62 protein-coding genes, 1 pseudogene and 1 other annotated feature (2 of these 64 only partly in view) are annotated in these 57,197 nt (G+C 42.3%); of the genes and pseudogenes, 17 read left to right on the plus strand and 46 right to left on the minus strand.

Annotated elements, in window-relative coordinates:
* From IEE86_RS03230 to IEE86_RS03250, 6 genes and pseudogenes are all read right to left on the minus strand, one after another.
* Positions 1-910, minus strand: the 5' portion of a protein-coding gene (locus IEE86_RS03230; RefSeq protein ID WP_191095912.1) for a S8 family peptidase. Its footprint begins 221 nt before the window's first position; the window shows 910 of its 1,131 coding nt (coding positions 1-910); it begins with the start codon at positions 908-910; the stop codon falls past the left edge of the window.
* A gap of 111 nt (positions 911-1,021) precedes the next feature.
* Positions 1,022-1,209 (minus strand): annotated as a pseudogene (locus IEE86_RS19285) (hypothetical protein).
* Entirely contained in the window at positions 1,151-1,309 is a 159-nt protein-coding gene (locus IEE86_RS19595; protein WP_191095913.1) for a hypothetical protein, read from the minus strand. Before IEE86_RS19595 ends, IEE86_RS19285 begins: the two are co-directional and overlap by 59 nt.
* Before the next feature lie 11 nt (positions 1,310-1,320).
* Positions 1,321-1,767, minus strand: a complete 447-nt coding sequence (locus tag IEE86_RS03240) for a GNAT family N-acetyltransferase (RefSeq protein WP_191095914.1) — start codon at positions 1,765-1,767, stop codon at positions 1,321-1,323.
* Positions 1,754-2,935 carry a TIGR00375 family protein gene (locus tag IEE86_RS03245; protein WP_191095915.1) on the minus strand — a complete coding sequence of 394 codons (1,182 nt, stop codon included), beginning with the start codon at positions 2,933-2,935 and terminating at the stop codon, positions 1,754-1,756. Before IEE86_RS03245 ends, IEE86_RS03240 begins: the two co-directional genes overlap by 14 nt.
* Positions 2,932-3,489 (minus strand): NUDIX hydrolase, encoded by a 558-nt coding sequence (locus IEE86_RS03250; RefSeq protein ID WP_191095916.1) that lies wholly within the window; start codon positions 3,487-3,489, stop codon positions 2,932-2,934. Before IEE86_RS03250 ends, IEE86_RS03245 begins: the two co-directional genes overlap by 4 nt.
* 167 nt (positions 3,490-3,656) lie before the next feature.
* Here IEE86_RS03250 and IEE86_RS03255 point away from each other — a divergent pair, with 167 nt between their 5' ends.
* A complete protein-coding gene (locus tag IEE86_RS03255) occupies positions 3,657-4,586 on the plus strand; it encodes an aldo/keto reductase (RefSeq protein ID WP_191095917.1) in 930 nt (309 codons plus the stop codon).
* A 27-nt stretch (positions 4,587-4,613) separates the two neighbouring features.
* Here the strand turns inward: IEE86_RS03255 and IEE86_RS03260 are convergent, their stop codons facing one another.
* Entirely contained in the window at positions 4,614-4,838 is a 225-nt protein-coding gene (locus IEE86_RS03260) for a YqkE family protein (protein ID WP_191095918.1), read from the minus strand.
* A 124-nt stretch (positions 4,839-4,962) separates the two neighbouring features.
* Here IEE86_RS03260 and IEE86_RS03265 point away from each other — a divergent pair, with 124 nt between their 5' ends.
* On the plus strand, positions 4,963-5,889 hold the full coding sequence (locus IEE86_RS03265; protein WP_191095919.1) for an alpha/beta hydrolase: 927 nt from the start codon (positions 4,963-4,965) through the stop codon (positions 5,887-5,889).
* A 26-nt stretch (positions 5,890-5,915) separates the two neighbouring features.
* Here the strand turns inward: IEE86_RS03265 and IEE86_RS03270 are convergent, their stop codons facing one another.
* The 3 genes from IEE86_RS03270 to IEE86_RS03280 all read right to left on the minus strand — a co-directional run bounded on the left by IEE86_RS03270 (position 5,916) and on the right by IEE86_RS03280 (position 8,060).
* Positions 5,916-7,178, minus strand: a complete 1,263-nt coding sequence (locus IEE86_RS03270) for a response regulator aspartate phosphatase (protein ID WP_191095920.1) — start codon at positions 7,176-7,178, stop codon at positions 5,916-5,918.
* A 303-nt stretch (positions 7,179-7,481) separates the two neighbouring features.
* The gene (locus tag IEE86_RS03275) at positions 7,482-7,721 is read right to left on the minus strand and encodes a DUF2552 family protein (RefSeq protein WP_191095921.1); all 240 of its coding nucleotides are present in this window, start codon (positions 7,719-7,721) and stop codon (positions 7,482-7,484) included.
* 12 nt (positions 7,722-7,733) lie between these two features.
* Positions 7,734-8,060: an iron-sulfur cluster biosynthesis family protein gene (locus IEE86_RS03280; RefSeq protein WP_191095922.1), complete on the minus strand. Its 327-nt coding sequence runs from the start codon at positions 8,058-8,060 to the stop codon at positions 7,734-7,736.
* A gap of 212 nt (positions 8,061-8,272) precedes the next feature.
* Here IEE86_RS03280 and IEE86_RS03285 point away from each other — a divergent pair, with 212 nt between their 5' ends.
* A complete protein-coding gene (locus IEE86_RS03285) occupies positions 8,273-8,980 on the plus strand; it encodes an expansin EXLX1 family cellulose-binding protein (RefSeq protein WP_191095923.1) in 708 nt (235 codons plus the stop codon).
* Between the two features lie 17 nt (positions 8,981-8,997).
* Here the strand turns inward: IEE86_RS03285 and IEE86_RS03290 are convergent, their stop codons facing one another.
* Together IEE86_RS03290 and IEE86_RS03295 are read right to left on the minus strand one after the other, a co-directional pair.
* The gene (locus IEE86_RS03290) at positions 8,998-9,972 is read right to left on the minus strand and encodes a bifunctional GNAT family N-acetyltransferase/GrpB family protein (RefSeq protein ID WP_191095924.1); all 975 of its coding nucleotides are present in this window, start codon (positions 9,970-9,972) and stop codon (positions 8,998-9,000) included.
* Complete coding sequence (locus tag IEE86_RS03295; RefSeq protein ID WP_099726741.1) at positions 9,969-10,448, minus strand: GNAT family N-acetyltransferase; 480 nt, start codon at positions 10,446-10,448, stop codon at positions 9,969-9,971. The genes IEE86_RS03290 and IEE86_RS03295 overlap by 4 nt, the downstream gene beginning before the upstream one ends.
* A 264-nt stretch (positions 10,449-10,712) precedes the next feature.
* On the opposite strand from IEE86_RS03295, the gene IEE86_RS03300 reads away from it, so the two are divergent.
* The 4 genes from IEE86_RS03300 to IEE86_RS03315 all read left to right on the plus strand — a co-directional run bounded on the left by IEE86_RS03300 (position 10,713) and on the right by IEE86_RS03315 (position 14,374).
* The gene (locus IEE86_RS03300; RefSeq protein ID WP_191095925.1) at positions 10,713-11,162 is read left to right on the plus strand and encodes a YfmQ family protein; all 450 of its coding nucleotides are present in this window, start codon (positions 10,713-10,715) and stop codon (positions 11,160-11,162) included.
* A 151-nt stretch (positions 11,163-11,313) separates the two neighbouring features.
* A complete protein-coding gene (locus IEE86_RS03305) occupies positions 11,314-12,546 on the plus strand; it encodes a DNA polymerase IV (protein WP_191095926.1) in 1,233 nt (410 codons plus the stop codon).
* Positions 12,547-12,561: 15 nt separating this feature from the next.
* A complete protein-coding gene (locus IEE86_RS03310; RefSeq protein WP_191095927.1) occupies positions 12,562-12,906 on the plus strand; it encodes a YolD-like family protein in 345 nt (114 codons plus the stop codon).
* 232 nt (positions 12,907-13,138) lie between these two features.
* Positions 13,139-14,374, plus strand: a complete 1,236-nt coding sequence (locus tag IEE86_RS03315; RefSeq protein ID WP_191095928.1) for an MDR family MFS transporter — start codon at positions 13,139-13,141, stop codon at positions 14,372-14,374.
* A gap of 239 nt (positions 14,375-14,613) precedes the next feature.
* Here the strand turns inward: IEE86_RS03315 and coaA are convergent, their stop codons facing one another.
* Positions 14,614-15,573: a type I pantothenate kinase gene (gene coaA / locus IEE86_RS03320; protein WP_191095929.1), complete on the minus strand. Its 960-nt coding sequence runs from the start codon at positions 15,571-15,573 to the stop codon at positions 14,614-14,616.
* Between the two features lie 187 nt (positions 15,574-15,760).
* Between coaA and IEE86_RS03325 the strand changes: the two genes are divergently transcribed.
* On the plus strand, positions 15,761-17,089 hold the full coding sequence (locus IEE86_RS03325; protein WP_191095930.1) for a CoA-disulfide reductase: 1,329 nt from the start codon (positions 15,761-15,763) through the stop codon (positions 17,087-17,089).
* A 63-nt stretch (positions 17,090-17,152) separates the two neighbouring features.
* Here the strand turns inward: IEE86_RS03325 and IEE86_RS03330 are convergent, their stop codons facing one another.
* Entirely contained in the window at positions 17,153-17,929 is a 777-nt protein-coding gene (locus IEE86_RS03330) for an SDR family NAD(P)-dependent oxidoreductase (RefSeq protein ID WP_191095931.1), read from the minus strand.
* Between the two features lie 12 nt (positions 17,930-17,941).
* The gene (locus IEE86_RS03335; RefSeq protein WP_191095932.1) at positions 17,942-18,892 is read right to left on the minus strand and encodes an MBL fold metallo-hydrolase; all 951 of its coding nucleotides are present in this window, start codon (positions 18,890-18,892) and stop codon (positions 17,942-17,944) included.
* Between the two features lie 169 nt (positions 18,893-19,061).
* Positions 19,062-19,273 (plus strand) — a binding site (T-box leader).
* A gap of 41 nt (positions 19,274-19,314) precedes the next feature.
* On the opposite strand from IEE86_RS03335, the gene proC reads away from it, so the two are divergent.
* Both proC and IEE86_RS03345 read left to right on the plus strand, forming a co-directional pair.
* On the plus strand, positions 19,315-20,142 hold the full coding sequence (proC, locus tag IEE86_RS03340) for a pyrroline-5-carboxylate reductase (protein ID WP_191095933.1): 828 nt from the start codon (positions 19,315-19,317) through the stop codon (positions 20,140-20,142).
* 177 nt (positions 20,143-20,319) lie between these two features.
* Entirely contained in the window at positions 20,320-20,592 is a 273-nt protein-coding gene (locus tag IEE86_RS03345) for an antimicrobial peptide LCI (RefSeq protein WP_191095934.1), read from the plus strand.
* Positions 20,593-20,749: 157 nt separating this feature from the next.
* On the opposite strand, the gene IEE86_RS03350 is transcribed toward IEE86_RS03345, so the two are convergent.
* Positions 20,750-22,363, minus strand: coding sequence for a M20/M25/M40 family metallo-hydrolase (locus IEE86_RS03350; RefSeq protein WP_191095935.1), 1,614 nt, complete (start codon positions 22,361-22,363; stop codon positions 20,750-20,752).
* A gap of 138 nt (positions 22,364-22,501) precedes the next feature.
* Here IEE86_RS03350 and namA point away from each other — a divergent pair, with 138 nt between their 5' ends.
* On the plus strand, positions 22,502-23,518 hold the full coding sequence (gene namA / locus IEE86_RS03355) for an NADPH dehydrogenase NamA (protein ID WP_191095936.1): 1,017 nt from the start codon (positions 22,502-22,504) through the stop codon (positions 23,516-23,518).
* Positions 23,519-23,637: 119 nt separating this feature from the next.
* Entirely contained in the window at positions 23,638-24,402 is a 765-nt protein-coding gene (locus IEE86_RS03360) for an alpha/beta fold hydrolase (RefSeq protein ID WP_191095937.1), read from the plus strand.
* 46 nt (positions 24,403-24,448) lie between these two features.
* Here IEE86_RS03360 and IEE86_RS03365 read toward each other — a convergent pair whose 3' ends face one another.
* Together IEE86_RS03365 and rnz are read right to left on the minus strand one after the other, a co-directional pair.
* Positions 24,449-25,756, minus strand: coding sequence for an aspartate aminotransferase type Ic (locus IEE86_RS03365; RefSeq protein WP_191095938.1), 1,308 nt, complete (start codon positions 25,754-25,756; stop codon positions 24,449-24,451).
* Positions 25,757-25,895: 139 nt separating this feature from the next.
* The gene (rnz, locus tag IEE86_RS03370) at positions 25,896-26,825 is read right to left on the minus strand and encodes a ribonuclease Z (RefSeq protein ID WP_191095939.1); all 930 of its coding nucleotides are present in this window, start codon (positions 26,823-26,825) and stop codon (positions 25,896-25,898) included.
* Between the two features lie 222 nt (positions 26,826-27,047).
* On the opposite strand from rnz, the gene zwf reads away from it, so the two are divergent.
* On the plus strand, positions 27,048-28,523 hold the full coding sequence (gene zwf, locus IEE86_RS03375) for a glucose-6-phosphate dehydrogenase (protein WP_191095940.1): 1,476 nt from the start codon (positions 27,048-27,050) through the stop codon (positions 28,521-28,523).
* Positions 28,524-28,569: 46 nt separating this feature from the next.
* Here the strand turns inward: zwf and IEE86_RS03380 are convergent, their stop codons facing one another.
* The 9 genes from IEE86_RS03380 to IEE86_RS03420 form a co-directional block, all read right to left on the minus strand.
* On the minus strand, positions 28,570-29,292 hold the full coding sequence (locus tag IEE86_RS03380; protein WP_191095941.1) for a GntR family transcriptional regulator: 723 nt from the start codon (positions 29,290-29,292) through the stop codon (positions 28,570-28,572).
* 187 nt (positions 29,293-29,479) lie between these two features.
* Complete coding sequence (locus IEE86_RS03385; RefSeq protein ID WP_191095942.1) at positions 29,480-30,886, minus strand: glycoside hydrolase family 1 protein; 1,407 nt, start codon at positions 30,884-30,886, stop codon at positions 29,480-29,482.
* Positions 30,887-30,926: 40 nt separating this feature from the next.
* The gene (gene celB, locus IEE86_RS03390; protein ID WP_191095943.1) at positions 30,927-32,216 is read right to left on the minus strand and encodes a PTS cellobiose transporter subunit IIC; all 1,290 of its coding nucleotides are present in this window, start codon (positions 32,214-32,216) and stop codon (positions 30,927-30,929) included.
* 26 nt (positions 32,217-32,242) lie between these two features.
* Positions 32,243-32,575 (minus strand): PTS sugar transporter subunit IIA, encoded by a 333-nt coding sequence (locus IEE86_RS03395; RefSeq protein WP_191095944.1) that lies wholly within the window; start codon positions 32,573-32,575, stop codon positions 32,243-32,245.
* A gap of 3 nt (positions 32,576-32,578) precedes the next feature.
* Positions 32,579-32,890 (minus strand): PTS sugar transporter subunit IIB, encoded by a 312-nt coding sequence (locus IEE86_RS03400; RefSeq protein WP_047202257.1) that lies wholly within the window; start codon positions 32,888-32,890, stop codon positions 32,579-32,581.
* A gap of 141 nt (positions 32,891-33,031) precedes the next feature.
* Positions 33,032-33,817 (minus strand): glucose 1-dehydrogenase, encoded by a 786-nt coding sequence (locus tag IEE86_RS03405; protein WP_191095945.1) that lies wholly within the window; start codon positions 33,815-33,817, stop codon positions 33,032-33,034.
* 12 nt (positions 33,818-33,829) lie between these two features.
* Positions 33,830-34,675, minus strand: coding sequence for a GRP family sugar transporter (locus IEE86_RS03410; RefSeq protein WP_191096039.1), 846 nt, complete (start codon positions 34,673-34,675; stop codon positions 33,830-33,832).
* A 156-nt stretch (positions 34,676-34,831) separates the two neighbouring features.
* Positions 34,832-36,241 carry an NADP-dependent phosphogluconate dehydrogenase gene (gndA, locus tag IEE86_RS03415; RefSeq protein ID WP_191095946.1) on the minus strand — a complete coding sequence of 470 codons (1,410 nt, stop codon included), beginning with the start codon at positions 36,239-36,241 and terminating at the stop codon, positions 34,832-34,834.
* A 98-nt stretch (positions 36,242-36,339) separates the two neighbouring features.
* Positions 36,340-37,596: a DNA polymerase IV gene (locus tag IEE86_RS03420; protein ID WP_191095947.1), complete on the minus strand. Its 1,257-nt coding sequence runs from the start codon at positions 37,594-37,596 to the stop codon at positions 36,340-36,342.
* A 107-nt stretch (positions 37,597-37,703) separates the two neighbouring features.
* On the opposite strand from IEE86_RS03420, the gene IEE86_RS03425 reads away from it, so the two are divergent.
* Entirely contained in the window at positions 37,704-37,985 is a 282-nt protein-coding gene (locus tag IEE86_RS03425; RefSeq protein WP_008342247.1) for a hypothetical protein, read from the plus strand.
* 27 nt (positions 37,986-38,012) lie between these two features.
* Positions 38,013-38,831 (plus strand): membrane protein insertase YidC, encoded by an 819-nt coding sequence (locus tag IEE86_RS03430; RefSeq protein WP_191095948.1) that lies wholly within the window; start codon positions 38,013-38,015, stop codon positions 38,829-38,831.
* Positions 38,832-38,867: 36 nt separating this feature from the next.
* Here the strand turns inward: IEE86_RS03430 and IEE86_RS03435 are convergent, their stop codons facing one another.
* The 4 genes from IEE86_RS03435 to mce are packed head-to-tail and all read right to left on the minus strand — an operon-like array spanning position 38,868 to position 42,363.
* A complete protein-coding gene (locus IEE86_RS03435) occupies positions 38,868-39,332 on the minus strand; it encodes a chemotaxis protein CheW (protein ID WP_191095949.1) in 465 nt (154 codons plus the stop codon).
* Positions 39,333-39,346: 14 nt separating this feature from the next.
* Complete coding sequence (locus IEE86_RS03440) at positions 39,347-40,468, minus strand: tripeptidase T (RefSeq protein WP_191096040.1); 1,122 nt, start codon at positions 40,466-40,468, stop codon at positions 39,347-39,349.
* 16 nt (positions 40,469-40,484) lie between these two features.
* Complete coding sequence (locus tag IEE86_RS03445; protein ID WP_191095950.1) at positions 40,485-41,954, minus strand: acyl-CoA carboxylase subunit beta; 1,470 nt, start codon at positions 41,952-41,954, stop codon at positions 40,485-40,487.
* On the minus strand, positions 41,941-42,363 hold the full coding sequence (mce, locus tag IEE86_RS03450; RefSeq protein WP_191095951.1) for a methylmalonyl-CoA epimerase: 423 nt from the start codon (positions 42,361-42,363) through the stop codon (positions 41,941-41,943). The genes IEE86_RS03445 and mce overlap by 14 nt, the downstream gene beginning before the upstream one ends.
* Positions 42,364-42,464: 101 nt before the next feature.
* Here mce and prli42 point away from each other — a divergent pair, with 101 nt between their 5' ends.
* Positions 42,465-42,557: a stressosome-associated protein Prli42 gene (gene prli42, locus IEE86_RS03455; RefSeq protein ID WP_149865350.1), complete on the plus strand. Its 93-nt coding sequence runs from the start codon at positions 42,465-42,467 to the stop codon at positions 42,555-42,557.
* A gap of 40 nt (positions 42,558-42,597) precedes the next feature.
* On the opposite strand, the gene IEE86_RS03460 is transcribed toward prli42, so the two are convergent.
* The 6 genes from IEE86_RS03460 to IEE86_RS03485 all read right to left on the minus strand — a co-directional run bounded on the left by IEE86_RS03460 (position 42,598) and on the right by IEE86_RS03485 (position 47,129).
* Positions 42,598-43,107, minus strand: coding sequence for a L,D-transpeptidase (locus IEE86_RS03460; RefSeq protein WP_191095952.1), 510 nt, complete (start codon positions 43,105-43,107; stop codon positions 42,598-42,600).
* 53 nt (positions 43,108-43,160) lie between these two features.
* On the minus strand, positions 43,161-44,114 hold the full coding sequence (locus IEE86_RS03465; protein ID WP_191095953.1) for an aromatic acid exporter family protein: 954 nt from the start codon (positions 44,112-44,114) through the stop codon (positions 43,161-43,163).
* Between the two features lie 120 nt (positions 44,115-44,234).
* Complete coding sequence (locus tag IEE86_RS03470; RefSeq protein ID WP_191095954.1) at positions 44,235-44,957, minus strand: arginine ABC transporter ATP-binding protein ArtM; 723 nt, start codon at positions 44,955-44,957, stop codon at positions 44,235-44,237.
* Complete coding sequence (locus IEE86_RS03475; RefSeq protein ID WP_008358556.1) at positions 44,950-45,603, minus strand: arginine ABC transporter permease ArtQ; 654 nt, start codon at positions 45,601-45,603, stop codon at positions 44,950-44,952. Before IEE86_RS03475 ends, IEE86_RS03470 begins: the two co-directional genes overlap by 8 nt.
* A 128-nt stretch (positions 45,604-45,731) precedes the next feature.
* The gene (locus tag IEE86_RS03480) at positions 45,732-46,496 is read right to left on the minus strand and encodes a transporter substrate-binding domain-containing protein (RefSeq protein ID WP_191095955.1); all 765 of its coding nucleotides are present in this window, start codon (positions 46,494-46,496) and stop codon (positions 45,732-45,734) included.
* Positions 46,497-46,691: 195 nt separating this feature from the next.
* Entirely contained in the window at positions 46,692-47,129 is a 438-nt protein-coding gene (locus IEE86_RS03485) for a BrxA/BrxB family bacilliredoxin (protein ID WP_191095956.1), read from the minus strand.
* A 169-nt stretch (positions 47,130-47,298) separates the two neighbouring features.
* On the opposite strand from IEE86_RS03485, the gene IEE86_RS03490 reads away from it, so the two are divergent.
* A complete protein-coding gene (locus tag IEE86_RS03490) occupies positions 47,299-48,192 on the plus strand; it encodes a YegS/Rv2252/BmrU family lipid kinase (protein WP_191095957.1) in 894 nt (297 codons plus the stop codon).
* A 14-nt stretch (positions 48,193-48,206) separates the two neighbouring features.
* Here the strand turns inward: IEE86_RS03490 and IEE86_RS03495 are convergent, their stop codons facing one another.
* The 9 genes from IEE86_RS03495 to IEE86_RS03535 form a co-directional block, all read right to left on the minus strand.
* Positions 48,207-48,500, minus strand: coding sequence for a YesK-like family protein (locus IEE86_RS03495; protein WP_191095958.1), 294 nt, complete (start codon positions 48,498-48,500; stop codon positions 48,207-48,209).
* Positions 48,501-48,561: 61 nt separating this feature from the next.
* Positions 48,562-49,818, minus strand: coding sequence for a dihydrolipoamide acetyltransferase family protein (locus IEE86_RS03500; protein ID WP_191095959.1), 1,257 nt, complete (start codon positions 49,816-49,818; stop codon positions 48,562-48,564).
* A gap of 18 nt (positions 49,819-49,836) precedes the next feature.
* Entirely contained in the window at positions 49,837-50,820 is a 984-nt protein-coding gene (locus IEE86_RS03505; RefSeq protein ID WP_191095960.1) for an alpha-ketoacid dehydrogenase subunit beta, read from the minus strand.
* A gap of 12 nt (positions 50,821-50,832) precedes the next feature.
* On the minus strand, positions 50,833-51,825 hold the full coding sequence (locus IEE86_RS03510) for a thiamine pyrophosphate-dependent dehydrogenase E1 component subunit alpha (protein ID WP_191095961.1): 993 nt from the start codon (positions 51,823-51,825) through the stop codon (positions 50,833-50,835).
* A 17-nt stretch (positions 51,826-51,842) separates the two neighbouring features.
* Complete coding sequence (gene lpdA / locus IEE86_RS03515; protein ID WP_191095962.1) at positions 51,843-53,267, minus strand: dihydrolipoyl dehydrogenase; 1,425 nt, start codon at positions 53,265-53,267, stop codon at positions 51,843-51,845.
* The gene (gene buk, locus IEE86_RS03520) at positions 53,257-54,378 is read right to left on the minus strand and encodes a butyrate kinase (protein WP_411955676.1); all 1,122 of its coding nucleotides are present in this window, start codon (positions 54,376-54,378) and stop codon (positions 53,257-53,259) included. The genes lpdA and buk overlap by 11 nt, the downstream gene beginning before the upstream one ends.
* 33 nt (positions 54,379-54,411) lie before the next feature.
* Entirely contained in the window at positions 54,412-55,506 is a 1,095-nt protein-coding gene (gene bcd, locus IEE86_RS03525; protein WP_191095964.1) for a branched-chain amino acid dehydrogenase, read from the minus strand.
* A gap of 25 nt (positions 55,507-55,531) precedes the next feature.
* Positions 55,532-56,425: a phosphate butyryltransferase gene (gene yqiS / locus IEE86_RS03530; protein ID WP_191095965.1), complete on the minus strand. Its 894-nt coding sequence runs from the start codon at positions 56,423-56,425 to the stop codon at positions 55,532-55,534.
* Between the two features lie 126 nt (positions 56,426-56,551).
* On the minus strand, positions 56,552-57,197 hold the end of the coding sequence (locus IEE86_RS03535) for a sigma-54 interaction domain-containing protein (RefSeq protein ID WP_191095966.1). It continues 1,424 nt past the right edge of the window; the window shows 646 of its 2,070 coding nt (coding positions 1,425-2,070); its start codon lies beyond the right edge, outside the window — the gene reads right to left on this strand; its stop codon occupies positions 56,552-56,554.

Genomic DNA, 57,197 nt, shown 5'->3' on the forward strand with positions numbered 1-57,197 from the left:
CGCCTGGTGCTGATACTTCCACTTCTTCCCCCACAGAGGAATCAAAGGCTCTTTGCTTTCGTTGATCCACAGATGCGACCGCCATGACAGAGCTGTATTTGGCCGGGTAGTCTATCGTATTGAGTGACCCATAGCTCCCTGCATTTCCCGCAGATGCGACAATGAGAATTCCTTTCTCATAAGCTCGATCTACCGCTTCTTTCAGCGCCTCAGATTCACTTGCTCCCCCCATACTAATATTGATGACATCCATCTCGTTCTCAATCGCCCATTCAATGCCTTTAATGATCCAGCTATAGTAGCCGTCACCATTTTCATCTGCCACCTTCACCGCATAGATCGAAGCTTTTGGTGCGACACCAACGACGCCTACCTTATTATCTAGTGCTGCGATTGTGCCAGCCACGTGGGTTCCGTGTTCATGCGGGTCAACAAGCGGATCGGACTCTGTTGGAACAAAGCTGACTCCGCCGGTAACGTGCAAATCTTCATGTTTGCCATCGATGCCGCTATCAAGAACAGCCACTTTGACATTTTGTCCGGCATAGCCACGTTTATGTACCTTTTGTGCTTTGATGCTTTTGATGCCATATGGGACAGTTTGACCGCTTGTTTTGGCTTTTTGGTCCTCCTCAATAAAGGTCACTTCTTTTGCTTGATTGAGTTTCTTTTTCGAGGTCTCATTTAGCGAAACTTTCATCATATCTATTTGGTCTATGGATTCTTTTACATGTCCTCCAGCTTTTTCTACAAGCTGCTTTTGTTCTTTGTCTTGAACGGAAGAAGAAAAGCCGATCATATACTCTTTTTTTGCTTGCTCCTTTGCAGATATGTCTGACGCGCCGAACGTGATCGATGCCAGCAGCATACTTGCCATACAAAGCCCTGCTCCAAATGACTTGACGTTCACGATACTCACTCTCCCTTTCATCACTTTTTGTCATTTAACTACATTTTTAGACAAAAAGAAACGACCGTTTGTCCTATTTTTTAAAATTTTTCCATTTATTTGATCTAGTTGTCACAAAAAAGCAAAATAAAAATGCTTATGATCCTCTTGATAGTGATCATAAGCATTCCTTCTTTTATGTTTTTTTATATCATATGCTGCAAGACTTCTTGTTTTGTTTTTGTCTTTCTTTCATGTGTGCTAAAATGCGGCATGTTTCCCCTCGACCGTTCCGGGTTTCGGCTGTGCTGCCTCTGAATGTGTTCTCGCTTTTTCTTTGCTTTGCTTTTTCCCATTTGGCAAATCCCCTTTCGCTTTCGTTATGATACGCGAAAGCAAATAAAAAAGATAGACGTACACACGCCTACCTCTCATTTTTTCACCATATCAAGATGCGGGATCCCATCCTCATCATAACAATCTGAGACAGCTTCGAAGCCAAACGATTCGTAGAACGATTTTAGGTACGCTTGCGCCTGTATTTTGACACTTGTTTCACCTAATTCACTAAGCTTTTCCAACGCTTTGATGAGCAGGATCTTCCCATAGCCTTTTTTCCGGCCGGCCTTCGTCACAAGGACACGGCCAATGGACGCCTCATCGCATATGATCCCGCTTTGGAAAATGCGGCAATAAGCGACAATCGTGCCGTTCTCTTTGGCGATTAAATGAAGCGCCTCTTGATCACGATGATCAATTTCAGGATAAGGGCATGTTTGTTCTACAACAAACACATTCACTCTTTCCATTAAAATCAGGTAAAGATCCTCTTTAGACAGTTGTTCAAATGTGTGACATGTCCATTTAAGTTGATTCATGATTGATATCCACCTTACCATAGACTCCGCCTCCACCAGCGATCAGTCCAACTTCACCTTTTCTTGCTTTGATAATGTAATCGGCTGTTTTCTCTGGCAGGACAGCTTTTAGTTCTTGTTCTGTTGCTTGATGAAGAATATTCATTTCTGTATGAAAAACAGCTTTTAGCTTTTCTAACGTTTTGGCTCCAACGCCGGGAATAAATTGAAGGGGAAGCTGGTGAACATAAGGAGGCCTTATTCCTTTGTCACTTTCTTGGTCAGCAAGCTCCTTTAAACGCTCACTCACCCCTTTTGTCATTCGGGTATGGCCGCATGCTTGGCACTTTTCTTGATCCTGACTGCCGGGTCTTACCCCGCATTTCTCACAGGTCGTATGATAATACTTTCCAAGCCGCGGAGCGAGCCCATAATTTCCAGTGATTTTTCTACCATCTTTTCCTTGAAGAGCTAGCTCAAATTCAGTAAAAGAGGCATGATCCATTCGGATTTTTGTATATTCTCGCGCGATTTTCCCTAAGGAATGCGCATCTGAATTTGTTAAAAAAGGATAACGGTTCAGCTCACTTAGCTGGGAGGCCATGGACGTATCACAGCTAAGGCCAAGCTCAACAGCATCAATGAGGTCTGGATCGAATACTTCCGTTAAAGACGTGTCTACTCCTTTACCGTATAAGCTTTTATGCGGCGTGAAAATATGGGCAGGAATAAATAACCCTCCAAGCTCCTTGACCTTATGCTGAAGTGTTTTCCCATCCACATAGAGGCGCTGCGAACTCAAATGCACATTTTTCATATGAAGCGCAAGCCATGCGGAGAACTCAGACATTTTGTGTAATGTGGGCATAAAGGCAAGCACATGAATCGGACCCTTTGAATGGTCGTCATTGATTTCTAATTCACTGCCTAAAAGCAAAACGGTCTGTCCAAATGATAAACCACCATCGTTTAGTTCAGTGTACGTGCCTTCTTCTACACCCTCTATCAATTCTTCTAGGACTTCTGGAGATTGTGCATCAATCATACCAATCATCCCCATCCCTTTACTTTGCGTTGCTTCAATGAGAATTTGGTCAATGGTCAGTGACCTTGCACCTGTAATTTTGACAGCTCTGCCTGTTCTTGTTCTGCCAATATGAATATGGATGTCTGCAAAAAACTCCCTCATTTTGTTGACTTAAGTACCTCTTGCAGTTGTAAGTATTGAATGGCATAGGCTGTTTTTGCATCATAAATATGCTGCTCTTCCATAAGGTGCAAGGCTTCTTCTAATGAAACTTCCATCACTTCGACAAATTCATCTTCATCCAGCTCTCTTTTTTCATCAAGCGGAACTAATTGATCTGCAAGATAGATGTGGACAAGTTCATCTGCAAAACCGGGTGATGTATAAAAGGCCGTCAGCTTTTGAAGCTGCTGAGTGGTGTACCCCGTTTCCTCTTCCAATTCTCTCAGTGCTGTATGTGCCGGTTCTTCCCCTTGTTCTAATTTCCCAGCCGGAATTTCAACGATGGCTCTCTCTAGCGCTTTACGGTATTGCTTGACCAAAATGATTTTATTTTCGTCCGTACGTGCAATGACTGCTACGGCACCTGGATGTTTGATGATTTCGCGTTTGCCTTGTTTTCCATTTGGCAATTCTACATCTTCAAGAACCAAATCAATGATTTTTCCGCTGTATAATTCTTTAGATGATAATGTTTTTTCTTCAAAGTCCTTCAATTTTGTCAGCTCCTCGTTCTACTTTCACTTTTTACTTCACCCATTTTAACATAGATGATTTAGGAGAAGCGAAAGGCGAACGCTCACTTCAATGCGCCATTTGCAATCGCCTAGCTTGAATTCCTGGTTTTTTTCACTTAATGTGAAGGGATAGGAGTGTGATGGAATTGAAAAAAAGACGATTGGGTACTTCTGACCTTTTGGTGAGCGAGGCGGCACTAGGATGCATGTCTCTTGGGACTGAAAAAGAAAAAGCGCTCTCTTTATTAGATGAGGCCATTGATCTCGGAATTAACTATTTGGATACAGCCGATTTATATGATTTTGGAACAAATGAGGAAATAGTCGGAGAAGCTATTAAGAACAGACGGCAAGATTTGATTTTGGCCACAAAAGGCGGGAACCGCTTTGAAAAAGGCAGACCAGGCTGGGACTGGGACCCTTCAAAGGCATACATAAAAGAGGCAGTAAAACAAAGCCTCAAGCGGCTTCAAACAGATTATATTGATTTATATCAATTGCATGGCGGCACAATTGACGATCCAATTGATGAGACCATTGAGGCTTTTGAAGAATTAGTGGAAGAAGGCGTCATTCGCTATTACGGCATCTCTTCTATTCGTCCAAATGTCATTAAAGAATATGCCAAAAAATCGAACATCGTGAGTGTGATGATGCAATATAGTTTACTCGACCGCCGTCCAGAAGAATGGTTTTCTCTTCTTGAAGACCAAAGCATCAGTGTCGTCGCAAGAGGGCCTTTAGCGAAGGGGCTTTTAACTGAAAAACCACTCTCTCAAGCAAGTGCAGGTATTCAAAAAAACGGCTATCTTCAATATTCATTTGAAGAGCTCAAGCAGGTCATCCCCTCTTTAAAGAAAGTCGCTTATGACCTATCGCTCACTGAGCTGTCCATTCAATATTTGCTCAAGCATTCTGCTGTCAGCTCCGTTGTTTTTGGTGCAAGCTCGGTGGAACAGTTAAAGGAAAATGTGGCAGCGGCCAATGCACGTCCGTTAAGCGATCAAGAGGTAAAAGCATTGACTTACTATACAAAACCATCTGTATATGAGACGCACCGGTTCAATAGAACGTAAAAGAGATCACGGCATGTGATCTCTTTTTCAGCTTTTATATTTTCTCCAGTCTAAATGACTTTCATCAAGCAGCTCTGAAAAGCTTTTATTTTTTTCTTTTTCTTTCTGCTGCCGAAGGAGGTCTTGTCTTTTTTGTTCTTCTCTTTTTTCTGTCTCAACGGCAAGATTCTGTTTCATTTGAAGGAGCTGCTGTTTGACATCAGCATTTATGCCGTCCTTTAGTTTCGCTTGATCTTGATTCGTCTTTTTCACTTTGCCTCTCTCCTTTTGCCCTAAGTGTATCATCCGTTTGATTTGCTGAGCAAGAGTCACGGCCGTCTCCCAACATGTGGTATGATCATCGTAGAAAAAACTTCGGAAAGGAAGAATTGGTTTCATGAATAAATGGATCGCTATACTTGCCTTTATATTATGTCCACTCGCTGCAATCGGCATTTTTTTCACCAATAAAATGATGTATATTCGTAAAGTAACGGATGAGGAGCTCATCAAACGAGAATCAGATGAAGGTCATTATTATCACGAGGAATTTCAAGAGCTCAAAAAAGAGAAAGTTTGTATTCCCTCATCCTTTGGTTATGACCTTCATGGCTATTTTGTACCATTTCCACATACAACTCGCACCATCGTGCTTTGCCACGGCGTCACTGTCAGTCTGATCAATTCAGTTAAGTATATGAAATTATTCCAAAAGCTCGGATGGAATGTGATGCTTTATGATCATAGAAGACATGGGATGAGTGGCGGAAAAACCACTAGTTATGGGTACTATGAAAAAGAAGATTTAGCGCAGGTCGTCAAGTGGCTCAGACAAAGACTCGGGGAAAATGCCATCATCGGCATACACGGAGAATCAATGGGTGCAGTTACAACCTTGTTATATGCTGCAAAACCGGAAGCAAACGCTAATTTTTACATAGCGGACTGTCCTTTTGCTTCTTTTGAGGATCAGCTTCTGTATCGGTTAAAAACGGATTTTCGCCTTTCAGGAGAGTGGATTCTTCCACTTAGTGATCAAGTGTTAAAATGGCGGGACGGATATCGCATCCGGCAAGTTTCCCCGCTTGATGTCATCGATCAGGTGAAAGAACCTGTACTCTTTATCCATAGTCTTCATGACGACTATATCCCCTGTGAGCAGAGCCAGCAGTTATATGCACGAAAACAGGGTGATAAACAGCTATTTATTGCGCCACACGGGGCACATGCGATGTCTTTTAGCGAAAATAAGGAAGCGTATGAACAAGAGGTCCAAGCATTTCTTCAAAGATTTGAACTTAATCAAAATGAAAGAGGAGAATGAACAGCCGTTCGCCTCCTCTTTTTTAGCTAACTTATGCGATAGTCACCACTGTTGTATGGTGTCTGCCCGCCAGCTCCATATGGCTCTCTTCCGATTGCTGCTGACTCATGACCGACAATCCTGCAGTTGCTGCCAATAAAAGAACTATCAAACTCATTTTCATATAAATGACCTCCATTTTGAATTTTTGATATGGCTTGAATTTTCCTTTCGTAAAACCGGGTAGATACTTCAAATAGTCCGAGCTCATTATAATAATGAGCCGCATCAAGTGCCAATTCCTCAATATCTGGGTATAAGCGCTTGTCCTCCAGCAGGTCTAATGTATCGTCTATGATCTTTATTTCTGCATCGACGTATAGTGCTTTTAAAAACTGAAATTTGCAGATGTAAATTTCATCTTCTAATTCACAGGCTTTCATAATACCTTGTTGATAGAGGGATAAAGACTCTTGTATCTTTTTTTGTTTAAACAGGATTTGTGTCAGCATAAATAGTGGGTCTAGAGAGCGATTTAGATGGGTTAAATTCTCCTTTTCAAACACTTCAAGAGAGTCTTTCAGATAACGACTCGCTTCTGTAAGATCGTTCATTTGGTAATAACAGTTACCTAAGTTGAAAAGGGCCGAACCTATGACTCGAGGGTTTCCAATTAAGCGTGCTCGTTTTAGAGCATTTTTAAAGTAGGGCAATGCATGTTCATAGCATTTCAAATCATCATAGTTTGCACCGATGACAAATTCACAGTGGATGATTCTCAGCGTATACGTTCTGTAGGCAGAATACGTATCTAACGCTTGCAAGGCATAGTGCATCGAAAAGTGGGTTTGTTTCATGTGGTAATATATTTCTGCTAATTTAAAGTAAAATTCTGCTCTTTCTATATCATCTGATATGAGATTGAGCTTTTTTTCTGCTGAACGGTAATAAGCAATGGCGCTCAAATAGTTTCTCTGCTCAAATTCAAACATTCCTGTGAAAAAATGAACATAGTATTCAAGCATATCCGTTAATTTCGTTTGCGAATGTTCAATCGTTTCTAACAGATTCTTAATTTCTTCATCATTCGAGGCTTTCTTTGCCGGTTCAAAATATTCAAGCATCACCTTATGGCGAAAATCCATCAGCTGGTAAAACAGTAACAAGTTTTGATCCTGCTCCATCTCCAGGATTTCCTGCTCGATCTCGGCCTTCAGCTTCTCTGCTTTCATGACATGAAATCCGCAAATCTGCCTATACCATTCGTTTATTTTGATTCCAACCTGAGGCGATGACAGCTTGAGCTTCAATTCACTTTAGCACCTCCCTTCTCATATACGATACATGTTGTATTCTATCATATTTCCTCGAATGGAAGAAATATGAAATGTCATTTTTCGCAAAGTTTTCGGTATCCCGCAATAAACGCTTCCATTGCCTATTTTTCGGCATTTATGGTCACTATTTTTTCATTTCTATTTTTCTCATTTTGTCGAATCGTTTGCTGAAAACGGCTTTTTATCGTTTAAAAAGAGCATTTTTTAGATTAGACAGCGCTGTTGTTTGATGAGATGATGAAGGCACGAAAAAAACCCTTTTCACAAAAGGGCTTTTTATAATACATCTGTTACTTGTTCCATATTCTCTTTGATCCAATTGACCGCTAATTCGAGCGTTTGAAATTCTTCCGTTTCAAATGTGACTTCATCTTGAAGAAGCCAAACATCCTTTTTCACCGAATCCATTCCCCCTATTGACCAGTGCAAAAGGCTATAGGGATGATTGTTATTTAAAAACGACACCCATGTTTTATTTTGCGCCGTGTTTTGTATCACTTTTAGCTTTTGATCCACTACATTTCCACCTTACTTTACAAGTATACCCATTCTCGGGCTGAGTATTTGTTGAGGACTTTTCAACATGAGTGTATTGGCTTTTTCATTAAAATCAATCGTCATTTCCTCGTCAAAAAAGACCTTTTGTGCTGTGTGTATATATAGTTTTAAATGTTGGCTATTATTAAGTTTTTCCCATTCACCTGTTCTTTCACTTGTTAACCAAAGCATTGGTACGCCACTCACTGCACAGCCACAACCTTCTGAATCGTAGCGAAGCAGTAATTCCTTCGTTTCGTTTCCTGTTTGCTGCTTTTCTATATATGTTTTAGCCAGTTCTGTAATGTGAATATACATGGTGAACATCCTTTTTAAATTGATGCTTACATTGTAACACATAAAACACCATAAAACATGACACACGACTAAATCCGAAAGTCATATTCTTTGAAATACACGCTCTTCTCACTAGGATTATATCTATCTATTGGCTCTTTCTGCTTCTTGTTTTTTAGAATTATACTGATGACGCTATCAATTTCAAAAGAATAAACAGGAGGTTTTAGATCGTGAAAAAAAGATTATCTCTCTGCTTCATCGGGGCACTGATGTTGATGTTGAGTTTCACTATGCCAAACATGAAAGCGGCATCTGTCCTTGATGAAGTACGAGAAAGCTATGCGACTTATACGGGATCTGGTTACTCTGGGGGCGCCGCATTATTAGATCCTATTCCATCTGACATGAAAATTACGGCTTTAAATCCCCATGACTATAACTATAAAGGGGTAAATGCGGCACTTGCAGGGGCTTACCTTGAAGTAAAGGGTCCAAAAGGAAAAACAGTTGTGTATGTAACCGATAAATATCCAGAAGGAGCAAAAGGAGCTCTTGATCTTTCTCATAATGCCTTTGCCAAAATCGGCAATATGGCAGACGGGAAAATCCCAATTAGTTGGAAAATTATAAAAGCACCGATTAGCGGAAATGTAGCTTACAGAATAAAAGAAGGTAGCAGTGAGTGGTGGGCTGCGATTCAAGTGCGCAATCATAAATATCCGATTATGAAAATGGAATATTACAAAGATGGACAATGGGTAAACATGGAAAAGACAGACTACAACCATTTCCTTGGCTTTAATATGGGGTCTACATCTCTTCCTGTTCGAATCACAGATATCCGCGGGGTCATAGTAAAGGATAAATTACCCGCTCTTCCATCTACTGCTGCTTCACAGGCCTATATTGTAAAGGGCAATGTTCAGCTTCCTAATTAACGAAGAAAAGAGGTAGCTTATTTAATAGCTTCCTCTCTTCCTTCTCTATCCCAGCGATATGCCTCATTTTCTATTTCTTTTATGATTTCATTCTTTCCCGCCATATAGCTTTGTATATCTTCCGGATACTGATTTGCTAATTGTTCCTTGACAGACGCATACGCTACAGCTCTTTCTGGGTGAACTCTTAAGTAATCTCGAAACAATAAATGTCTTTTCACATCAGGATGATTTCTCTCATAAATATGGACATGATGCGTACGATTCAAGCCACCCTTTTGAAAAAAACGTCTCCCTTTTATGCCGTTTTCACCCATATCTTGATATCCAAGATGTTCAAAGCTTTCTCTTTTTCTGTCGATCTCTTCTATATGGCTTACTTCTATTAATATATCAATAATTGGTTTGGCAACAAGTCCTTCAACTGACGTACTCCCAATATGATGTCCTTCTATCCAGCTCTTTTGAATGATTTGCTTGAGTCGCTGCTTTTCTTGCTGGAATTCTTCATGCCATTCTTTTTTAAATTCGACAACCTCAACCTTTCGCCTCGGTGCCCATTTCATTTTTGATAAAGTGAGCTCTTTTGCAACATGAATCACATTTGTTTCAAGAAATCCCAACTTTTCGTATAGCCTTTTTGCAGGGGTGTTTTTTTGCCCTGTGGTCAGTTCTATAGGGACATTTTTCTCCATAATTGTAGACATAAGTCTTGTTCCAATCCCCTGCTTTAGTGCTTTGGGATGCACAGCCAATCGACTAATGATCAAATAATCTTTCTGCTCTTCATAAGAGGCAACACCTAGTAAGCTTCCCTTTTGCTCAAAACCAACAAATTGATCTTTTGCTTTCATTATATCTTGAATGGTCTCTTTTAATGGCGGGAGATCGGCATAGCCAATTTGTTCAGCTTCTTGTTGGTATGCAGCTAGTTGAATATGTAAAATCTGTTTTGCTACATCTCCTTTTGTTTGATCTAAATTGACAATCATGACATCGCCTCCAGCTTTTTCACAAATAACACACGGTCTTCATGCATACCATCATAATCTGAAAAAACCGAAATGCCATCTACTGTTTTATCTCCCTTTTCTATCTGAAATCCGAGCCTTGTATGGTACGCAATGGAGACTTTATTGACAGGAGCTGTGACGGCCTTAATCGTTGTTCTTCCTTCCTTTTCAGCCGCTTCATAAAACGCTTGATAGAGAATTTTGCCGATCTTTAATTTGCGATGGTCTGGATGTACCCCAACAAAGTGAATATACGCTTCATCTGAATGGGATTGCGATAAAAAACCGACTAAAAAGCCGATCAGTTCACCCTTTTCAACGACAACAAAACTTGTTTGCTGAAAATGTTCAAAAAATAGCTTTGGCAATTTTGCGCGTAAATCTCTGCCTCCCCACCAGCTTTGGATGACTGATGTGACGGCGTAAAAATCTGACGGCTTCACTTGACGTATCATAACGACCTCGCCCCTTTTCAATTTCGGCTTTATTTGATCTTTCTTTTTCACAAAAAAACGGTTGTTTCAATAGTCTACCTGTCGGATGAATTATTTGTAAAGGTCACGTGTCCGCCTTTTTTCATCTTCTTTCAGCCGGCATCTCCTTTTAAGTTTTCACACTTATTTCATAAAGTTCACTTTTTGTGCGAAGGTTTCATTCTTTTGTTATGTTAAGATGGTTCATATAGGAAATGTAACATATGTTTATTGGAGATGATGATAGTGGTTTGGATTGTTACTTCGCTTGTTGTGTTTAGTCTTTTAAAATTGCTTGTCACTTCGCTGCCTTCAGGTGTTGTTGAACGTCTTTTTAGTCGTTATGCGGTGCATGCAAAAATAACAAGTGATCAAACAAACATGACGTTTCAAGGTCGTCCGCTCGATGACCAGCAGCAATCTCAAGTGATTCAATATTTTAATGACGCGATCTTTATTGAACGCTACTATATTTATCCTGGTGATGAAGAGCGTTTTCTTCATCCGAATGAAGGACCGGCACCGCTTACGATACAAACAAAGCTTGGCAAGCATGATGTAACCCTTTATCTGTTTCATTATGATGACCACGTAGATGTGGTACGGCAGTTTACTCATAAACCAAAGAAAAAGCTGACGGCCTATCGTTTGCGCTCTGAACCGCTCCAAACGTTCCACAACATGGCGCATGCTTGAAAACAGAGCCATGTTGCATCGGATGAGACGAAGTGTATGACACTTCGTCTTTTTTGTATGGATCTACACTCTTTTCTTTGCATGATTTACCAGTATGAATTTCGCCTCCTGACGGTTACAATAAGAACATACGTTCCTAGAGGTGAAAACAATGAATGAACGAGCGATTCTGCTTGTGGATATGCAATCATTTTATGCGTCAGTAGAAAAAGTGGAGAATCCCCACTTGAAGGATGTGCCGCTTATCGTCTCAGGAGATCCAGAGCGGCGAAGCGGGGTTGTACTTGCCGCCTGTCCTCTCGCTAAGAAACGGGGCGTACAAAATGCATCAAGATTATGGGAAGCACAGGAGAAATGCCCCGAAGCTGTGGTCGTACGTCCACGTATGCAGCGCTATCTTGATGTCTCTGTCATGATGACAGAACTGCTTGAGCAATACACAGACCTTGTCGAACCGTATTCAATTGATGAACAGTTTCTCGATATTACAGGCAGTCTGACACTACTTGGCTCTCCGCGCGAGATCGCTGAAAATATACAAACCACCATCATGAACCAGACTGGTATTTACGCCCGTGTTGGCATCGGTCCTAATAAAGTGCTCGCTAAAATGGCCTGTGACCACTTTGCTAAAAAAAACACATCGGGCATCTATGAACTTCGTGCGGACCGTGTGGCTGCTGATTTATGGCCGCTTCCGATTGGAAAATTATTTGGCGTCGGCAAACGAATGGAGCATCATTTAAAACGAATGGGCATTAGTACGATTGGGACACTTGCTACTTATCCATTAGACCGGCTAAAAAAACGCTGGGGAATCAACGGAGAGCTTTTGCAGCGAACAGCTTTAGGGCAGGATCCCTCACCAGTCACCATTCACACGCATGATCAGCAAAAAGCAGTGGGGCATCATATGACCCTTCCCCATGACTATGCATCTTTTGAGGATATTAAAGTCGCCCTCCTTGAATTGAGTGAAGAAGTGGCAAGGCGTGCACGCTTTAAGCATTATCTTGGGCAAACGGTGTCTGTCGGTGTGAGAGGCGCTGATTTTTCTCATCCGACTGGATTTCATAGACAAATGAAGCTTCATTCACCTACACAGTACGGGACAGATATTGCAGACGCAGCCATTCAGCTATGTCAGCAGCACTGGGATGGCCAGCCCATTCGCAGTGTGGGCATTACTCTTTCACAGCTACAGTCTGACAGCCAATATCAGCTGACTTTATTTGATCACCATTTTAAAAAAGACAAACTTAGCAAAGTATTTGATGCGATCCATATGAAGTATGGGCCTGCTGCACTGCTGCACGCTTCGTCACTCACAAGCGCAGGGCAGGCGTATCACCGCGCCGAAAAAATTGGCGGACATTATAAATAACGGAGGCAAACAACCATGAATCCCAATAAATTGACACCTGGATACAACATCATGTGGGAATCAAGCCGAATGATGCTGCCAGAGCACCGTGAGCAGCTTCTTGCTCAAAAACGAAAGAAAAAAGAATACACGCCTCCTCAGCTGAGCACTGATCAGCTAGAGGAAATGAATTTTTTGATCACCCAGTCAATTACCGAGGATCGAGCCATTTGCATGACGTATGCCGCATCAGGTATAAAAAAACAGTTTTGGGGCTGGGTCAAAGCGATTCATTATGAAACGCAGCGCATGAAAATTGTGAATGACGAAGATGTTCTAAACCTGCCCTTGCAGCAAATTGTCGCCATTGAGCTCGATTGATTGTCGTCAAATGACCGTGCGAATCAGCGGAGAGCTATTCGCTTCCTTTTTCTGAAAATCAATGCTATCTGTACCTCAATGCATCGTTAACAAGAAACAAGCTCTCCGAATTTATGACCAGCTCAAGCTTCTCTGACATATGGTGGAGGTCTCCTCCATCAAATTGTGTATTTAATTTGCACAATTTTTCATGTATGATTGGAACATCTTACAAACTCAGGGGAGACACAGCATGAAAAATAACTTACGTACTTTACATCCACTTAGTTGGACGATCATCATCGGGACCATATTTGGCCGAATGGCGACGTCCATGAGCATTCCTTTTTTGGCCGTTTATTTGACACAAGTCAAAGGCGCCTCGGCCTCTTCAGCTGGGTTAATCATTGCCGTTAGCTCTCTTATTGGGATCGTTGCGAGCTTTTACGGCGGCTATATTTCTGACCGAATCGGCAGAAAAAAGGTCATGCTTCTATCTATCTTCGGTTGGACACTAGTCTTTGTTGGCTTTGCGTTTGCAGATGCCATTTGGCTCTTCTTTATCATGAACGCTTTAAATGGGCTGTGCCGTGCACTTTTTGAGCCAACATCTAAGGCACTCTTATCAGACGTCACTCCGTCAAGTATACGGTTATTTGTTTTTAATTTACGGTATACGGCCATTAACATTGGTGTGATCTTCGGTCCGCTGCTCGGCTTATATCTCGGATCATCGAAAACAACCTTTCCCTTTCTCGTCGCTGCGTTCATTTACTTTTTATACGGATTAACGCTAGCATGGCAATTTCACAAGCATCCAGTTGCTACACCAGAAAACATCAAACAGATCAGCGTCAAAAAAGCCCTTTCTATTATCCAAAAAGATACGGTCTTTAGCATTATCCTCATCGGCGTTACCTTATGTTCGTTCGGCTATTCACATCTAAGCTCAACTCTGCCTCAATATTTATCAGCATCTCCTGTTATTGAGGACGGACCTAAGCTGTTTGGATATCTCTTATCCTTGAATGCAGTCGTTGTCATTATCTTTCAATATCCGCTCATCATGATCGCAAGGCGCTACTCAACTATTTTATCGTTGACCACTGGGAATATTCTTCTTGCCGGTAGTTTGTTTGCCATTGCTTTTTCACAAAGTCTTGGCATGCTTGCTTTCATCATTGTCGTGTTTACGATTGGTGAAGTTCTGCTGTTTGCGATGATGGATCTTTTTGTAGACAATATTGCAAAGCCTGAAGTGAAGGGATCGTACTTTGGCGCGATGGGATTTTCTCAGCTTGGCAGCGTCGTTGGACCATTTGTCGGTGGACTGTGTATTGACTTTTTTGGTGCAGCCCATCCCCTCTCCATTTTTTCGGTCTTGTCGATGATCACCATTGCAGGCGTCCCGTTCTTACTCATCGGATACTATCGACTGAAAAAGCGATCGGCGGCTGCCGTAGCTGTTAAAGTAAGTGGAGGTCATTAAAAAAGAACCGCTCTCTAATGTGAGCGGTTCTTTAAATTGTTGACAAAGGGCTAAAATGATCTTGATTTTAGCCCTTTGTCTTCTTTTCAGCGTGATAGAAAGCCCTTGAAGTCTAGGAAGGACGAGTACCGGAGCGGAGCGAATTGGACATTCGTGAGCACCGGAACGCAGGACTGACAAAGAATGCGAGGGTTTGCCTACACGCTGAAGAACCGCTCTCTAATGTGAGCGGTTCTTTTTTATACACGGCGGATGGCGATCTCTTCCACTTTATGCTGATCGCCTTTTTTCAAAATGAGATCAGCTCGATATTTTGTCGGTAAAATATTTTGATATAAATTAGGGCGATTGACTGTATTCCAAATCGTGCTTGCCATCTGATCCGCCTCTTCATCCGTCAAATCTTTATATTGATGAAAAAAGGATTCAGGGTCTTGGAAGGCTGTTTCCCTTAGCAAACGGAAACGCTCCTTATACCAGGATTGAATTTGTGTTTCAGCGGCATCCACATAAATCGAAAAATCAAAGAAATCTGATACAAACACACGTGGTTCATCCTTCAGATCATCCAGCGCTGGAGATTGCAGCACATTGATTCCTTCAATGATGACAATATCAGCATCCTCCACTGTTTCATATACCCCTTCAAGCCGGTCATAGGTCAGATGCGAATACACCGGGGCATGTACCGTTTGTTTACCTGATTTCAATTCATTTAAAAAAGACAGAAGGGCTTTGACATCATAGCTTTCGGGGAAGCCTTTCTTTTCCATCAGCCCCCGATCCTTTAGTTCTTTTTGAGGATACAAAAAGCCATCCGTTGTCACAAGACTCACCTTTAGTCCATCTCCAAGCCTTGATAAAAGCGTTTCAATGATACGGGCCGTTGTGCTTTTCCCAACCGCCACACTTCCAGCGATCCCAATTAAAAAAGGGATTTTGGCATGATGCGGATAGTTTAAAAAAGCATTCACATGCTGGTTTTTCTGTTTTTCAGCAAAGACGTGCAATGTCAAAAAACGAATCAATGGTATGTAAATATCTCGAACTTCTTCAAGCGATAAATAGTCGTTTAATCCTTGAAGTGCTCTCGCTTCCTCTTCTGAAACAGATACCGGCATATATTCCCCAAGAGCTGCCCATGCCTCTCTCGTATGGCGTGTATATAATGTATTAAAATCTAGTCGTTCGTCACTCAAAGTCTTTCCCACCAATCTTCACTAAACTCGTAACCAAAAAGACGATAATCCGATTGTAGCCTAAAATGAAGGCGCTGTCTTTATTTTTCAACTAAAGTTTGCTTCTTTTGCGAAAAAAAGCATTAAAAAAAGGAAAATGAGGGTAAATAAGAGTATTCAGTTGGATAGATAGAAGGGAGCACACCAAATGAAATATGTGATGATTGGCGGAGATGCAGCAGGAATGAGCTGCGCTATGCAAATATATAGAGAGGACCCAGACGCACACATTGTTGCTTTTGAAAAAGGAGAGATTTTCTCATATGGACAGTGCGGACTTCCCTACTTGATCGGCGGTCTCATTGATCATCACAGAAAACTCATCGCACGCAGCGGTGAAACCTTTCGCGACAAATATGGAATTGACGCCAGATGCTTACACGAAGTGACCTCCATCGACCCAGCGCAAAAAACGGTGTCGGGTCTTCATACCAAAACAAAAGAACCTTTTACGGAAAGCTATGACCGCCTCTTAATTGCGACAGGAGCAAGCCCCATCACACTGGATTTAGATCACCAGCCATTAGAAGGCATTCACGTATTAAAAACCATTCCGCATGCGCTGTCCATTTTAGACCATTTAAAAAAAGACGTCACACATGTCACTATCATCGGCGGAGGCTATATCGGCTTAGAAATGGCAGAAAATATAAAAGCGCTAGGAAAAAACGTTCATATTATACAGAGGGGATCAACACTTGGTCCAGGGTTTGACCCCGATATGGCACAATATCTTACAAAAGAAGCGAGTGATCAAGGCATTCATGTAGTGCTTGGAGAAACCGTGCAGAAACTAGAGGGTGAGACACATGTAACAGCTGTTCACACAGACAAACAGACCATTGAAACAGATATGGTCATCATTGCCATCGGCGTCACTCCACAAACAGCCTTTTTAGACAAAACAGGGATCAAACGTCTTCAAAATGGGGCCATTGCGGTGAACGAATACATGCAAACCAATGTAAAAGACATCTATGCTGCCGGGGATTGCGCAGCGACCTATCATCGCATCAAAAAAGCACTAGATTATATTCCTCTCGGCACGACTGCGAATAAACAAGGAAGAATTGCAGGCTTTCATATGACGGGGACAAACCGGGCGTTTCAAGGTGTAACTGGAACAGCAGTGATGAAATTTATGGACGTGACAGCGGGACGAACGGGTTTATCAGAGAAAGAAGCAAAAGAAGCGGACATCCCTTTCTCCACCATCACCATTGATAGTACGGATCACGCTGGATATTACCCAGATGCGGAGAAAATGAAAGTCAAATTGGTTTACAGAAGCGATGACCACACCTTGCTTGGTGCGCAAATCATCGGCAAAAACGGTGTCGATAAACGAATTGATGTCATGGCAGCGGCCCTTTACCAAGAGCTGACCATGACAGACCTTGAAGATTTAGATATTAGCTATGCACCGCCTTTTAACAGTGTATGGGACCCGCTTCAGCAAGCAGCAAGACGGGTATAAAAGGCCTGTAATGAAAAAACCTACCAAAAAAGAAACCAGTTCACGACCGGTTTCTTTTTTGTGCTATTTTTTCATCATTGCTTTGCGTGCTGCTTTTTCAAATAAAAACGGGAATAATTGATATAATTTACTGCCAGCGTTCATCCAGCCAGGTAAATTAATCTCTCTTTTTTTCGTCATCATAGCAGATACGACCTTCCCTGCCACCTTGTCTGCACTAAGCATCATGAAATCAACGTTTTTCACATATTCACCGCTGCGATCTGCGATGGTAAAGAAGTCTGTGGCAATCGGTCCTGGGTTCACTGTCGTGACGTGAACCCCGCAGTCTGCCAGCTCCATTCTGAGGCTATTTGAAAATCCAAGGACGGCATGCTTTGATGCGGAATAAATCGCTGATTTTGGAGTGGCAATTTTTCCTGCCTGAGAGGCGATATTGATAATATGTCCCTGCCCTCTTTGTTTCATCTCTGGGATGACCTTTTTCGTACAGGCAATTAAACCAAACACATTCACCTCAAACATCGACACCATTTCCTCAATGGATGCATCTTCTACGAGATCGAATACACCAAAGCCGGCATTGTTGACCAAAATATCGACAGCCCCCACTTCTTGATACGCGCGCTCAATGTCCTCAAGCTGGCTGACATCAAGCTGAACGATATGACACACCCCGCCAGCGCTCATAATTTTTTCTTTCACACTAGTAAGCTTTTCCACTCGTCTTGCTGAAATAATGATTTCTGCGCCTTCTGCTGCTGCCAAGTACGCCATTTTTTCACCAATGCCCCCAGATGCACCTGTAATCCATATTCTCTTTCCTGTTAATCGCCCCATACGTTTCACTCCTTAGTTTGCCCTGTAATAAAGAATTCCGTCTTTTTGCACTTCTTCAATTTGTCCAGCCGCTAAGAGCACATCCAGCTGCCCAACTGTCTCTGACATCGTTAAAAATAAGGCCTCTTCATACAGCACAGGAAATAGCTTACGGCAAAGATGAAAGGCGGTCATTTCTTTTCGTTTAAGTAGCTGATACATCGTATTTGACCGTTTCTCTTGTTTCTTAAATCTTTCTTCGATCAATTCATGATGAGACGTTATGAGCTGACCGTGTCCAGGGTAGATGGTCTTAATTGGCAGATGCAATAATCGATTCAGTGATGCTTTATATTGAAGCAGTGATTTTTGACGTTCCTTGCCTTCAAACGGTGCTTCCATTAACGGATTTGAAGAAATGGTCGTCAAAAGCAGGTCTCCGCCAATGAAATGACCCGTTGTTTCATCTAGAAAGGAAAGATGCGACTGTGCATGTCCTGGGGTTTCCATCACAAAGAAGTGTTCATGCCCCTTCAAACGATCGCCTTCCTTTATGACGTCATCTACATGTGCAGTACAAGAATATGTATAAGACTGCTTCACGATTCTTTCACACTCATCTTGACGAAGTGGTACACCTAACTGCTGAAAAAAACGGTCCATAAAATCAATTTGGCGCTGCTTAAACGCTGGGTCCTGACTAATATACGGCTCATTTAACTGGTGTCCGATCACACGGACATGAGGTTTCATTAGATTTAATAGACCGACATGATCTGCATGATGATGGGTCAAAACCACTTGATCAATATCATCTATTGATAAATGATGTTCCTGTAATTGCATGATAAAGGCATGCTCCGCCTCTTGTGTCATCGGTCCGCAATCCACTAAGGTCACGGCCTCTCCTTTTAATACATATGCATGCACATCCCCAACGGCAAACGGTGTAGGGATGGATAATTGAATGATGTCTTCTTTCACTTTTATACGTCATCTCCTGCTTTTTGACTCATGGATTATTACGACTCAATCTTCTTTATTCATTGTATCTTGCAAAAGGCAGACTGTCATGCGGTTTAAATGGTCAATTTTTTTATTTGTCCCTATTGACACAAACTTGTCCATCGTTGCATAATGAACAACAAATATACGATGCGCGATGACAAGGATTAGTAAGCAAAATAATGATGCAAGAGAGTGAGGTCCGCTGGCTGTAAGGCCTCACCATCCGCTTATTTGCTGAACCTGCCCTTTGAGCTGTTAGGCAAACCTAAACGTTACCCGCGTTAAGGGACTAGAGCTGAGTATGCAAGTTTGCATGCTAATTGAGGGTGGTACCGCGAAAAACCTTTCGTCCTTTTCAGGCGAGAGGTTTTTTTATTTTCTACAAGGAGGAGCAGCTTATGAGTAAAATTGGATTTATCGGTGCAGGCTCGATGGCAGAGTCTATGATCAAAGGTTTATTAAAAAGTGGCATCATGGCAAATGAAGATATCATTGTCACAAATAAAACAAACGAAAAACGACTAGAAGAATTAAAGGTGCGTTATGGGGTCAAAACGGATTTTTCTCGGTCCTTTATTTATGAAGAAGCAGATATTCTCGTATTTGCTTTAAAACCGAAAGATGCCGAAAGCGGGATTTCTGAGGTGCGTCCTTACTTAAATGGACAGCTAATCATTTCTATTTTAGCGGGTATCTCCATTGAAACGATTCAACACTATGCTGGCGGGAAAACGGCAGTGGTTCGCGCGATGCCAAATACATCAGCAGCGATTCAGCAATCGGCAACAGGCATTGCCGTAAGTGATGAAGTCACTGAGGAGCAAAAGAAAAAGACGGTCGAGCTGTTTGAAACGATCGGTCATGTGACGGTATTAGATGAATCGCAGCTGAATGCTGTTACAGCCATTGCAGGCAGCGGTCCTGCCTTCATTTATCATTTCATTGAAGGAATGGAACGAGGCGCTTCGGAACTTGGGATGGACCAAACAACAGCGAAATTGCTCATTTGCCAAATGATTGCAGGCGCCGCCAACATGCTTCAAAGTAGCGGTAAAGAACCTGCTGAACTGCGCAAAGAAATCACAAGTGAAGGCGGAACGACAGAAGCCGGTCTGAACACACTTGCTTCCTATCAATTTGAAGAAGCGGTTGTCGATTGTGTCAAAACAGCGACAAAACGCGCAGCAGAATTAAATGAAATGTTTTCAGCCAGTACGTATAAATGAAATTGAAAAGCACCTGTTTTGATGACAGGTGCTTTTTCATTTTTATTTTATCTAGTGATGCTTTTTAAAAAACGAGGGATTTTTCACAAAAAATAAACAAATATTAACAAGGGATATATTACCTTTCGTAGAATTACTTATATGTACCACAAAAAATGAGGAAGAGGAGTGTTTTGAATGAAGTTAGTTAAAGTTCTTACTGGATCTGCATTGTCACTCGCTTTACTTTTTTCCGCAGCACCGGCATTTGCTACAAGTGCACAATCTAACGTAGAGGATGTCCATGTCACAAGTGATTTTAAAGCTCAACTTTACACATGGGATATCACCAACACTACTGGTATTTTTGCCAACTCGTTTGAGCAAGATGGGATTAAATGGTATTTAAAAGGCATCACTAAAAATTCTGATGGAACTTGGACAGCTCATTATGAGGGTCAACGAGTATAATCCTAACTGGGAGCCTATGGCTCCCTTTATCTATTTTAAAAGTAATGAAACATTATACCCCCTTCTTTCCTCATTAACCTTCATTTACACTCTACATCCCTCACTCAAAAGCATATAAGCATTCAAAGACTCTTGAGACCTCATACATGAACCTGATTTACTTTTTCTCTAATAAAGCATGAATCGTTGATTCTAAGAGTGATGGCAAAACGCCAAAAGAGAACGGGACATGCAGCCGTTCTGTCCATTTGTGTGCGTCCTTTCCTAATGGACCAACGTTCATGACAGGAACGTTAAGAGCTTCTTTTTCTCCTTGCGGTAACGAGTAGCCTTTTTGGTAAAGCGGCATGTTGGTCGTATAATCGTCTACATCTTGTTTTTCGAGCTGTAAGTAGCTTAAATCAGACAATCCGGGGAAATATTTCACTTCTTCTACTTCAAGCCCATAGACCTCCTTAGCCTCCCTTTGAATCTTCTTTAAGGTCGTCTGAATATGCAAATCATCTGTTGAAGAAACAGAGGGGTAAAATGGCGGACTATAAAACAACACAATCAGCGGCCCCTCTTCCTTACAAAGCGTCGTCAGCTCTGATACGATTTTGGTTGAAAAATCACGATCTCCAAGCTCGCCTCGGTTGGCGAATGCATAGTTGACAATTCGCTCGACCTCCTGCGCACCTGATCGTTCGGCGGCTTTTTCGTACAGCTCATGATACGTCAAGACCGTGATGTTTGTGTCGATGGGTGTAAAGTGTTTAAAACGCTGAAATGCAGCGGTTTTCTGTTTAAGATTGGCTTCGATTTGGGCGGCTGCTTGTTTCGCAGTTTCATAAAGAAGCCCGTGAAGCTCTTCACTAGAGCGTTTCATCATGAGCACATTAAATAAAGAAACAGCCGTGTGAGGTGTTTGAACAGAGTAAGCTTCTTTCAAATCCTTTTGCATCAAATTGGTCGGAGGCGGTGTTACTTCACCATCTACTTCCTCACAATAATCACTATTCAGCTCTAACAGCCGGTTTAATTCAGATACCATAAAATTTGCATTTAATCCTGAGAACGGCTCTCCTACATGTGTTTCAATTCCTTTACAGAAAAAGCCCGCAAGCACCTTCCCTATACTACCCGTATAGATGTATTGGTGCGCATCCCCTGGATACTTTTCAAACATCGGCTCACTGTTTAAACACGCTGTATAATCAAGGTCATACTTCTCTTTGAGCTCCTTTAGCTTCGGGACAGCCTCCAGCATTCCCTGTGAATTCACCTCTTCATCCGGAACTGTGACGAGCAAAATATTTCCTTCAAACCTCTCCTCCATCGCTCTTTCCAGCATTGAAAGCTGGACAGTCAAGCCTGCTTTCATATCCATGGATCCTCGTCCAAACAGCCAGTCACCTGAAGCTAAATCCTCTCTTGCTCTTTTTGGAAGAAGCGCACTTTTTTGAGAAAAGGACACCATTAACTCTTCGGGCTTACACGCCATATTTTGAAATTCTCCGTAATCCTCTGTATCGACGACATCAAAATGGCTGAGAAGCAAAACAGTACGTGGCAGCGTACTTCGTTTGACAAGTGCCGTTAAATAATACCGGCCATCCTTCATTGGATGCAAAGCCAAATGATCAGGGTTTTGCTCAAAATATGGCCGCTCCCTCAGCAGGTAATATAAATATTCCGCTAACGCTACTTCTCCTGTTGTACCAGATATGCTTTCATACTGCATAAGAGCTGTCAGCAGCTCTTTGAGTTCACTTTCCGTTTGCCATTTCATCCGTTCTCCCCCTTTTCTGTCTCTTTCCCCATTATACAAAAACGTGTATAAAAGCTATATTCTTTGAGCACCTTTTATGACGAAAGTTTGAATGGCTGTTATAATCGGCTATACCATTCAATGAGGAGGCGAAGGTAATTGGAAACAAAACTCTTTTCACCTTGGACATTAAAAGGTGTGACGCTGAAAAACCGCATCGTGATGTCTCCGATGTGTATGTATTCATCTTATGACCGTGATGGGAAATTACAGCCTTTTCACTTTGCACATTATATTTCCCGTGCACAAGGTCAGGCTGGGCTGATCATGATTGAGGCGAGCGCTGTTTCCCCTGAGGGCAGAATTAGTGATCAAGACCTTGGGATTTGGAGTGATGAGCACATTGAAGGATTTGCCTCATTAAACGAACAAATCAAAACATACGGAACAAAAACAGGCATCCAGCTCGCACATGCCGGACGTAAGGCAGAACTAGACGGTGATATCCTTGCACCATCCAGCATCCCGTTTGATGAACAGTCTAAAACACCTGTTCAAATGTCTGTTGATCAAATTAAAGATACCGTTCAGGCGTTTCAAGATGCGGCTGTCCGGGCAAAAAAAGCTGGCTTTGACATCATTGAGATTCATGCTGCGCACGGCTATTTAATTAACGAATTTCTTTCACCGCTTGCGAATCAACGAACAGATGAGTATGGCGGTTCACCTGAAAACCGTTATCGTTTCTTAAGAGAAGTCGTTGATGCAGTCAATGAAGTTTGGGATGGACCATTATTTGTCCGTGTATCCGCTTCTGATTACACAACAAAAGGACTTGATATTGCAGATTATATTGGTATTGCCGCATGGCTGAAAGAGCAAGGTGTCGACTTAATCGATGTCAGCTCAGGTGCTGTCGTGCAGGCCAAAATCAAGACATTCCCCGGCTACCAAGTGACGTTTGCAGAAAAAATAAAAGAAGGCGCCGGCATCCAAACAGCCGCTGTCGGTTTGATCACATCTGGTATACAGGCCGAAGAAATTTTACAAAATCAGCGTGCTGATTTGATCTTTATTGGCAGAGAATTTTTGCGGGATCCATATTTCCCAAAAACAGCTGCCAAAGAGCTTCGCACATCCATTGAAGCCCCGCGTCAATATGATCGCGCTTGGTAAAATGTCATAGGAAAAAGGTGTCTATTTTTTGAAATAGGCATCTTTTTTGTTTTAAAGAGAAACATATCTGCCTTTTGTGCCGTCTTTTAGCTAAAGAACCACTTAGAGGAGATGGAAGAATGAACCCTGTAATGATTGAAAGAACGTATCATATAGATGGACATCACTTTTATACAAAGCATCGTCAAGGCAAAAGACAAGCGACCATTATCTTTGAAGCAGGCTACGGAATGTCTGGCGATACGTGGGCAAATATGGCCCATGATATTGACCCGGAGCTTGGGGTTTTCTTATACGACCGGTTAGGAAATGGAAACAGCAGTGTCAGCAGCGAAGGAAGAACCCTGCATGACCTTGCAGATGATTTAGATGCGCTTTTGGAACATGCCAATATCCAGCCGCCATTTCTCATTGTGGCTCACTCATTTGGTTCTCTTGTCAGCCGATTATGGGCAAGCCGCAGAAGAGAAGATGTCATCGGCATGGTGCTGTTAGACCCAGCAAGTGAGGAGCAAGAGCAGGTCATTCTGCCGCTTTTATCAAAGGAAGAACGTGCTTCATATATGGCGCAGTTCACAGCCGAATGTACCCATGAGGACTTTCAACAAATGCTATGCACAATCAAAGAAGAGCAAACGCATTATGGGATGATGCCGCTTCTTGTCATTTCCTCAGGTAAGGGCCGATTGTTTCATCCAGCGCATGAAGCCTGGCTTAGGCTTCATAAACGGATGCTGTCTTTTTCATCCCAAAGCGGATGGATTCAAGCACAGAACAGCTCGCACTATATTCATCATGATGAGCCGCATATTGTTCAGCTTGCCATCTATGATGTATGGTGCGCAGCTAAACAGCCTGTCTCCTATTATCAAACAGCCAATTAAACACAAAAACTCCTTGACTCATAAGCGGTCAAGGAGTTTCTTTTATTTATGCCGTTGGGGCAGATTGACTTTTTTCAGAAAGCAGCTTTTCAATGCTGACAAGCTGAACACATAACGTAAAGATATCAATCGCTTGCTCTAGTTCTTCAAGTGATGGGAACGTTGGCGCAATGCGAATGTTACGATCAAACGGGTCTTTTCCATATGGATAAGTCGCACCTGCACCTGTCATTGTGACACCTGCTTCTTTCGCTTTTTGCACAACAGTTTTTGCGCAATGATCGAGAGTATTTAAACTAATGAAATAGCCGCCATTTGGCTTGTGCCATTCAGCGATGCCTTTCCCGCCAAGTTTTTCGTCAAGGATAGATAGAACGAGGTCAAACTTCGGCTTAATGATCGCCGCGTGCTTTTTCATATGTTCCTTCAAGCCTTCTGGATTCTGGAAGAAACGAAGATGTCTCAATTGATTGATTTTGTCTGGTCCAATCGTTTGTACCGATAATTGCTTTTGAGTGAAGCTCACATTGTCCGGGCTAGACGCCATCAGTGCAACTCCTGAGCCTGGGAATGTAATTTTAGAAGTAGACGCAAACATAAACACACGGTTTGGGTGCCCTGCTTTCTCTACTGCTTGAAAAATATCTTTTAATGGATCAGGAGTATCCGTTAGATGATGTACAGCATATGCATCATCCCAAAAAATACGGAAATCGTCTGCTTTTGTTTTCATTGAAGCTAGACGGTCAACGACCTCATCTGAATACGTAATGCCGTCTGGGTTGCTATATTTCGGTACACACCAAATGCCTTTAATCGCTTCATCTTCTGCAACCCATTTTTCTACCTGATCCATATCAGGTCCGTCAGCCTTCATATCTACCGTGATCATCTCTATGTTAAATAGCTCACAAATGGCAAAATGACGGTCATACCCTGGGCTCGGTGCAAGGAATTTCACCTTTGGTAGCTCTCCCCAAGGTGTTTTGCTGCCATATACACCGTGACTCATGGCACGGGCAATTGTATCATGCATCATATTGAGGCTGGAATTACCGCCAATGATGATTTGTTCTGGCTTCAGATTGAGCACATCTGCAAAAAATTTCTTTGTTTCAGGAAGGCCTGTCAAACCGCCATAGTTTCGCACATCTGTGCCATCCTCAGCTGTCATCGCATCCTTTGATGTCACGACATCGAGCATGCCCATAGACAAATCGAGCTGTTTTGGCGAAGGTTTCCCTCTAGACATGTCTAAGTGTAAGTTTTTACTTTTGTACGTTTCATACTCATTTTGTAGTGCCAAATAAAGGTCATTCAATTCTGCTTCACTTAACGCTGTAAAACCGCTCATCTTTGATTGTGCCTCCCGTATTCTTCATAGTTTGATACGTCATTTATTTTTTCTTCACCATTTTACCACTACCTGAAAAAGAGCGTCATCAAAAATATCAAAAAAATCACACAACTTTTTTTGACGATTCATCCAATTTTTACAGGGTACGGTCAATCGTAAAAGAAAAGAAATCATGTGCAGCTTCTGTCAGCGGGAATATATCGCGGGCTTCTTTTAACAGTTGATGCAGTGCCTCTTCTCCTTGGTACCGTGCACTAATATGGGTCAAAATGAGCCTTTTTGCGCCTGCTTCCTGCGCCGTTTGCGCTGCCTGTTCTGTCGTGCTGTGATAATAATTGTAGGCTAATTCTGCATCTTCTTTACCGAATGTTGCTTCATGGACTAACACATCCGCATTCTTGGCAAGCCTTATTATATTCTCGCACAAACGAGTATCTCCTGAAAATGCAACAATTCTCCCTTTTTTAGGGGGTTCCAAATAATCGGTTCCGTCAATGATCCTGCCATCTTCAAGTGTAACGGTTTCCCCTTTTTTTAACTTCTGATACAAAGGTCCAGGTTTTACCCCGATTTCTTTTAGGTCTTCGGCTTTTAATGCACCAGGTACATCTTTTTCGACAACCCGATAGCCGTAAGCTGGGATACCGTGAGACACCCGTCTTGCTTCTACTTGAAAGGTATCATCCTCAAACACGATGCCTTCATCTATTTCTATGATATGCAGCGGATATGTCAAATGCGTTTGTGTAGCTGAAAGTGCCGCATTCACAAAGGCTTTGATACCCTTTGGGCCATAGATTGTTAGTTCATCCTCTCCGCCTTGAAAGGACCTACTGCCGAGCAGTCCTGGGAGACCATATACATGATCACCGTGCATATGAGTGATAAATATTTTCTCAATCTTTCTCGGTTTAATCGTTGTATGTAATATTTGATGCTGCGTCGCTTCCCCGCAATCAAAAAGCCACACTGCTTTCCTCTCTTCTAATAGCTTAAGCGCTGTGCAAGTGACGTTTCTTGTTTTTGCAGGAATGCCTGCACCTGTTCCTAAAAAGAGCAGTTCCATAGCTTTTTCCTCCTACAGCCGGTATACAATATCTTCATTCATATAGAATACATGAAGACAAGGTAAATGTGAATTCAGCGGAATTTTTTAAAAAAGTCAAACGAGAGCAGAAAAAGTCGAATCAAATGTTTGCTTTACGAACAATGAACCTTTAAAATAAAGAAAATGTACATACATTCTCGGTTTTTACAACAATGCTACGAATAAAGTGAGGTACTTTTCGTGAATACAGAAACTAACAATCCAAAAGCAGTCATTGTCATTTTTGGCGCAACAGGAGATCTTGCCAAACGCAAGCTCTACCCTTCTATACATAGACTTTTTCATAGCGGAAAGCTTGGAGATGAATTCGCCGTTGTAGGTGTTGGGCGCCGCCCTTGGTCTCATGAGGACCTCAGAGCTGTGGTAAAAGATTCGGTCTCTTCTGATGATGCGGAAGCGAAAACAGAGGAATTCATTTCTCATTTCTATTATCATGACTTCGACGTATCAAGCCCTGCTTCCTATCAATCGCTTAACACACTTCTAGCCGGCCTTGAAGATACGTACAGTATCCCAAATAACCGTATGTTTTATTTAGCCATGGCACCGGAATTCTTCGGAACGATTGCAAAGTTCTTAAAGAGTGAGGGCGTATCAGAAACAACCGGCTGGTCACGTCTTGTCATCGAAAAACCATTTGGACATGACCTGCCAAGTGCGAAAACGCTAAATGAAGAAATTCGTGATGCATTTACAGAAGATCAAATTTATCGGATTGACCACTATCTCGGTAAACAAATGGTTCAAAACATCGAGGTCATCCGTTTTGCGAATGCCATCTTTGAACCACTTTGGACAAACCGCTATATTTCAAACATCCAAATTACATCTAGTGAATCTTTAGGTGTTGAAGACCGGGCTAGATATTACGAAAGTTCTGGTGCCCTAAGAGACATGGTCCAAAACCATATGCTTCAGATGGTCGCACTTTTAGCAATGGAGCCTCCAATTAAGCTGAATACAGAGGAAATCCGTAGCGAAAAACGGAAAGCATTGCGTGCTCTTCGTCCTTTCTCTAAAGATGAGGTCGATCAATTCTTTGTCCGCGGGCAGTATGATGCTGGGACGATTGATGGCAGCATGGTTCCCTCCTATCTTGAAGAGCAAAATGTTGATCCGAACTCCAATACAGAAACATTCGTTGCAGGGAAGCTACTGATTGATAACTTTAGATGGGCCGGGGTACCATTTTACATTCGTACAGGAAAACGATTAGAAAAGAAATCTACTCAGATCGTCGTTCAATTTAAAGACATTCCAATGAACCTGTACTACGGAAATGGAAATTCCATGCATCCAAACTTACTCGTCATTCACATTCAGCCAGATGAAGGCATTACCCTTCACCTGAACGCTCGCAAGCTAGATGGCGGAACGTATGCGAAACCAATTAAGCTCGACTACCAAACAAACTATAATGACATCATGAATACACCAGAAGCATATGAAAAGCTGATTCATGACTGTTTATTGGGCGATGCTACAAACTTTGCTCACTGGGATGAAGTGGCACTTTCTTGGAACTTTGTTGATCCGATTTCTGAAAAATGGGCAGAAAACAAAACATTAAAACCAAACTACCCTGCTGGTTCAATGGGACCGAAAGAAGCAGATCAGCTTCTAGAAAAAGACGGGTACCATTGGTGGAATATATAAAATCGATATAAAAAAGAGCAGTCTCCCTAGGAGTTCTGCTCTTTTTTTAACGTCCTGTTTTCGTAATTTCAACCGTTGAAAAATCAAACTTATCATAGCGATGATGGCTAAAGGAATATTCAAACGGCCGGCCTGTGTTTAAATAAGCAACCTGCTCGACTTCAAGCACTGGATCACTTGGGTCACAGCCTAAATACTGCTGATCAAGCTGGTCTGATTTTGCCGCTCTAATTTTCTTGTGCGCCCCTGCTACTTTCAATTGAAGCTCCTTTGAAATGTAGTCATAGATAGAGCCCAGCAAAACCTCTTCATCTATTCCCTTGATCATATTTACAGGCATAAAGGTTTTTTCTAATACATACGGCTCTTCATCCACAAGACGGAGCCGAATAATGTCATAAACGGGTGAGCTTAAGTCAATCGATAGGTGGGCTGCCACCTCTTCACTTGGGAAATGCACATCAAAGCGAATGATTTGGCTCGTCACATGTTTATCTGCCATGACTTTTGTGAATCCTTTATTTTCATGGCCTGAGACGTTGATTGCCCCTTGGTTTAGCGCCGCCTTCACAATAAATGTGCCGTGACCTCTTTTTCTAAAGAGCAGACCTTCTGCCACGAGAAGATCGAGCGCGCGCTTCATCGTCATTCTACTGCATTGAAATTCAGCGGCAAGCGAGTTTTCATCTGGAATGGGTTGATCTGCTGGATAATATGCTGTTCCTATTCGTTTTCTAATTTCTTCTGAAATGAGCTCGTACTTTTTCATCTCACACCACCAACTGACTGTTTTTTCATATCATATTATAGCGCTTTCTTTATGGCGTTTTTTGGCCTTCTTCTCATTCTACACTAAGCCTAGTGTGCTTAAAAGGTGCCAGCCATTTTTGTTTCATCCTCTTGCCTTCACATAAGAAAAATACTTGCCCTTTTTAAGGAAAGAGCAAGTATTTTCATTAAAAACCGTTATTCTTTGAAACAGATTGAAACCAGTATCCACTTTTCTTGATGGTTCGTTTCCCGTCTTCTTGTAGATCAACTGAGACAAATCCATAACGATTCTTGTATGCATTTGTCCATGACCAATTATCCATAAACGTCCACAGATGATAGCCTTTCACATTGCTTCCTTCTTGAATGGCTTGATGCACCCATTTGAGATGCTCAGATATAAAGTCAATACGGTAATCGTCATGAATCATTCCTTCTTCATCCTTAAACCGCTCTTCTCCTTCGACTCCCATTCCATTTTCAGAAATAAAGCATTCGATATTATCATAGTCTGTTTGGACTTTTTTCAATATATCGTAAATCCCTTTTTCATAGATTTCCCAGCCTCGATACACGTTCATTTTTCTTCCCGGCATTTCAAAAGAATCAAAATAATGATTTGGCATAAATGGCGCTTGAGGATGAGGCATATGCTCTTTTGCTTTCACTCTTCTTGGCTGATAATAGTTGATGCCAAGAAGGTCAATTGTATTCTCTTGAATGAGCGCAAGGTCTCCTTCTTCCATACTTGGCATAAAGCCTTCTTTCTTTAAGACCTCTACTAGTTTTTCAGGGAAATGTCCTTTTACCGCAGGATCTAGGAAGGAACGGTTAAAGAAAGCATCTGCCAACTCAGCTGCTTCGACATCGCGCGGATTCTGGCTTCGCGGATACGAAGGGGTGAGATTCAGAATGATGCCGATTTTCCCGTCTTGCTTCATTTCTTTGTAAGCCGCAATCGCCTTAGCATTTGATAAAATTTCATGAAAACCGACCTGTACTGCCTTTTGGAAATCGACTTCGTTTGGATAATGAAAGCTATACATATACCCGCCCTCTACAGGGACAATCGGTTCGTTATGGGTAAACCATTTTTTCACTCGGTCTCCAAATAACTGAAAGCACAATGTCGCATAGCTGACATAATCGTCGACTACTTGTCTGTTCACCCATCCGCCCTTCTCCTGCAGCGCCATTGGCATATCAAAATGGTACAGGTTCACAAACGGCTCGATATCATGTGCAATCAGTTCATTGATCACAGCATTGTAAAAAGACACTGCTTCTTCATTGACGGCACCTTTTCCTTCAGGTAAAAGGCGTGACCATGAAATCGAAAGCCGAAACGAATTGTGCCCAATTTCTTTCATCAGACGGATATCTTCTTTATATTTTCGGTAAAATTGAGATGTCACGTTCGGCCCTACGCCATTAAAAAAGCGTGTCGGCTCTTTTTCAAACCAATGATCCCAAATGTTCGGTCCCTTTCCATCTCCAGAGACGCTCCCTTCTGTTTGCGTCGCAGAAGCAGAAGATCCCCACCAAAAACCTTCTGGAAATATATATGATTGTTTGTTAGTTTCCATCGACATGTATTGAGTCTCCTTCGCCTTTGATGTTAGTTGTCTTCGTTTATTCTGTTGTGGTTATCTTTTCATTTTTCACATTCATACGGTCAATAAATTTCAGGAACGGGAACCAAATGACAAACACAATCATTAAATTAAACAGCTGAAGCAGGCCGCCTGCTAATGAATTTGTTGCCATGATCCCGCTAATAAAGATCGGCACCGTCCATGGAATATTTACGCCTGTCGGCGGCGGAACAATGCCTGCAGCCATTGCAAAATAAGAAATACACGTAATGACCATTGGCGCCAAAATCCATGGAATGAGGATAAGCGGATTCATCACAATCGGTAAACCGAAGATAATCGGTTCATTGACGTTAAATAATCCTGGCCCTAAGCCGAGCTTTGCAACTTGTTTTAATTGTTTACTTTTCAAGAAAATTAAAATCGTAAACACAACCGCCAGCGTCATACCGGTTCCACCCATTCCAACCGTATAGATTTCAATAAACTGCTTGCTGATGATATGAGGAACCTCACCTGTTTTTGTATAGCTCTCTAGGTTTTGAATGGACAATGTATTCCAAATCGGGTCCATAACAGAGTTGATAATAATTTGGCCGTGGAGCCCAAAGAACCAAAGAATTTGGATAAAGAAAATAGCGATCAAGGTCGGAATGATACCGCTTCCAAGTCCGACAAGTGGCGCCTGAATAGCATGGTAAATCAAGTCATGCATGTTTGTTTTGAAGCCTTGTGTAATGATGATATTGATCAGTAAAAAGGTGGTGAGTGTTAAAGTAGCCGGGATCAGTGCAGCAAAAGACTTTGAAACAGCTGGTGGAACCCCTTGCGGCATGTTGATGACAAATTTCTTTTGGACAAAATAACGATAAATTTCAGCAGATAAAAAGCCTGTGATCATTCCAAGGAACATCCCCTTTGCTCCTAAACGATCAACTGGGATCACGCCTGCAATAGATGCACCGCCCTCTTGTTCTAGTAAAAATGGAGTCAGAAGCAAGAAAGAGGCTAAAGCAATCACGCCGCCAAATACAGCTTCCACTTCATAGCTTTTCGATAAATAGTAGCCAATCCCAAATACAACAAACACGCTCATAATGCTAATGGTCGCACTTGGCGCGATATTCAGTGCAGACTGAAATCCTTCCAGTGCTGTTTGACTCATGATTTTATCTAAAAATGGCAAATTCATTAGCACAACCATAATGGAACCAAAAATGGTAAGCGGGAACGCAAGCATAAAGGCATCCCGTAATACGCCTAGATAGCGGTTGTTGTTCAATCTCCCAGCAATCGGAACCAAAATGGCACTTATTTTATCAAACATTGGTTTCCCCCCCTTGTTTACACCCTTTATTGTTTTAGCGCTTGGAATATCGGCAGGAGCTCTCCCACAAGCTCCTTGATGGTAATGGTCGACATTAAGTGATCTTCAGCGTGCATGAGCAGTAAGGAAAAGGATGTTGTTTCTCCTCCTGCCTCTTTCTGTACGAGTTGAAAATGGATGTCATGTGCATGCCGTAAATCTTCTTCCGCTTCTTTCATAAGACCAAAAGCCTCTTCTTCTAGACCTTCTCGAAATTGTTTAAGAGATTGAAGCAATTTGCTGCGTGCATTCCCGCTGTGTAAGATCAATTGAAAGCTCACTTGTTCCTCCGTGAGCCCTTCGAGTGTTTTCTTTTCCATCCTTTAAGATTCCCCCATCAATGTAAGTGCCTGTTCATACGCTTTTTGTCCATCGGCAAGCCCGTACGCCTGCATATCAATGACCTCTACCTCAATCCCGTATTTTTTTGCTTCTTTTTGAAGGTCTCCTTTTAAAAAGCTCATTTGCGGTCCGATTAATACAACATCTGCATTCGCCATTTCTTTTTTTGCTTGATCTTGCCCCACTGCCCAAATTTCTGCTTCGTCCCCAATTGAATCGGCATGTGCTTTCATCTTTGTCACTAGTAAACTCGTAGACATCCCTGAACTGCATGCTAATAAAATACGTTTCATTTCTCTCACCCCATTGTTGTAATAAAAGCGCTTCCATTTAATATTATATATTTTTATTTTTAAATGTCTAGACATTTAATTTTATTTGTCTGTATTTTATATAAAAAAGAGCGTATTGATGTACGCTCTTTGTCTTTCTCCTTATCCTTTCCCTGCCTGGAACCCAGGATACTTCGTCATGCCGCCATCTACATATAACGTTAATCCTGTGACATAGCTAGCCTCTTTTGACGCAAGCCAGACAGCACACGCTGCCACTTCTTCTGGCTTTCCGATATAGCCGATGGGAATCAGTTCAATGACGCCTTTTTTCAATGCTGGATCATCAAATTTCTCGGCATTAATTGGGGTATCAATGGCGCCTGGTGCAATGCTGTTTACGCGGATTTTTTTCGGGGCATATTCTAGCGCCAATGTTTCCGTCATAAGTTTGGCTCCTCCTTTACTAGCTGCATAATGGACGAAATGAGGCCATGGGATTTGCTGATGAACCGACGACATATTAATAATCGAGCCTTCTATCCCATGATCGGTCATATACTTCAGTGCATCACGGCACCCTAGAAACATACCTGTTAAGTTGGTGGATATCACTTTGTTCCAGTTATCCAGCGTCATTTCCGTGGAAGGCACTTCATTTTCTATTCCTGCGTTATTGATCATCACATCAAGACTGCCGTACGTATCAACGGCTTTATCGATCATTGCTTGCATATCTTCTTCCTTTGATACATCTCCCTTGATTTTCACAGCCTGTCCGCCATTTTGTTGAATATCCGCAATGGTGTCTTCCGGATTTTCTTTATCGGAGAAGTAATTGATCACCACATTGGCTTTTTCTTGTCCGAATCGGCGTGCCATCACTTGACCTATCCCTGTACCTGCTCCTGTAATCAGGACTGTTTTACCTTCTAAATCTGGATACATTCGTTTAACCTCCTATTTTGTAAAGCCTAGCAGGACACCGCCTGCAATAATCATCAGGCAGCCTGCAATCACAAAGCTTGTTCTGGATGCTTTCTCTTTTAATAAGTAAATGCCGCCTAATGTTGAGATGACAATCCCTGTCTGTGACATCGAAAAGCTCACGGCTACACCAATTAGCGGAATGGCTAAAAGAAGCCCTAAATTTCCTGTTGACCAAACAAGACCGGCAATGATATTTCTAAACGTATATTTGCTAAACGGATCTTGCTTTAGACTAATCGCCAAGGATGAAAGGAGCATGCCGACGGATTGCGGAACGAGGGCAGACCATCCATCAATATGAAACCATCTTAAAATGACGACATATCCGACGTAGCCGACGGTTGAGATAAGCAAAATAATGACCCCTTTTTTAAAATTGCCCCCACCGTTTTCGTCACTCTTTTTTTGACCGAGAGATGTCATGACAACACCAGCAATGATCAATAAAATAGCGCAAGAACCAATAAGTATGACCGTCATCGTCTGCCATTCTTTAAAGACCATGACGCCAAATAATGTTGTACTCACAAGCTGCATCCCCGTCGATAAAGGAACTGCTTTAGACACTCCGAGAAAGGCAACACTTGAGAGCTGATTCATTTGGCCAATACTCCAAAAGATGCCTGAAATCACGGAGACCGCAAAAATGAGCGGTGTGAGCTCTGGCATTTTGATGAAAAAGGCAACCATTGAAAATAAAAAGGCGCCAAGGGTAATGCCAAGTGTTTGCTGGTATGCATTACCGCCAAGCTTGACACTAATGAGAACAATACTTCCCCAAAATATCGCTGGGAGAAGTGCATATAAAATGCCCACTTCTATCCCTACTTTCTTTTCTTTTTTACATAGCATCCCTCTTTTTCGCGTTTTTAGCCGAACATATGTAAACAAAAAAACCTTACCAAAAAGGTAAGGTTTCAGATGGTTGACAAAGGGCTAAAATGATCTTGATTTTACCCTTTTGTCTTCTTTTTATTTCATCCATTCAGTATGGAAGGTGCCTTCTTTATCTGTGCGCTCATACGTATGTGCACCGAAATAGTCACGCTGCGCTTGAATTAAGTTTGCTGGTAGCACAGCTGTGCGATAGCTATCAAAGTAAGCAAGGGCACTTGAGAATGAAGGAACAGGAACTCCTTGTTCCACTGCAAGTGAAATGACTTTACGAAGTGATGATTGATAGCTTTCGACGATATCCTTGAAGTAAGGATCAAGCAATAGGTTTTTCAGTTCAGGGTTACGGTCATATGCTTCTTTAATTTGTTGTAAGAAGGCTGCACGGATGATACATCCACCGCGGAAGATCATCGCAATTTCACCGTATTTTAAATCCCAGTTATATTCATCAGATGCTGCTTTCATTTGCGCAAAACCTTGTGCATAAGAGCAGATTTTACTCATGAATAGGGCTTTTCTAACAGCTTCGATCAACGCTTGTTTATCATCAGCTGATTGAGTCGGCTCAGGGCCTTGAATTAATTTGCTTGCTTCAACTCGCTCATCCTTCATTGCAGAAATATAGCGCGCAAAAACAGACTCTGTAATGATCGGAAGCGGGACACCTAGATCAAGTGAGCTTTGGCTTGTCCATTTTCCAGTTCCTTTTTGTCCAGCTTTATCTAAGATGACATCCACAAGCGGCTGGTTTGTTTCTTCATCCACTTTTGTGAAAATATCAGCTGTAATTTCAATTAAGTAGCTGTCAAGCTCGCCTTTATTCCACTCTGAGAATACTTCATGAAGCTCCTCTGCTGACAATCCAGCGACATGCTTCAAGATAAAGTAAGACTCAGAAATCAATTGCATATCTCCGTACTCGATGCCGTTATGGACCATTTTGACATAATGTCCTGCTCCATCTGGACCGATATACGTAGTACAAGGCTCGCCATCTACTTTCGCAGAGATCGCTTCTAAAATTGGTTTCACTAGCTCATGCGCTTCTTTTTGACCGCCTGGCATGATAGATGGCCCTTTTAGAGCACCTTCCTCACCGCCAGAAACACCTGTACCAATGAAGTGAATACCACTTTCCGCAAGCTCTTGATTACGTCTTTGTGTATCCTTGTAATATGTATTTCCACCATCAATTAAAATATCACCTTTCTCTAGGTGAGGAAGTAATGATTGAATGGTTGCATCCGTTGCTGCACCAGCTTTCACCATTAAAAGAATTTTACGCGGTGTTTCAAGCGACTGAACAAATTCTTCGATGCTGTATGTGCCTACAACGTTTTTCCCTGTTGATTCTTGAAGAAATTCTTCTGTTTTGCTACTAGATCTGTTATAAACGGACACGGAGAAACCGCGGCTTTCAATATTAAGGGCAAGGTTTTTCCCCATAACGGCTAGTCCAACCACACCGATTTGTTGTTTTGACATAATTCTGACGTCCCTTCTAACACACTATATTGATTACTGCTGAAATGATGTACCCTTTGAAATTACCACAACATCACCTCTTTTATCAAGTTTTCAGGCTAGTCATTTCCTCTTTCGTCCTGAAAAAAGTCTTTATTAAAACTTGTCCCGCTTGTTTTGCTCTCTTTTTCCTTCATTGTCATTCCTCTTTGAATGAGTGGCTTTCCATACTTTTCTTTAAGATCATCTAAAACGGATTGGAGCGGCTCTTCTTTTGCATCTTCTGTATAAGAAAATAAATCAAGCTGCTTGACGGCTGCTTTTCGTTCTACAAGATCTGTCCCCGTCACGCCTAAGAGTCTCACCGGCTGGTCATTCCAGTGCTTAAGGAACAACTGCTTTGCTGCCTCAAATAAGTCTTCCTTTCGATCGGTTGGATTTGCGAGCATGACGCTTCGGGTGATATTTTTCCAGCTAGCATACCGAATCATAATGAGTAGCCGATTCGCCATCACTTCTTTTCTCCTTAATCGTGCGCTCACGGATTGTGACAGCTTATCAATTAACGTGACGAGCTCATCTGCATCGTCAGAATCATGAGGAAGGGTTGACGAATTGCCGACAGATTTAAATTCGTATATCCTGTCTGGATCAACGATTCCGTCATGTTCGCCATTCGCCTTTTGCTTTAATCTCGGCCCATTGATGCCTAACAATTCTTTTAACGCATACTCATTTGCTTTCGCTAAATCTTCAATGGTATGAACTCCGATTGTTTTCAATTTATCTGCCGTTTTCTGGCCAACACCGTGCATATCACCTGCTGGAAGCGGCCAAAGCATATGCGGGACATCCCGTTTACGTAAAATGGTGATACCCATTGGTTTTTTCCAATTAGACGCCATTTTCGCTAAAAATTTATTCGGTGCAATGCCGATACTTGAAGGAAGCATGAGCTCCTCTACAAGCCTCGTTTGAATATCATGAGCCGTTTTGACCGCATGCTCGGCATATGGCGTATGCGTCAAATCAATATAGCCCTCATCAATGGACACGGGTTCGACTAAGTCACTATACTCTCTTAGTATCGTAAACATCGCTTGTGAAGAGCTGCGGTACCGGTCAAAATTTGGCGTCCGAACAACGAGGCCAGGACAGAGCCGCTTCGCTTCCCACAACGGCATCGGGGGCTTTACACCTAATGCTCTTGCCTCGTAGCTGCACGTCACAACAATCCCTTTACGCTCTTTCGCATTTCCGCTAATGGCTAAAGGTTTCCCTCTCAAAGAAGGGTCATACGCCATTTCTACCGATGCATAAAAACTATTCATATCAATATGAAAAATAATTCGTCCCTTCCTTTGAGAATCAGCCATTTGCCTGCCTCCTACATCTATCTAATCATCATCACTTCATGTTTGTTCCAATAGACATTTAACAATGTGTATAGTACACTGTGAGTAATGAAATGGATGTGATAATCATGATTATTGATACATTCAATGAAGTCTTTTTCCTTGTTGAATTCTTTACGATTATTCTTCCAGCGCTGACGGCCATTGGCATTGCATTTTTATTAAAGGACTGCCGAATGAACGAGCACCTTGGTGGACATCGTTTGGAAGAGTTGGACGCATCTTGCTTGAATCGAACAGACTTTCTGTTTATCATATATGATCGCATTACAACTTGGATTAGTAAAGTCATTCGAATGAAAAGATCATCAAATGATGATGAAGACCATTCGCTTCCTCTCTCTTATTAGATTTTTTATTATTGAGGAGGAAACGAATTGAAACGTTTATTAACGATTTTTACGACTATATGTTTGATGATGATGGCGTCACCTGCATTTGCAGCGAGTGCGCAAACGAATACAAGCTCTGATGGTTTTTTCCATCATTATTTTGTCCAGCCTTTTTCTGAGTTGATCATTTGGCTTGCGAACTTTTTCCATGATGATTACGGGTTATCCATTATGTTTGTGACCTTTATTGTCCGCCTGCTCATTTTTCCGCTTTTTGCAAATCAATTTAAGAAACAAAGAGTCATGCAGGAGAAAATGGCACTGATCAAACCTCAGATTGACCAAATACAAAGTAAATTGAAGAAAACGAAAGAGCCTGAGAAACAAAAAGAACTGCAAATGGACATGATGAACATATACAAAGAGAACAATGTAAACCCGCTGGCAATGGGCTGTCTGCCTATGCTGATTCAAATTCCAATTGTTCTTGGCTTTTACTCAGCGATCCGCTCAACACCTGAGATCGCTACACATTCGTTCTTATGGTTTAACTTAGGACAAACCGATCTATTGGTGGCGATCTTTGCAGGGGCTATGTATTTCTTGCAATTTTATGTTACGCAAAGATATGCGAAGCAATCAGGCACCCAAACAGAGGCTGCGCTGAAGCAGGCCAAAGTGATGGGCATGATTTTTCCGGTCATGATGCTGTTTCTTTCAATCAATGCTCCCGCTGCTCTTCCTTTATACTGGATGACAAGCGGACTATTACTCACCATTCAAACGATTATTCTAAATGTGATGTACCAAAAATCAAAAACGAAAGCTGCGGCAAACGATCAAGTCAAGCCCGCTGCTGAATAAAAATAAGCCCCTTATCAAAGGATAAGGGGCTTTTCTTTATGCCAATTCTTCTTTCAATCGCTCTGGCAATTGATCGAGGTCCTCAATTTTCCCAAGGAACTTACTTGGGTCCACTTGTAAAATCATCTTGTTCTCTCTCTCCACAACGCCGAAGAAATATTCAGAGGCTTTTGTGTTCATATGAAATGGCTTGATCTCGCTTAGCTCGATATCAATGATATCCTTTGCATCAGAGACAAGACAGCCAATCATTTGGTTATTTAATTCAAAAAGTAAAATCTTAGACTGTTCGGTTACATCAAGAGGTTTTCCGTGAAGCATGACGCCTGTGTCACTGACTGGAATGACCTCTCCTCTTAATGACATCAGTCCTTTAATTTCTTTTGGAAGATTCGTTACTTCCTGTAAATAAGGGACCTTCTCAATCGAACGAATATGCTCTACACTAATGCCAAAATCCTCTTGCCCCACCTGAAAAATAATGATTTTTTGCGTGCTCACAGAGTCTCCTGCCTTTACGATGGATTTGTCGTTTCTTCAATAATGGCGAGAACCATTTCAGCTGTTTTGACTAATTCTTCAATCGGCATTTTCTCATTTTTCGTATGAATATCTTCATATCCAACAGCTAGGTTGACAGTTGGGACGCCGTTTCCTGCAATGACGTTTGCATCGCTGCCGCCGCCGCTTGTCTGTAGTTCTGAAGGACGGCCAATTTTCGCAGCCGCTTTTTTCGCCACTTCTACGACTTGATCGCCGTGAGAGAATTTGAAGCCTGGATACATGATGTCAATTTGTACATCGGCACTTCCGCCCATTTCTTTAGCGGTTTTTTCAAAGGCTTCTTTCATTTTCGCTACTTGCGCTTCCATTTTTGCAGGTTCTAAAGAGCGTGCCTCAGCAAGAATATCGACTTGATCGCACACAATATTCGTTTGCGTTCCGCCTTCAAAACGGCCGATATTCGCCGTTGTTTCTTCATCAATTCGGCCAAGCGGCATGCTCGTAATCGCTTTTGATGCAATGGTAATCGCAGACACCCCTTTTTCAGGTGCCACACCCGCGTGGGCTGTTTTTCCGTAAATGGTAGCGCGTACTTTCGCCTGTGTTGGCGCAGCTACGATAATCGTACCGACCTTGCCATCTGAATCAAGGGCATAGCCGTATTTCGCAGTCATTAATTTCGGATCCAGCGCTTTTGCTCCAACAAGTCCTGACTCCTCACCTGCTGTGATGACAAATTCAATCGTGCCATGCGGTAAATTTTTCTCTTTCAGCACGCGGATCGCTTCAAACATAGCGGCAAGCCCTGTTTTATCATCAGCACCAAGAATGGTTGTGCCATCTGTCTTCACGTAGCCGTCTTCAATGACTGGTTTTACACCATTCCCTGGAACAACTGTGTCCATATGAGAAGTGAAATAGATCGTATCGGCCTCTTGATTTCCTTCTAGTGTGCAGATGAGGTTGCCAGCGCCGTGGCCTGTTGTCGCTTTTGAATCGTCTTCAACCACTTGCAAACCAAGCTGCGTGAATTTTTCTTTTAATACTTCAACAATTTTCTCTTCGTGTTTTGTTTCCGAATCGACCTGAACAAGTTCTAAAAATTCGTCTAATAAGCGTTTCTCATTAATCATCATGGTGCTCCTCCTCTTATAGCGGTATGTTGCCATGCTTTTTTAACGGTCTATCTTCTTTTTTACTGCGAAGCAGGTCAAATGAGCGAATCAATCGCTCTCTCGTTTCAGCGGGCATGAAAATATCGTCTATCAGTCCTGCCTGAGCCGCTCTCAATACACTCGGTTCCTTGTCAAACTCACTCGAAGCACAATGAACAATTTCGTCTGCGAACGTTTTTCCCATGACATCAATTTCTGCCGCTGGCCATGCATACACAAAGTCAGCCCCTAAGCCCTTACTATTCATAGCGACATATGCTCCGCCAAACGCCTTTCTTAAAATCACCGTGATTTTAGGAACAGTCGCCTCAGCGTACGCATATAAAAGCTTTGCACCGTGGCGAATAATTCCCGCATGCTCGGCTTTCTCCCCTGGTAAAAAACCAGGCACGTCCACAAGGGTTAAAATCGGAATATGAAACGCATCGCAAAATCGAATAAACCTGGCCGCTTTATCGGCAGCGTCAAGATCAAGGCTTCCTGCCAGCACCTTTGGCTGATTGGCAACAAGACCAATTGAAGCCCCTTGTAATCTGGCAAAACCTGTGACGATATTTTTTGAGAAACAAGGCTGCGTTTCAAAGAATGAGCCTGGATCGGTGATCGCTGTCACCACTTGTTTGACATCATAGGTGCGTGATGGATCCTTTGGCAAGATTGTGCCAGGATCAACAGCATCATGCTTTCGTGCTTCAGCTTGCGTGACAGCCTGCTGTTTTGTTGGTATGTACGTTAAAAGAGTTCGAACCGCTTTTAACACGTCCCTCTCATCTTTCCCAGTGTAGTGAACATTCCCGCTTGTCTGATGCTGTACACTTGAACCGCCAAGCCGGTCAGGACAAATGGTTTCTCCTGTTGCCTTTTCTATGACTTTCGGACCAGTTAAAAACATATGAGCTGTTTGCTCCGTCATGAAGACAAAATCCGTCAATGCAGGAGAATAGACTGCACCTCCAGCACATGAGCCTAAAATAACGGATATTTGCGGGATTTGACCAGAGTACAGCACATTTCGTTTAAAAATCTGACCGTATCCTTCTAATGATACCACACCCTCTTGAATTCTCGCACCACCTGAGTCTTTTAGACCGATGATGGGCATCTGATTTTTAGCTGCCAAATCCATTAAAGAGATAATTTTTTTGGCATGCATATCACCTAACGAGCCTCCGTATACGGTCGCATCCTGAGCATAAACACATACGGGTCTCCCGTGAATGAGTCCTGTTCCAATAACGACACCGTCACCTACATACTCTGATACACGACCTGTTGCAAACGCCTGAATTTCCATCAAGCTGCCCTCATCAAGAAGTTCATGCAGCCGCTGACGAACCGTCAGCTTCCCTTTGTTACGCTGGACCGCTGCTCGCTTTTCTCCGCCGCCCTTTAAAGCCTTCTCTCGCCATTTAGACAGGTCATTGAACGATTCATTCATCGCCATATTTCTCTCCTTTCAAGGGCTCGCACCATTCAAATAACACACCTGACGTTTCTTTAGGTGAAATAAATGCAATCCGCTTTCCGTTGGCGCCCATTTGTGCTTTTTTTTGTAGGAGCTGCACACCAAGGTGATCAAGACGGCTAAGATCAGCCTGAATGTCAGCTGACTTTAATGCAATATGATGAAGTCCCTCTCCTCTTTTGATTAAAAAGGTATGTAGTTTACTGCGGGCTGTCATCGGTTCAATCAATTCAATGTGCAGGTCACCTAGTGAAGCAAATGACGCCTTAATCTCTTGTTCAGGAATTTCTTGTATGTCTGAAAATTGCCAGTTAAACAACTGATAAAGCGTTTGACTTGTTTCTTTAATCGAAAAGACTGCAATGGCGATATGATCGATTTGATTCATCCGTTCACTTCCTTTGTTGATCACTTGTCGCGTACGAAAAAACCAGCTAAAATAAAGAAAGGTGCGCTCGTCGCAAAAATCTTCGGTTATAGGGGTGCGATATGTCTCAGAAATTCATGAAATTTATGGTATTGCTCATGATTAGCCTGCTGTTAATTTCTTCACTATTAGCAGGAGCGGCAACCTTTTTATAAGGTTTCTATCATAAAACAGACAAGCAGGTGATTCGTTTGATCAACGAATGGCCTGTTTGTCTTTGGCTAGCTTTTCAAATGAATCGCTTGATTTAGTAATCCATACCTTTGTTCCAATTGGAAGCTGGTCAAACAACCGTTCTACATCTTGATTATGAAGTCTCACACAGCCTGCGGTAATAAATTTCCCTATCGATGTTTCGTCGCTTGTTCCATGAATCCCGTAAGTTCTGCCATCTGTTCCTCGTGCATCAAATCCAATCCACCTTCGGCCGAGAGGGTTGTTCTTCGCACCGCCTTCAATATTCTTTCTTCTGTAGTAGGGATCTTTTGCTTTGATCATAATGGTAAATTCACCTTCTGGCGTTAAATCTGCTGTTTTCCCTGTAGAGGCTGGATATACTTGCTGGATGTGCCCTTGATCAATATAGGCAAGTTCATTTGTTTGTTTATTAATAATGACAAACGGGTCTCCTGGAAGGGGATTCTGTCCGAGCGGCCAGATAGGCGAAAGGGACATGGTCAGTACGGTATAAAATAAAAGACGCATAGGCTCCTCCTTTTTTCATTAGATTGACCAATGAAGGAGGAACTCATGCGTCTCTATTCTTTCATCCCTTTAAAATAGCTTTTCAGGACTAAATATTGTTCCATTTCCCCGAGGAAATGAAAAAGTGCAGCTCTTGCCTCAAATTCTTCTCGTGTTTGCGGCAAAGGGAGAGCCTCGAACTCTTCCTTCATATCAATGAGGCGTCTTAAAAACTTATGCGCCGTGTTCCCTGGGTGAATATGCTCGCGTAAGTCTCTGACGTATTCCGCAATGATCTGCCCATGCTCCGTTGTGATGGAAATAGACGTAATTTTCGGAAGCACACGCTCTATGATTTCAAATTGTTTTTGTCTCATGTTGAAATAATGATAATACAGATTTTCATGTCTTAACACATGGTTTTCAACATCACGATATGCGAGAGCTTTCGCTTCTTTAATCAATTGGTGTGTCTCGGGTATTTCTTTCCCTGTCCAGTCTTGCTTCCCTGTCATTAAGTATTGCTCGATTTCTTCAAAGATTTTGGCAAAGTTCGCTTCAATTTGTTCACTGTATCGTTTAAGCTTTTTATCGACACTTGGCATATACAGGTTCATGATGAGTGCTACGCCAACACCAATGGTGATGAGTAAAAGCTCATTCCAGATGAGATGAAGGGTAATCCCGCCGGACATGTACAGATGAAGAATGATGACAGAGCTTGTGACAATGCCTTCTTTAATTCGAAGCAACACGGTTGTCGGAATAAAGACGAGCAGCATCAGACCAATCACAAAAGGATGGTACCCAATCAGATCGAAAAATAAATAAGAAAATAAAATAGCGAGACTACATGCTGCAAAGCGGGCTCCTGATGCTAAAAGTGACCTTTTCTTTGTCACCTGAATACAAAGGATTGTAATAATCCCAGCAGCTGAATAGTTTTGCAAGCCAAGCAATTGTGCAATATAGATGGCGATCGCTGTTCCTAATGCTGTTTTCAGCGTTCGATAGCCGATTTTAAACATGATGTGATTCACTCTTTTCTGTCTTGTTTCCATTCATTATTGTGAAATGATGAACTTTTTTACCTTTCCCCATTATAATCAAAAAAAGAAGAAGATGTTAAGTCTCCTTCTCTGTTTTCTTTATAATATTTTTTGCAGAAAGTCTTGCGCACGCTGTGAAGACGGCGATTCAAAAAATTGCACAGGGTTTGCATCCTCTACAATTTTCCCGTCGTCCATAAAGATCACGCGGTCAGCCACTTCTTTTGCAAAGCCCATTTCATGTGTAACGATGACGAGCGTCATCCCCGATTGAGCCAGCTCCTTCATGACCTCTAATACTTCCTTGACCATTTCTGGGTCTAGAGCAGAAGTTGGTTCGTCAAACAGCATAATGTCTGGTGTCATTGCAAGCGCACGTGCAATCGCCACACGCTGCTTTTGACCACCGGACAAACGGTTCGGGAAATCATCTTTTTTCTCTAAAAGCCCTACCTTTTTGAGCAGGTCCTCGGCTTGTTTGATACTGTCTTCCTTCGATTGATTCTTCACGTTCATTGGTGCATACGTAATATTTTCGAGCACTGTTTTATGCGGGAACAGATGGAAATGCTGAAACACCATTCCGATGTTCTCACGCACTTTTAGTGCATTGATTTTTGGATTTGTGATTTCGGTATCCTTAATTGTAATGACACCTGAAGTCGGCTTTTCAAGTAAGTTGATGCAGCGAAGGAACGTCGATTTTCCTGAACCAGATGGTCCAATGACCGCGACAACTTCGCCTTCTTTAATCGTGGTGTCGATTCCTTTTAAAACTTCATTTTTACCAAAGGATTTTGTAAGCTTCTCTATTTTAATCATTTGATTTTAACTTCCTTTCCACCGATTTGCCGACAAAGGTGAGAACAAGCACGATGACATAATAGATCAAGCCCGCAAAAATAAGCGGTTCAAGATAATTATACGTGACAGCACCTGCTTGATAGGCTCGTCTCATCACATCACCCAGTCCAATGACTGTCACAATCGCTGATTCTTTTGTCAGTGTAATCGTTTCGTTCACAAGTGCAGGGGAAATATTTTTAAATGCCTGCGGAAGCAATAAGTCCTTCATCATTTTAGCATACGGGATGCCTAAAGCAACGGCCGCTTCTTTTTGACCTTTATCAATGGCATTGATTCCCGCACGAATGATCTCAGATACGTACGCCGCCGAGTTTAGTGAAAATGCTGCTACAGCCGCCCAGTATTGATCAATTTGAAAGCCGAGCAGCTGGGGAAGACCAAAATAAATAATCAAAAGCTGAAGCACAAGCGGTGTGCCCCGGAAGATGGACGTATAAAAATCTGCAAGCCAGATAAGCGGCTTAAATACACTAATTTTGCAAAGCGTTAATAAAATCCCTAAGATAAATCCAAGAAAAAGTGATACCACAACAATAGAAAGCGTTACTTTAAGACCTTCTAAAATAAAGGGCATCTGAGGTATTACATCTTTAAAATCCATCATGGTATTCTCCTTTTTTTTGCCTTCAGATAAAATCAAAGAATAAACAGGAAAAAAGTTCAACACATGTTGAACTTTTCAGCGCTTTCTACTTGATTTTCATGAATGACGCTGATCCTTTTCCTGACTTATTTTTCATCAGCAAACCATTTTTTAATTAATTTATCAAGTTCGCCATTTTTCTTCATTTCTTTTAAAGATTTATTGAATTTCGCTGTTAAGTCGCTATTTTTTTTGAATGCAATGGCTGAGCCTTCGTTTGAGCTATTCAATCCAAATGCTTGGAAGTCTTTTTCCTTTTTTAAGTAACCAGCAGCTACTTTATCTTCAATGATGGCTGCATCAAAGCGGCCGGCTTTGATCTCCTGAATGATATCAGAGATTTTATTACGATCTTCCACTGTTAAGTTATATTTTTTTTGCAAACCGTTTGCTTCATCCTGCTGGATAGAACCTAATTGAACGCCAACTGTTTTGTCTTTTAAATCTTTTTCTGTTTTAATTCCGCTAGATTTCTTTGATACAATCAAGTTTTCAGCATTGTAATAAACATCAGAGAAATCCACTTGTTTTTTACGTTTTTCTGTAGGAGTCATCCCTGCAAGGACAATATCCGCTTTGTTTGTTTTAAGAGCTGATACAAGACTTGCAAAGTCCATATCTTGAATTTCTAGCTTGTAGCCGTTCTTTTTCGCTAGTGCTGTTGCAAGATCTACATCAAAACCGACAACCTTGTCCCCATCTTTTGATTCAAATGGCGGATAATCTGCTGATGTCGCCATGATGAGTGTTTTGTCATCTCCTGATGCGTTTGAATTATTAGAAGAAGTTCCGCATGCTGCTAGTGCAGCTGCAAGACCAGCTGTCATAAGTAATAATAACCACTTTTTCATATGATAATGCCTCCCAGTATTTAAACTCAAGTGTCAATTTGAATATTTATTCACTATAATGTATTTTAAACACTTTCTTTTTAAGATGCAATAGTATTTTGCTAAAATTATTTTGATTCTATTGTCTTATAAAACAAAAAGCAGACCGATCAAAAGACCGGTCTGCTTTCTATTTATACCTTCAAATGTCACATGTTAGATTTCTTCGCAATGCTCATCAAAAGCGGCTTGAAGTTTCGACACCACTTCCATTGGTTCGTGTCCTTCAATTTCATGACGCTCGACCATTTTGATGATCTTACCATCCTTTAGTAGTGCAAATGATGGTGAAGACGGCGGGTAGCCTTCAAAGTATTCACGGGCTCGTGCCGTTGCTTCTTTGTCTTGCCCAGCAAACACTGTGAGCAATTGATCTGGACGCTTATCGTAATGAACAGAATAACCAGCCGCTGGTCTTGCAATACCGCCAGCACAGCCACATACTGAATTCACCATTACAAGTGCCGTTCCTTTTTTCGTCAGCGCTTCATCGACTTCTTCAGCTGTTGTCAGCTCCGTATAGCCTGCCTGTTTAATCTCTTCTCGTGCTTGTTTCACAATATCATTCATAAATAAATTAAAATCAATATTCATAACCGTCCACTCCTTTTGCATGCCAAACCATTTTAACTACATCATATCAAGGAAAACGCCGGCGGGCAAATGTCTTGTTCTCCCCCCCCTTCACTTTTTTCAAACTTCGTTTATGAGCTGTGGAATTGGGGAAAAGTGATAATAAAGTGATGAAAGGGAGAACTGCGTGATGGCACAATTCAAAAAAGCGATGCTGATTTATAACGGAAATGCTGGACAAAAAAACATGGAAAAAACACTAGGTCAAACAGTGCCTCTTCTTTCTTTACATATTGATGAACTCATCCTTAAGCCTACAAAACAGCCGTATGATGCCTATCATTTCTGCCGTGAGATTGATGAGTCGGTTGAATTGCTGATTATCTTAGGCGGAGATGGGACCGTGCATGAATGTATGAACGGGATCGGCGGTTTAGCAAAAAGACCGGCAGTTGCGATATTACCAGGCGGGACATGCAATGACTTTTCTAGAACGCTTGGTATTCCTCAACAAATGCAAAAAGCCGCTCAAATGATTGTAGACGGCGTAGAAAAAAAGGTCGACTTAATCAAAGCTGAAGATCGATACTTGTTAAACTTTTGGGGAATCGGGCTTATTGCAGAGACCTCCAATAATATTAATGACAAGGAAAAAGCCGTACTCGGCAAAATTAGTTACTTCACAAGTGCCCTGCGCACCCTGCAGCAAACAAACCCTTTTCACGTACGTATTGAAACCGAAGTGGAAAACTGGGAAGAGGAAGCGGTGATCGTCCTTGTGATGAACGGACAATTTATCGGCACAAATAAAATTGATTTACCAAATGCGGCCATTGATGATGGAAAAGCTGAAATTTTAATATGTAGAAATACAAGCTTCTCTGCTTTAAAAGAGATCTTTTCAATGAACCGGGAAGAGCTAGAGGATTTTACCGGTGACCTATCTCTTATCCAAGCGTCTCGCGTTCATATCCACACAAAAGAGGAAATGGATGCAGATACAGATGGTGAAGTTTACATGAGGGCCCCCTCTTCCCTTGAAGTATTAAAGCAGCATTTGACTTTTATTGTTCCAGCCGACTAAAAAAACGCCCGAGATCATTTCGATTCGGGCGTTTTTTTCATATAGCGTCTGTATAAATATTCAAGTGCATACCCAAGCAGTGTCCCCACAAGCAGCGAAATCCCTAATAAGCTATTTGCTACTCCTTTAAATCCACCGACAATCAGTAAGCAGTACACAATTTGAATGATTGAAACGATGGATATGATGAGTAGTAATTTTTTAGGATGATTGCGTGATTTAGACATATACCGAAGAAAAGCGAATGCAATCGCTGTGATAAACATGAGACCAATCGTTAGAAAAGCAAAAAAATCTAGTCCAGACATATCATCGCTCCTTTCTCATAGATGTGGAAATCCCCCTCTCATCATGTAGAGGGGGAAAGTTTTAATAAACTGAAGTCTGCTCGTCAATGCCTTCAAGAATTTGTTTAATTCGTTGAAGGAATCTGCCACACACAAGACCATCAAGTACTCTGTGATCTAATGAGAGACAAAGATTGACCATATCTCTTGCCGCAATCATTCCATTCACAATCATTGGACGCTTCACGATTGATTCTACTTGTAAAATAGCCGCTTGCGGGTAATTAATGATCCCCATGGACTGTATCGAACCAAATGACCCCGTATTGTTTACGGTGAAGGTACCGCCTTCCATGTCACTTTGCTTCAGTGTTCCTTGTCTTACCTTGGAAGCAAGCTCATGAATGTCTTTGGCGATGCCCTTAATGGTTTTTTCATCCGCATCCTTAATGACTGGAACAAAAAGAGCGTCATCTGTCGCAACAGCGATTGAAACATTGATCGCTTTCTTTTGAACAATTTTATCTCCAGCCCACATGCTGTTCATTTCAGGGAATTCCTTTAAGCCCTGAGCCACTGCTTTGACAAAGAACGCAAAAAACGTCAAATTAAAGCCTTCTTTTGCTTTAAATTGATCCTTCAACTGATTTCTTCTTGTCACAAGGTTTGTTACATCAACTTCCATCATCGTCCATGCATGCGGAATTTCATGTTTGCTTCTTAGCATATTTGCAGCAATCGCCTGTCTGATCGGTGTGACGGGCAGCTCAACATCACCAGGCATTGAAGAGATGGAAGGCGCCGCTTTTGCTTTTGATGACTGTGCAGGCTCCATTTGAACCGCTTCTTCTTTTACTGGTGCTGTGTTCTCTTTTACGCCGCCGTTTTCAATGAGCTGAAGCAAATCTTTTCTTGTGATTCGGCCACCTGCTCCCGTTCCTTGAACAGCTGTTAAATCAATTCCGTGCTCATCTGCTAAACGAAGGACTGCTGGAGAATAACGTTTCTTTTGACTTTGATCAGCTTTTGTTTGATCTGCTTCAGGCGCTTCGCTTTGCATAGGTGCCGCTTCTTCTTTTGCACTCTGCTTTTCGCTACCTTCTACTTCAATTTCACAAAACACCTCTCCTACTTGAAGTGTTTCGCCTTCCTCAGCCAATAGCTTTGTAATCGTTCCTGTAAAGGATGATGGGACCTCAGCGTTCACTTTATCCGTCATCACCTCTGCAATCGGATCGTATTTATTCACATGATCGCCAGGTGAAACGAGCCATTTGCTAATGGTTCCTTCTGTTACACTTTCACCTAGCTGAGGCATTTTCATTTGTTCAATTGCCACTTGAAACCCTCCTCTTTCTTAAAACGCCGCTAGCTCTCTCATTTCAGCTTCTACCTTATCTGGATTGACCATAAAGAATTTTTCCATTGGCGGGGCATACGGCATTGGCGGAATATCAGGTCCTGCTAGACGTTTAATAGGTGCATCTAAATCAAATAGGCAATGCTCCGAAATGATTGCCGCAACCTCACTCATGATGCTACCCTCTTTTGTGTCTTCCGTTAAAAGAAGAACTTTGCCCGTTTTTGATGCCGCCTCAATAATCGCTTCCTGATCAAGCGGATACACTGTTCGCAAATCGAGAATATGAGCGGAAATTCCGTCTTTTGCAAGGCGGTCTGCTGCTTGCAGTGCAAAATGAACACATAGGCCATATGTAATGACCGTGATATCCTCACCTTCACGTTTCACATCTGCTTTTCCAATAGGAAGTGTATAATTCTCTTCTGGCACTTCTCCTTTAATGAGACGGTATGCACGTTTGTGTTCAAAGAACAATACAGGATCTGGATCACGCACTGCGGCCTTTAAAAGACCTTTTACATCATAAGGTGTAGAAGGCATCACAATCTTTAAGCCCGGCTGATTGGCAAAAATCGCTTCGACCGATTGAGAATGATAAAGTGCCCCGTGTACACCGCCCCCGTAAGGAGCACGGATGACCATTGGACAGCTCCAATCATTGTTTGAGCGGTATCTAATTTTCGCCGCCTCTGAAATGATTTGGTTGATCGCAGGCATAATGAAGTCCGCAAATTGCATCTCTGCAATCGGGCGCATTCCATACATCGCTGCTCCAATACCTACACCAGCGATGGCTGACTCTGCAAGTGGAGTATCCATCACACGCGCTTCTCCGAATTGCTCGTAAAGACCCGCTGTCGCTTTAAATACGCCGCCTTTTTTCCCGACATCCTCTCCGAGCACAAACACTTTTGGATCTCGCTCCATTTCTTCTTTCATCGCCAGTGTAATGGCGTCTATATATGACATAACAGGCATTTTTCTTCCCCCTTACTCCGCATACACGTAACGAAGTGCGCTTTGTGCATCAGCATAAGCTGCGTTTTCCGCTGCATCAGTAGCTTCGTTTACGATTTGCATGATTTCTTTTGTCATCTCTTCTTTCATTTCAGAAGTCATGACATTCCCTTCGATTAAATACGTTTCATATTGGATGAGCGGGTCTTTCTTTCTCGCTTCGAGCACTTCTTCTTTTTCTCGATAGCTTGAATCATCGTCATCACTTGAATGCGCAGTTAAACGGTAAGAAATGGTCTCAATCAATGTCGGGCCTTCGCCTCTTGCCGCACGGTCTCTCGCCTCTTTGACAACGGCATATACTTCAAGCGGATCGTTTCCATCAACGGTTACGCCAGGCATTCCGTACCCAATTGCACGATCTGAAATGCGTTCACAGGCCACTTGTTTGTCATACGGAACGGAAATCGCATACTTATTGTTTTCACACATGAAAATAACAGGCAGCTTATGAACAGCAGCAAAGTTGGCACCTTCGTGGAAATCACCTTGGTTTGAAGAGCCTTCACCGAACGTGACAAAGCTAACAAAGTTTTTCTTTTCTAGACGTCCAGCAAGTGCAATCCCCACCGCATGAGGAACCTGCGTTGTGACAGGCGATGATCCCGTCACAATTCGGTTTGATTTTTGTCCAAAATGACCCGGCATCTGTCTTCCACCTGAGCTCGGATCGTCTTTTTTTGCGAAACCAGACATCATTAAATCTTTTGCTGTCATCCCAAAAGCAAGGACAACACCCATATCACGGTAGTAAGGTAAGACATAATCTTCTTCTCTATTGAGTGCAAAGGCAGCTCCGACTTGCTGCGCTTCCTGCCCTTGACAGGAAATCACGAATGGAATTTTCCCAGAACGGTTTAACAGCCACATCCGTTCATCAATTTTTCTTGCTAGAAGCATGGTTCTATATATATCAATTGCTTGTTCATCTGATAATCCTAATTCTTGATGACGCATGTTACTCATCATGTTTCCCTCCTTGATTAAAAATGGATCGCCTTCCCGTCAACTGCAAGGGCTGCCTCGCCAATCGCTTCTGATAAGGTTGGGTGCGGGTGTATCGTTTGCCCCACTTCCCACGGCGTTGCATCAAGTACTTTGGCTAATCCAGCTTCAGATATCATATCTGTTACGTGAGGACCAATCATATGAATCCCTAAAATATCATCTGTCTTTTGATCGGCAATGATTTTGACAAACCCATCAGACTCTCCGTACACAAGCGCTTTTCCAATCGCCATAAATGGAAATGTCCCTATTTTGACTTCGAAGCCTTGGTCTTTTGCCGCCTGTTCAGTGAGTCCAACACTAGCGGCTTCTGGGTGAGAGTAAACACATTTAGATACGAGCGTTTCATCGAGCGGCTTTGGATCTTTACCAGCCATATGTTCAACGGCAATCATGCCTTCATGTGAAGCCACATGCGCTAGCTGAAGCCCGCCAATAACATCTCCTATCGCGTAAATATGTGATTCTTTCGTTTGATAATGCTCATTCACGACAATGCCTTGTTTTTCTGTTTGGATGTCCGTGTTTTCAAGACCAATACCTTCAATATTTGGTACACGGCCAACTGAAAGAAGGAGTTTTTCCGCTTCAAACGAAAGAATGTCTCCGTCCTTCTCCGCTTGAATCTTGACGAGATTTCCCTGCTTTTCGGCCGTATCTGGCAGTACCTTCGCATTGGTTACAAAGGTGATGCCTTTTTTAGATAAAAGCTTTTCCATTTCTTTAGATATGTCATGATCCTCTGTTGGTAAAATGCGATCTGCAAACTCAATCACAGTGACTTTCACACCAAAATCATTCAGCATGGATGCCCACTCGATCCCGATAACGCCGCCGCCGACAATCAGCATCGACTGTGGAAGCTCTGGCATCTCAAGTGCATCATCTGATGTGAGGATGTGCGTTCCATCTGCTTCAAGCCCTGGCAGCATGCGTGGTCTTGAACCTGTCGCAATGATGACCTGCTTTGGAATCAGCATTTCATTTTCATCCCCATTTGCCATTTCTACGGAGATGGTTCCTGGCATTGGTGAAAAGATAGATGGGCCAAGAATACGGCCGATCCCTTCATATACATCAATTTTCCCTTGTTTCATTAAGTGTTTGACGCCGCCTGCTAACTTCTCTACAATCTCTCTTTTTCTTTTCTGCACATTGGCAAATTGTAGGGAAGCACCGCTTGCCTCAACACCAAAATCAGCCGCACGTTTAACGGTTTGATAGACTTCTGCACTTCTGAGCAGCGCTTTAGACGGAATACAGCCTTTATGAAGACATGTCCCTCCAAGCTTTGATTTTTCTACAACTGCTGTTTTCAATCCAAGCTGCGAGGCACGGATGGCTGCTACATAGCCGCCTGTGCCTCCACCAAGAATGACGAGGTCATATTCAGTTGCCATGACTTGTCACTCCTTTCTTCTCCTTTAGATCATTTGGGTATTCTTTCGGTGCTTCCTCTTCTTTTAAAATACGGAGCGCACCTTCTGCTAAGGATTGCAATTCATTTTCACCTGGATACACCACAACATCTGAAATCCAGTCAATGTACCCTCTAATACTTGATGTAATTTGTTTGCTGTACGCAAGTCCGCCTGTTAACACAATGACGTCAACTGCTCCTTTTAAGACAGCACTAGCCGCACCGATTTCCTTGGCAATTTGATAGCACATCGCTTCATAAATACGCGCCGCATGCTCATCACCTGCTTCAATCATGCGCTCTACTTTGACAGCGTCTGTCGTGCCTAGATAGCCCGCAAGTCCGCCTTCGCCAATAATGCGCTTGAGCATTTCCTCTTTTGTATACTCACCAGAAAAACAAAGATTGACGAGTTCACCTGTTGGCAGGGTACCCGCTCGCTCAGGGCTGAAAGGACCTTCGCCGTGCAGGCCATTATTGACATCAATGACCTTTCCTTTTTCATGTACACCAATGGTGATACCGCCGCCCATATGCGTGATGATCATGTTCAAATCTTCGTAACGCTTCCCAAAAGAAGCGGCTGTTTTTCTTGCGACTGCTTTTTGATTTAAGGCGTGAAAAATACTTTTTCTTTCAATCGTTGGCAGCCCTGAAATGCGAGCAATTGGCTTTAGTTCATCCACTACAACTGGATCGACAATAAAAGCTGGGATATTCAGGCCAAGTGCAATTTCTCTTGCAATGATACCGCCCAGGTTGGACGCATGCTGTCCAGCATACCCTACTTTTAAGTCCTCAACCATTTGCTCATTGACTTCATAAGTGCCTCCTTCGATTGGGCGAAGAAGACCGCCGCGCGCGCACACTGCATCAAATTTTGAAATATTCATTCCTTGTTCATGCAGGGTTTTCAAAATGGTTTCCTTACGAAATGAAAACTGATCAATGATATGAGGAAACTGCTTTAATTCCTCATCTGTATGTCTAAGTGTTGTTTCAAAAATAGATCGTTCATTGTGAAACACACCGATTTTTGTTGAAGTAGAGCCAGGATTAATCGTGAGTATACGCCATTCTTTTGTCAGCAAAAACAAAACCTCCGTTTCAACTCATTCTTCAAATTAGCGACGGCTTAAAATATGTTGACCATTTTGCAAGAATTGACTTCTTGATTTGCGCATTTTTTCAATTCGCTCTTCAGCCAATCGGTCTGCCGCTTTATAGGTTGGAATGGCATCACGGTTTGAGATTTCAATCACGCGTTCAATATTTTGGTAAATGCCTTCGACTTTTTTCATGGCACGATCCGCATTATAGCCATAAAGCTCATCAGCCACGTTAATCACGCCACCAGCATTGATCACATAATCAGGCGCATACACAATGCCCATTTCATGGATAAGATCTCCGTGGTGGGTTTCTCTTAGCTGGTTATTCGCTGCACCCGCAATGACCTTTGCCTTCAATTTAGGTATTGTTAAATCATTAATGGTTGCCCCTAGTGCACACGGCGCATAAATATCACATGCTTGCTCATAAATATCGTCAGGGTCTACAGCTTTTGCACCGAAATTTTCTACCGCTCGCTGAACAGCGTCTTTGTTGATATCTGTGACAATCAGCTGTGCGCCTTCTTCGTGTAGATGTTTACACAAATTGTAGGCTACGTTACCAACACCTTGTACGGCAATCGTTTTTCCTTCTAATGAATCTGTCCCGAAAGCGGCTTTCGCAGCTGCTTTCATCCCTTTATATACACCGTAAGCTGTGACAGGAGAAGGGTTTCCAGAAGAACCAAATGCAGGAGAGATGCCTGTGACAAAGTCTGTTTCTTCATGGATCAGATCCATATCTTCTACCGTTGTACCGACATCTTCCGCTGTGATGTAGCGGCCATTCAGCCCTTGAATGTAACGTCCAAAAGCACGGAACATTTCTTCATTCTTGTCTTTTCTCGGATCACCGATGATAACCGTTTTCCCGCCGCCAAGATTAAGTCCTGCTGCCGCGTTTTTATAAGTCATCCCTCTTGCTAGGCGCAATGCATCTTCGATGGCTGCTTCTTCGTTTTCATACGTCCACATTCTCGTTCCGCCTAGTGCTGGCCCAAGTGTTGTATCATGAATCGCAATAATAGCCTTTAAGCCAGACTGCTCATCCTGACAAAATACAAGTTGTTCATAATCGTATCGTTCCATATATTTAAAAAGTTCCATTGTCTATTCCTCCTAATACTTCCGCTTAATTTGATGTACAAATGGCAAGTGCAATTGAATAAAGCTTGCTTTCGGCTGAATCAGACCGGCTTGTTAAAGCGATCGGCGCCTTCGCTCCTGCCACCACAGCTCCCACCTTTGCATGTGCAAAGTAGATGAGAGATTTATAAAGAATGTTGCCTGCTTCAATTGTTGGCACAAGCAAAATATCTGCATGACCAGCTACATCACTCGTAATATTTTTATGAGAAGCTGCCGTTTGAGAAATGGCATTATCTAAAGCAAGCGGCCCATCAATGAGGCAACCAGAAATTTGACCTCTTCGATTCATTTGGGCAAGGCTTGCAGCATTCAGCGTCGAATCCATTGCTGGGTTCACTACCTCTACCGCAGATAACACTGCAACCTTTGGCACATCGTTTCCGACAGCTTGTGCGACTTGAACAGAATTGATCGTTATTTCTTTTAGCATGTTTAAATCGGGCGCGATGTTCATCGCAGAATCTGTGACATAGATAAAACGGTCGAAGCCTGGCACTTCGAATGCCGCGACATGTGATAGGACACTTGCTGTCCGAAGTCCGTACTCTTTATTCAGTACCGCTTTTAAAAGGACGGCAGTCGGGACATTCCCCTTCATCAAAATATCCGCATGCTTCTCGCTCACTGCCTGCACGGCAATTTTGGCAGATTCCTCGGGAGAATCTGAATGAATAATATCTATCCAGTCTTCATTGATCTCATACTGTTTGACCAGCTGCTTCAGGTTGCGTTTGTTCCCAACTAGCAGGAAGCGAGCGACCTTTCGTTCAATTGCCATCTTGATGGCATGAAGCACTTCTTCGTCTTCTGCATGAGCCACAGCCGCTGTTTTATTTTGCAGCTGGGCGGCTTTCATAATCAGATCGTCAAGCTTCATATATGCCCACCTTTCTTTGTGCTCGGTTCATCTTTACTATATGCAAGTTCCGTGCCAGCTTGAAACACGCTTGAAAATGAACCATTCGTGATCAATTCGTGCAATCTTCTGCAAGTAACATGCATGTTATTGCATGCTATCTTTTGCAAGCTGATATTTATCCATTTTATAGTACAGATTTCGAATACTGATTCCTAACGTTTTCGCTGTTTTCGTACGGTTGAATTGATGCTTTTCAAGGGTTTGTTTAATGAGCTGTGCTTCAAATGCTTCAACAGCATCCGAAAGCTTTTCACCCTCAAATTGGCTGACAGCAAGTTCCTGCTCTTTTTCTTCATGCTTTTCCGATTCCATGAATGCAATATGCCCTTCATCAATCCATTCTTCTTGCGGGTTTAAAAAGATCATGGCTCGTCCAAGCACATTTTCAAGCTCTCTCACATTGCCAGGCCAGCTGTATGACCGAAGCCTACCTAGTGCCTGTTCCGTTAAGCCGCTGACATTTCGTCCATAATCTAAATTGATCTTCTGGATGAGACGTTTGCTTAATGAGTCAATATCTTCAAGACGCTGCCTAAGCGGCGGGATAGATATCGGGTATCTGTTCATTCGATAATATAAATCCTCTCTGAACTTACCTTCTGCCATCGCTTTTTCAATATTGACATTTGTTGCGGTAATCACACGGACATCCACTGGTATGGCTTTTGTTCCACCTACTCTTACAATTTCTTTCTCCTGCATAACGCGTAATAATTTCGCTTGTGTACTT

It is taken from the genome of Bacillus crepusculi (genome assembly GCF_014764715.1).
In the GTDB taxonomy this organism is placed as follows: Bacteria; Bacillota; Bacilli; order Bacillales; family Bacillaceae; genus Bacillus.

Bases quoted from the DNA above. Each gene is read 5' to 3' on its own strand.
- IEE86_RS03240 (WP_191095914.1), bottom strand. From the start codon at position 1,767: ATGAATCAACTTAAATGGACATGTCACACATTTGAACAACTGTCTAAA.
- IEE86_RS03245 (WP_191095915.1), bottom strand. From the start codon at position 2,935: ATGAGGGAGTTTTTTGCAGACATCCATATTCATATTGGCAGAACAAGA.
- IEE86_RS03265 (WP_191095919.1), top strand. From the start codon at position 4,963: ATGAATAAATGGATCGCTATACTTGCCTTTATATTATGTCCACTCGCT.
- IEE86_RS03280 (WP_191095922.1), bottom strand. From the start codon at position 8,060: ATGTATATTCACATTACAGAACTGGCTAAAACATATATAGAAAAGCAG.
- IEE86_RS03290 (WP_191095924.1), bottom strand. From the start codon at position 9,972: ATGATTGTCAATTTAGATCAAACAAAAGGAGATGTAGCAAAACAGATT.
- IEE86_RS03295 (WP_099726741.1), bottom strand. From the start codon at position 10,448: ATGATACGTCAAGTGAAGCCGTCAGATTTTTACGCCGTCACATCAGTC.
- IEE86_RS03305 (WP_191095926.1), top strand. From the start codon at position 11,314: ATGAATGAACGAGCGATTCTGCTTGTGGATATGCAATCATTTTATGCG.
- IEE86_RS03310 (WP_191095927.1), top strand. From the start codon at position 12,562: ATGAATCCCAATAAATTGACACCTGGATACAACATCATGTGGGAATCA.
- IEE86_RS03315 (WP_191095928.1), top strand. From the start codon at position 13,139: ATGAAAAATAACTTACGTACTTTACATCCACTTAGTTGGACGATCATC.
- IEE86_RS03325 (WP_191095930.1), top strand. From the start codon at position 15,761: ATGAAATATGTGATGATTGGCGGAGATGCAGCAGGAATGAGCTGCGCT.
- IEE86_RS03330 (WP_191095931.1), bottom strand. From the start codon at position 17,929: ATGGGGCGATTAACAGGAAAGAGAATATGGATTACAGGTGCATCTGGG.
- proC (WP_191095933.1), top strand. From the start codon at position 19,315: ATGAGTAAAATTGGATTTATCGGTGCAGGCTCGATGGCAGAGTCTATG.
- IEE86_RS03345 (WP_191095934.1), top strand. From the start codon at position 20,320: ATGAAGTTAGTTAAAGTTCTTACTGGATCTGCATTGTCACTCGCTTTA.
- IEE86_RS03350 (WP_191095935.1), bottom strand. From the start codon at position 22,363: ATGAAATGGCAAACGGAAAGTGAACTCAAAGAGCTGCTGACAGCTCTT.
- IEE86_RS03360 (WP_191095937.1), top strand. From the start codon at position 23,638: ATGAACCCTGTAATGATTGAAAGAACGTATCATATAGATGGACATCAC.
- IEE86_RS03365 (WP_191095938.1), bottom strand. From the start codon at position 25,756: ATGAGCGGTTTTACAGCGTTAAGTGAAGCAGAATTGAATGACCTTTAT.
- rnz (WP_191095939.1), bottom strand. From the start codon at position 26,825: ATGGAACTGCTCTTTTTAGGAACAGGTGCAGGCATTCCTGCAAAAACA.
- IEE86_RS03380 (WP_191095941.1), bottom strand. From the start codon at position 29,292: ATGAAAAAGTACGAGCTCATTTCAGAAGAAATTAGAAAACGAATAGGA.
- IEE86_RS03385 (WP_191095942.1), bottom strand. From the start codon at position 30,886: ATGTCGATGGAAACTAACAAACAATCATATATATTTCCAGAAGGTTTT.
- celB (WP_191095943.1), bottom strand. From the start codon at position 32,216: ATGTTTGATAAAATAAGTGCCATTTTGGTTCCGATTGCTGGGAGATTG.
- IEE86_RS03395 (WP_191095944.1), bottom strand. From the start codon at position 32,575: ATGGAAAAGAAAACACTCGAAGGGCTCACGGAGGAACAAGTGAGCTTT.
- IEE86_RS03400 (WP_047202257.1), bottom strand. From the start codon at position 32,890: ATGAAACGTATTTTATTAGCATGCAGTTCAGGGATGTCTACGAGTTTA.
- IEE86_RS03405 (WP_191095945.1), bottom strand. From the start codon at position 33,817: ATGTATCCAGATTTAGAAGGTAAAACAGTCCTGATTACAGGAGCAGGT.
- gndA (WP_191095946.1), bottom strand. From the start codon at position 36,241: ATGTCAAAACAACAAATCGGTGTGGTTGGACTAGCCGTTATGGGGAAA.
- IEE86_RS03420 (WP_191095947.1), bottom strand. From the start codon at position 37,596: ATGGCTGATTCTCAAAGGAAGGGACGAATTATTTTTCATATTGATATG.
- IEE86_RS03425 (WP_008342247.1), top strand. From the start codon at position 37,704: ATGATTATTGATACATTCAATGAAGTCTTTTTCCTTGTTGAATTCTTT.
- IEE86_RS03440 (WP_191096040.1), bottom strand. From the start codon at position 40,468: ATGATTAATGAGAAACGCTTATTAGACGAATTTTTAGAACTTGTTCAG.
- IEE86_RS03445 (WP_191095950.1), bottom strand. From the start codon at position 41,954: ATGGCGATGAATGAATCGTTCAATGACCTGTCTAAATGGCGAGAGAAG.
- mce (WP_191095951.1), bottom strand. From the start codon at position 42,363: ATGAATCAAATCGATCATATCGCCATTGCAGTCTTTTCGATTAAAGAA.
- prli42 (WP_149865350.1), top strand. From the start codon at position 42,465: ATGTCTCAGAAATTCATGAAATTTATGGTATTGCTCATGATTAGCCTG.
- IEE86_RS03460 (WP_191095952.1), bottom strand. From the start codon at position 43,107: ATGCGTCTTTTATTTTATACCGTACTGACCATGTCCCTTTCGCCTATC.
- IEE86_RS03465 (WP_191095953.1), bottom strand. From the start codon at position 44,114: ATGTTTAAAATCGGCTATCGAACGCTGAAAACAGCATTAGGAACAGCG.
- IEE86_RS03470 (WP_191095954.1), bottom strand. From the start codon at position 44,957: ATGATTAAAATAGAGAAGCTTACAAAATCCTTTGGTAAAAATGAAGTT.
- IEE86_RS03475 (WP_008358556.1), bottom strand. From the start codon at position 45,603: ATGGATTTTAAAGATGTAATACCTCAGATGCCCTTTATTTTAGAAGGT.
- IEE86_RS03480 (WP_191095955.1), bottom strand. From the start codon at position 46,496: ATGAAAAAGTGGTTATTATTACTTATGACAGCTGGTCTTGCAGCTGCA.
- IEE86_RS03485 (WP_191095956.1), bottom strand. From the start codon at position 47,129: ATGAATATTGATTTTAATTTATTTATGAATGATATTGTGAAACAAGCA.
- IEE86_RS03490 (WP_191095957.1), top strand. From the start codon at position 47,299: ATGGCACAATTCAAAAAAGCGATGCTGATTTATAACGGAAATGCTGGA.
- IEE86_RS03495 (WP_191095958.1), bottom strand. From the start codon at position 48,500: ATGTCTGGACTAGATTTTTTTGCTTTTCTAACGATTGGTCTCATGTTT.
- IEE86_RS03505 (WP_191095960.1), bottom strand. From the start codon at position 50,820: ATGCCTGTTATGTCATATATAGACGCCATTACACTGGCGATGAAAGAA.
- IEE86_RS03510 (WP_191095961.1), bottom strand. From the start codon at position 51,825: ATGAGTAACATGCGTCATCAAGAATTAGGATTATCAGATGAACAAGCA.
- lpdA (WP_191095962.1), bottom strand. From the start codon at position 53,267: ATGGCAACTGAATATGACCTCGTCATTCTTGGTGGAGGCACAGGCGGC.
- bcd (WP_191095964.1), bottom strand. From the start codon at position 55,506: ATGGAACTTTTTAAATATATGGAACGATACGATTATGAACAACTTGTA.
- yqiS (WP_191095965.1), bottom strand. From the start codon at position 56,425: ATGAAGCTTGACGATCTGATTATGAAAGCCGCCCAGCTGCAAAATAAA.